45 protein-coding genes and 1 pseudogene (2 of these 46 cut by a window edge) are annotated in these 57275 nt (G+C 70.2%); 20 read left to right on the top strand and 26 right to left on the bottom strand.

Annotation, left to right across the window (positions count from 1 at the left end):
- Together lepB and lptB are read left to right on the top strand one after the other, a co-directional pair.
- Positions 1–1256 carry the 3' portion of a signal peptidase I gene (gene lepB, locus PZE19_RS21335; protein ID WP_277862622.1) on the top strand. The gene continues 490 nt to the left of window position 1, outside the view, so 1256 of the gene's 1746 nt are visible here — the last part of the coding sequence; its start codon lies beyond the left edge, outside the window; its stop codon occupies positions 1254–1256.
- A gap of 64 nt (positions 1257–1320) precedes the next feature.
- A complete protein-coding gene (gene lptB, locus PZE19_RS21330; protein ID WP_277862621.1) occupies positions 1321–2355 on the top strand; it encodes an LPS export ABC transporter ATP-binding protein in 1035 nt (344 codons plus the stop codon).
- A 164-nt stretch (positions 2356–2519) separates the two neighbouring features.
- On the opposite strand, the gene PZE19_RS21325 is transcribed toward lptB, so the two are convergent.
- Together PZE19_RS21325 and leuS are read right to left on the bottom strand one after the other, a co-directional pair.
- On the bottom strand, positions 2520–3272 hold the full coding sequence (locus PZE19_RS21325) for a hypothetical protein (protein ID WP_277862620.1): 753 nt from the start codon (positions 3270–3272) through the stop codon (positions 2520–2522).
- Positions 3273–3370: 98 nt separating this feature from the next.
- On the bottom strand, positions 3371–6253 hold the full coding sequence (gene leuS / locus PZE19_RS21320) for a leucine--tRNA ligase (protein ID WP_277862619.1): 2883 nt from the start codon (positions 6251–6253) through the stop codon (positions 3371–3373).
- A 548-nt stretch (positions 6254–6801) separates the two neighbouring features.
- Between leuS and PZE19_RS21315 the strand changes: the two genes are divergently transcribed.
- Positions 6802–8019: a peptidoglycan recognition protein family protein gene (locus PZE19_RS21315; protein ID WP_277862618.1), complete on the top strand. Its 1218-nt coding sequence runs from the start codon at positions 6802–6804 to the stop codon at positions 8017–8019.
- 49 nt (positions 8020–8068) lie between these two features.
- Here PZE19_RS21315 and PZE19_RS21310 read toward each other — a convergent pair whose 3' ends face one another.
- The 8 genes from PZE19_RS21310 to PZE19_RS21275 form a co-directional block, all read right to left on the bottom strand.
- Complete coding sequence (locus PZE19_RS21310) at positions 8069–8665, bottom strand: NUDIX domain-containing protein (protein WP_277862617.1); 597 nt, start codon at positions 8663–8665, stop codon at positions 8069–8071.
- Positions 8662–9543, bottom strand: a complete 882-nt coding sequence (gene sucD, locus PZE19_RS21305; RefSeq protein WP_277862616.1) for a succinate--CoA ligase subunit alpha — start codon at positions 9541–9543, stop codon at positions 8662–8664. The genes PZE19_RS21310 and sucD overlap by 4 nt, the downstream gene beginning before the upstream one ends.
- A gap of 82 nt (positions 9544–9625) precedes the next feature.
- Positions 9626–10879 carry an ADP-forming succinate--CoA ligase subunit beta gene (sucC, locus tag PZE19_RS21300; RefSeq protein ID WP_277862615.1) on the bottom strand — a complete coding sequence of 418 codons (1254 nt, stop codon included), beginning with the start codon at positions 10877–10879 and terminating at the stop codon, positions 9626–9628.
- Positions 10880–11051: 172 nt separating this feature from the next.
- Positions 11052–11753 carry an NYN domain-containing protein gene (locus PZE19_RS21295; protein ID WP_277862614.1) on the bottom strand — a complete coding sequence of 234 codons (702 nt, stop codon included), beginning with the start codon at positions 11751–11753 and terminating at the stop codon, positions 11052–11054.
- Between the two features lie 109 nt (positions 11754–11862).
- Complete coding sequence (locus tag PZE19_RS21290) at positions 11863–13179, bottom strand: dihydroorotase (protein ID WP_277862613.1); 1317 nt, start codon at positions 13177–13179, stop codon at positions 11863–11865.
- 45 nt (positions 13180–13224) lie between these two features.
- Positions 13225–14196 carry an aspartate carbamoyltransferase catalytic subunit gene (locus tag PZE19_RS21285; protein ID WP_368411376.1) on the bottom strand — a complete coding sequence of 324 codons (972 nt, stop codon included), beginning with the start codon at positions 14194–14196 and terminating at the stop codon, positions 13225–13227.
- 49 nt (positions 14197–14245) lie between these two features.
- Positions 14246–14794: a bifunctional pyr operon transcriptional regulator/uracil phosphoribosyltransferase PyrR gene (pyrR, locus tag PZE19_RS21280; RefSeq protein WP_277862611.1), complete on the bottom strand. Its 549-nt coding sequence runs from the start codon at positions 14792–14794 to the stop codon at positions 14246–14248.
- 286 nt (positions 14795–15080) lie between these two features.
- A complete protein-coding gene (locus PZE19_RS21275) occupies positions 15081–15617 on the bottom strand; it encodes a hypothetical protein (RefSeq protein WP_277862610.1) in 537 nt (178 codons plus the stop codon).
- 348 nt (positions 15618–15965) lie between these two features.
- Here PZE19_RS21275 and PZE19_RS21270 point away from each other — a divergent pair, with 348 nt between their 5' ends.
- The 3 genes from PZE19_RS21270 to ispH all read left to right on the top strand — a co-directional run bounded on the left by PZE19_RS21270 (position 15966) and on the right by ispH (position 18190).
- On the top strand, positions 15966–16487 hold the full coding sequence (locus PZE19_RS21270; protein WP_277862609.1) for a hypothetical protein: 522 nt from the start codon (positions 15966–15968) through the stop codon (positions 16485–16487).
- 84 nt (positions 16488–16571) lie between these two features.
- Complete coding sequence (locus PZE19_RS21265) at positions 16572–17108, top strand: hypothetical protein (RefSeq protein WP_277862608.1); 537 nt, start codon at positions 16572–16574, stop codon at positions 17106–17108.
- 119 nt (positions 17109–17227) lie between these two features.
- Complete coding sequence (ispH, locus tag PZE19_RS21260) at positions 17228–18190, top strand: 4-hydroxy-3-methylbut-2-enyl diphosphate reductase (protein ID WP_277862607.1); 963 nt, start codon at positions 17228–17230, stop codon at positions 18188–18190.
- Positions 18191–18208: 18 nt separating this feature from the next.
- On the opposite strand, the gene PZE19_RS21255 is transcribed toward ispH, so the two are convergent.
- Both PZE19_RS21255 and PZE19_RS21250 read right to left on the bottom strand, forming a co-directional pair.
- A complete protein-coding gene (locus PZE19_RS21255; protein ID WP_277862606.1) occupies positions 18209–19006 on the bottom strand; it encodes a hypothetical protein in 798 nt (265 codons plus the stop codon).
- A gap of 96 nt (positions 19007–19102) precedes the next feature.
- Complete coding sequence (locus tag PZE19_RS21250) at positions 19103–19540, bottom strand: hypothetical protein (protein WP_277862605.1); 438 nt, start codon at positions 19538–19540, stop codon at positions 19103–19105.
- 299 nt (positions 19541–19839) lie between these two features.
- On the opposite strand from PZE19_RS21250, the gene PZE19_RS21245 reads away from it, so the two are divergent.
- Positions 19840–20883 (top strand): 3-oxoacyl-ACP synthase III family protein, encoded by a 1044-nt coding sequence (locus PZE19_RS21245; RefSeq protein WP_277862604.1) that lies wholly within the window; start codon positions 19840–19842, stop codon positions 20881–20883.
- 96 nt (positions 20884–20979) lie between these two features.
- Here the strand turns inward: PZE19_RS21245 and PZE19_RS21240 are convergent, their stop codons facing one another.
- Together PZE19_RS21240 and PZE19_RS21235 are read right to left on the bottom strand one after the other, a co-directional pair.
- Entirely contained in the window at positions 20980–22785 is a 1806-nt protein-coding gene (locus PZE19_RS21240) for a hypothetical protein (RefSeq protein WP_277862603.1), read from the bottom strand.
- A gap of 301 nt (positions 22786–23086) precedes the next feature.
- Positions 23087–23449 (bottom strand): STAS domain-containing protein, encoded by a 363-nt coding sequence (locus PZE19_RS21235; protein WP_277862602.1) that lies wholly within the window; start codon positions 23447–23449, stop codon positions 23087–23089.
- Between the two features lie 360 nt (positions 23450–23809).
- Here PZE19_RS21235 and PZE19_RS21230 point away from each other — a divergent pair, with 360 nt between their 5' ends.
- Both PZE19_RS21230 and PZE19_RS21225 read left to right on the top strand, forming a co-directional pair.
- Positions 23810–24286 (top strand): DUF2760 domain-containing protein, encoded by a 477-nt coding sequence (locus tag PZE19_RS21230; RefSeq protein ID WP_277862601.1) that lies wholly within the window; start codon positions 23810–23812, stop codon positions 24284–24286.
- A 34-nt stretch (positions 24287–24320) separates the two neighbouring features.
- Complete coding sequence (locus tag PZE19_RS21225; protein WP_277862600.1) at positions 24321–26138, top strand: Hsp70 family protein; 1818 nt, start codon at positions 24321–24323, stop codon at positions 26136–26138.
- On the opposite strand, the gene PZE19_RS21220 is transcribed toward PZE19_RS21225, so the two are convergent.
- From PZE19_RS21220 to PZE19_RS21205, 4 genes are all read right to left on the bottom strand, one after another.
- Complete coding sequence (locus PZE19_RS21220) at positions 26139–27623, bottom strand: hypothetical protein (protein ID WP_277862599.1); 1485 nt, start codon at positions 27621–27623, stop codon at positions 26139–26141.
- Between the two features lie 155 nt (positions 27624–27778).
- Positions 27779–28324 carry a diacylglycerol kinase gene (locus PZE19_RS21215; RefSeq protein WP_277862598.1) on the bottom strand — a complete coding sequence of 182 codons (546 nt, stop codon included), beginning with the start codon at positions 28322–28324 and terminating at the stop codon, positions 27779–27781.
- Positions 28325–28403: 79 nt separating this feature from the next.
- Positions 28404–32051, bottom strand: a complete 3648-nt coding sequence (locus PZE19_RS21210; RefSeq protein WP_277862597.1) for a hypothetical protein — start codon at positions 32049–32051, stop codon at positions 28404–28406.
- 328 nt (positions 32052–32379) lie between these two features.
- The gene (locus PZE19_RS21205; RefSeq protein ID WP_277862596.1) at positions 32380–32982 is read right to left on the bottom strand and encodes an HNH endonuclease; all 603 of its coding nucleotides are present in this window, start codon (positions 32980–32982) and stop codon (positions 32380–32382) included.
- Between the two features lie 252 nt (positions 32983–33234).
- On the opposite strand from PZE19_RS21205, the gene PZE19_RS21200 reads away from it, so the two are divergent.
- The 3 genes from PZE19_RS21200 to PZE19_RS21190 are packed head-to-tail and all read left to right on the top strand — an operon-like array spanning position 33235 to position 36382.
- Positions 33235–34509, top strand: a complete 1275-nt coding sequence (locus PZE19_RS21200; protein WP_277862595.1) for a competence/damage-inducible protein A — start codon at positions 33235–33237, stop codon at positions 34507–34509.
- Positions 34506–35684, top strand: coding sequence for a tRNA pseudouridine(13) synthase TruD (truD, locus tag PZE19_RS21195; RefSeq protein WP_277862594.1), 1179 nt, complete (start codon positions 34506–34508; stop codon positions 35682–35684). The genes PZE19_RS21200 and truD overlap by 4 nt, the downstream gene beginning before the upstream one ends.
- Positions 35681–36382 (top strand): RluA family pseudouridine synthase, encoded by a 702-nt coding sequence (locus PZE19_RS21190; protein WP_277862593.1) that lies wholly within the window; start codon positions 35681–35683, stop codon positions 36380–36382. The genes truD and PZE19_RS21190 overlap by 4 nt, the downstream gene beginning before the upstream one ends.
- Here the strand turns inward: PZE19_RS21190 and PZE19_RS21185 are convergent.
- Positions 36306–37940: a protein-tyrosine phosphatase family protein gene (locus PZE19_RS21185; RefSeq protein ID WP_277862592.1), complete on the bottom strand. Its 1635-nt coding sequence runs from the start codon at positions 37938–37940 to the stop codon at positions 36306–36308. The two genes, PZE19_RS21190 and PZE19_RS21185, sit on opposite strands and share 77 nt — an antisense overlap.
- A 643-nt stretch (positions 37941–38583) precedes the next feature.
- On the opposite strand from PZE19_RS21185, the gene PZE19_RS21180 reads away from it, so the two are divergent.
- Together PZE19_RS21180 and PZE19_RS21175 are read left to right on the top strand one after the other, a co-directional pair.
- Positions 38584–39846 carry a phospholipid carrier-dependent glycosyltransferase gene (locus tag PZE19_RS21180; RefSeq protein WP_277862591.1) on the top strand — a complete coding sequence of 421 codons (1263 nt, stop codon included), beginning with the start codon at positions 38584–38586 and terminating at the stop codon, positions 39844–39846.
- Positions 39846–41333: a glycosyltransferase family protein gene (locus tag PZE19_RS21175; RefSeq protein WP_277862590.1), complete on the top strand. Its 1488-nt coding sequence runs from the start codon at positions 39846–39848 to the stop codon at positions 41331–41333. Before PZE19_RS21180 ends, PZE19_RS21175 begins: the two co-directional genes overlap by 1 nt.
- Here PZE19_RS21175 and PZE19_RS21170 read toward each other — a convergent pair.
- The 3 genes from PZE19_RS21170 to PZE19_RS21160 all read right to left on the bottom strand — a co-directional run bounded on the left by PZE19_RS21170 (position 41317) and on the right by PZE19_RS21160 (position 42927).
- Entirely contained in the window at positions 41317–41505 is a 189-nt protein-coding gene (locus PZE19_RS21170; RefSeq protein WP_277862589.1) for a hypothetical protein, read from the bottom strand. The genes PZE19_RS21175 and PZE19_RS21170 overlap by 17 nt on opposite strands.
- Complete coding sequence (locus tag PZE19_RS21165; RefSeq protein ID WP_277862588.1) at positions 41505–42044, bottom strand: DUF6677 family protein; 540 nt, start codon at positions 42042–42044, stop codon at positions 41505–41507. Before PZE19_RS21165 ends, PZE19_RS21170 begins: the two co-directional genes overlap by 1 nt.
- A 109-nt stretch (positions 42045–42153) precedes the next feature.
- Complete coding sequence (locus PZE19_RS21160; protein WP_277862587.1) at positions 42154–42927, bottom strand: AAA family ATPase; 774 nt, start codon at positions 42925–42927, stop codon at positions 42154–42156.
- Between the two features lie 63 nt (positions 42928–42990).
- On the opposite strand from PZE19_RS21160, the gene PZE19_RS21155 reads away from it, so the two are divergent.
- Positions 42991–43704, top strand: coding sequence for an RsmE family RNA methyltransferase (locus tag PZE19_RS21155; protein WP_277862586.1), 714 nt, complete (start codon positions 42991–42993; stop codon positions 43702–43704).
- Here PZE19_RS21155 and PZE19_RS21150 read toward each other — a convergent pair.
- Both PZE19_RS21150 and PZE19_RS21145 read right to left on the bottom strand, forming a co-directional pair.
- On the bottom strand, positions 43689–44102 hold the full coding sequence (locus tag PZE19_RS21150) for a VOC family protein (RefSeq protein ID WP_277862585.1): 414 nt from the start codon (positions 44100–44102) through the stop codon (positions 43689–43691). The genes PZE19_RS21155 and PZE19_RS21150 overlap by 16 nt on opposite strands.
- Positions 44103–44202: 100 nt before the next feature.
- The gene (locus PZE19_RS21145) at positions 44203–45204 is read right to left on the bottom strand and encodes an alpha/beta hydrolase (protein ID WP_277862584.1); all 1002 of its coding nucleotides are present in this window, start codon (positions 45202–45204) and stop codon (positions 44203–44205) included.
- A 97-nt stretch (positions 45205–45301) separates the two neighbouring features.
- On the opposite strand from PZE19_RS21145, the gene PZE19_RS21140 reads away from it, so the two are divergent.
- Together PZE19_RS21140 and PZE19_RS21135 are read left to right on the top strand one after the other, a co-directional pair.
- Complete coding sequence (locus tag PZE19_RS21140) at positions 45302–46369, top strand: glycosyltransferase family 9 protein (protein ID WP_277862583.1); 1068 nt, start codon at positions 45302–45304, stop codon at positions 46367–46369.
- 124 nt (positions 46370–46493) lie between these two features.
- On the top strand, positions 46494–49367 hold the full coding sequence (locus PZE19_RS21135; RefSeq protein WP_277862582.1) for an Hsp70 family protein: 2874 nt from the start codon (positions 46494–46496) through the stop codon (positions 49365–49367).
- On the opposite strand, the gene PZE19_RS21130 is transcribed toward PZE19_RS21135, so the two are convergent.
- Both PZE19_RS21130 and PZE19_RS21125 read right to left on the bottom strand, forming a co-directional pair.
- Positions 49364–50692, bottom strand: coding sequence for an alpha/beta hydrolase (locus tag PZE19_RS21130; protein WP_277862581.1), 1329 nt, complete (start codon positions 50690–50692; stop codon positions 49364–49366). The two genes, PZE19_RS21135 and PZE19_RS21130, sit on opposite strands and share 4 nt — an antisense overlap.
- Before the next feature lie 122 nt (positions 50693–50814).
- Entirely contained in the window at positions 50815–52509 is a 1695-nt protein-coding gene (locus PZE19_RS21125) for a thioredoxin-like domain-containing protein (RefSeq protein ID WP_277862580.1), read from the bottom strand.
- A 306-nt stretch (positions 52510–52815) separates the two neighbouring features.
- On the opposite strand from PZE19_RS21125, the gene PZE19_RS21120 reads away from it, so the two are divergent.
- From PZE19_RS21120 to PZE19_RS33145, 3 genes and pseudogenes are all read left to right on the top strand, one after another.
- Positions 52816–53796 (top strand): ribose-phosphate diphosphokinase, encoded by a 981-nt coding sequence (locus tag PZE19_RS21120; RefSeq protein ID WP_303652802.1) that lies wholly within the window; start codon positions 52816–52818, stop codon positions 53794–53796.
- A gap of 388 nt (positions 53797–54184) precedes the next feature.
- On the top strand, positions 54185–56902 hold the full coding sequence (locus tag PZE19_RS21115) for a beta-L-arabinofuranosidase domain-containing protein (protein ID WP_277862578.1): 2718 nt from the start codon (positions 54185–54187) through the stop codon (positions 56900–56902).
- 115 nt (positions 56903–57017) lie between these two features.
- Positions 57018–57275: pseudogene (locus tag PZE19_RS33145) on the top strand (type II toxin-antitoxin system ParD family antitoxin) (its annotated part continues 255 nt past the right edge of the window); the annotation flags it as partial.

The following is a 57275-nucleotide window of genomic DNA, read 5'->3' as shown; positions in this document are numbered from 1 at the left end:
GCTACATCAAGCGGCTGGTCGGCCTCCCCGGCGAGACGATCCGGATCCATCACGGCGACCTCTTCATCAAGCCCCCGGGAGCCGACGACTTCAAGCTCCAGCGCAAGCCGATGGAACACCTGCGCGGCATGCAGATCCCCGTCTACGACGACTCCCACCAGCCCCGGACGCTCCGCGACCGCCCCGAGTGGCGGCGGTGGAACGGCGAGGCCGCCGGCTGGGCCGTCGTCGAGCCCGGCAAGAGCCTCTACCGCTGCGAGAAGGCGACCGAGGACTGGGCCGACCTCCGCTACCGGCACCTCGTCCCCGAGCCCGAGCAGTGGGAATCGCTCCTGAACGACCGCGCGCCCGGCCGCCCGCCCCGGCCCACTCTGATCACCGACTTCTACTCGTACAACACGAACCTCCCCGCCGAGAACACCGACCTGAGCCAGACCCGCGGCGACACCCGCAACGCCTGGCTCCAGCCCCACTGGGTCGGCGACCTGACGCTCGCCGTCGACCTCGACGTCCAGTCCGACAAGGGCGAGGTCCGGCTCGAACTGGTCAAGGCGGGCGTGCCCTACTACGCCGCGATCGACGTCGCCACGGGCAAGGTCCAGTTCCAGCGCCGTGACGAGACCCTGGCCGAGTTCGACTCGACGGTGATCGGCCGGGGGCGGCATCGCCTCGAATTCGGCGACGTCGACGACCGCCTGACGCTGCTGGTGGACGGGCGGACGGTGGGGGGCGACGGGGTCGAGTTCGACCTGGGCGACGAGGTCCCCGTCCCGACGTCGGCCGACCTCTCGCCGGCCGCGGTGGCGGCGCGGGGCGCGGTCGTTTCCGCGAGCGACCTTGTCCTGAAACGGGATATCTACTATACCCAGACGCCGGGCTACACCGACTACGGCCCCGTGTGGGAAGGTCGGGAGCCCCGGCGGCCGTCCGAACTGTTCGATTTCCTCGCCGATCCCGCCCGGTTCCCCAACCTGGCGCGGGTCCGCAGCGAGGAATACGAGCTGGGCGACGACCGATTCATGATGATGGGCGACAACAGCCCCCGGAGCAAGGACAGCCGGGGCTGGGACTCGTTCGACCGGGCGTGGGACACCGTCGACCGCAAGTCGTGGGAGGTGCCGCGGAGCCTGGTGACCGGCAAGGCGTTCTTCGTCTACTGGCCCCACGGCGTCCCGTTCGGCCCCGACGTCCGGATCAGCCGCGACCTCCGCATCCCGTTCCGACCCTACTTCGAACGGATGCGCTGGATCCGCTGACGACGAGCCGCCGCCCGGACCGTCCCGAAGCCCACCGCGTAACGCGATCACGGAGGATCGAACGATGGCCCTGCTCGAAGTCCGCGCCCTGGAGAAGTGGTACGGCCGTCGCCAGGTCGTCAACGGCGTCGAGTTCGACGTCGACCAGGGCGAGGTCGTCGGCCTCCTCGGGCCCAACGGGGCCGGCAAGACGACCAGCTTCCGCATGACCATCGGCCTCATCGACGCCGACGGCGGCTCCGTCATGTTCGACGGCCGCGACATCACCAAACTGCCGATGTACCTCCGCGCCCGCGCCGGGATGGGCTATCTCGCCCAGGACTCCAGCGTCTTCCGCCAGCTCACCGTCGAGCAGAACCTGATGGCGATCCTGGAGACCCGCAGCGACCTCTCGCGAAAGCAGCGCAAGGACCGGCTCAACGAGCTGATCGACCGCTTCGGGCTGGGCAAGATCCGCAAGACCAAGGCCCACATGGTCTCGGGCGGCGAGCGCCGGCGCACCGAGATCGCCCGGTCGCTGATCACCGATCCCAAGCTGATCATGCTCGACGAGCCCTTCGCCGGCATCGACCCCAAGACGGTCGGCGAGATCCAGGAGCAGATCCGCGACCTGGTCGACACCTACCACATCGGCATCCTGCTGACCGACCACCAGTTCCGCGAGACCCTGGAAGTCACCGACCGCTGCTACGTCATCCGCGAGGGCCGCGTCTTCGCCTACGGCAACCGCGAGCAGATCCTCAACAACGCCGACGTCCGCCGCTACTACATCGGCGAGCGGTTCGACGGCGGCCACCTGATGGAATCCCAGCGCCCGGTGATGTCCCTGTCCAAGACCCAGCCGTCCCTGCCGCCGGCCCCGAATCCCACGCCCGCCCCGCCCCAGCCGACCGCGACGACGCCGCCCACGGTCCCGAACCCCGCCGTGGTCCCCGCACCGGCCCCTCGGCCCGCACCCGTCGACGACCCCGCCGACCCCGAGCACGTCGGCCGCACGATCGCCGGCGACGGCCGGGGCTACGTGCAGGGCGGCACCCACTCGATCCAGGTCAACCAGATCCCGCCCGACTTCAACATCGACGACCTGTACGAGAACTGAGCCGGCACGGCCCGTCCGCGGGATCTCCGCCGTTGGGTTCGAACTGGGTTCATTGTGGGTTCGCTCGTTTCCCATAAATCCGCGTTGAGGCCGACGCAAATACCGGCCTTTTCGTTGGTTAGGCAAAATCCGACCGCCGTGGAAATCGGGTTCGGTCGTCCATTTCAAGTGTTCATTTTTCCGATGCTCGAAACCTTCGGGCCGAACTTGCCCGGGCGGGCGGCGACGACGCGCTCGCTGAACCAGTCGACGGCTAGCAAGATGAGGATGGGTCCGCCGAACAGGCAGGCGAAGAAGACGACCAGCCCGATCGAGGTCTCTTCAGCCACATCCTTCGGCCGGGGGAAGCGGCCCTGCATCCAGAAGCTCATCGGCCCGATGCCGCATAAGGTGAAGCCCACGACGACCATGCCCAGCAGGAGCGTTCGCGCCCGGTTCATCCCTTCGCCGATCCAGACCCGCATCCCGGAACGCATCGCCAGCCCCAGCCCGGCCGCCGTCAACACCGCCGAGGCGAGGACGCTCCCGAAGATGATCAATAGGCACGCAAAGACGCCGGGCGGGGGCGGGCCATGGGCCTTTCTCGCCGGACCTCCGAGCATCCCCGCCACGAACATCAGCGCGAATGCCAGGCCTGCGACCTTCCAGGCACCCCACGCAAAGGTGAACAACGCGCAGATCCAGCCGCCCGCCCGGTCGGGGATCGTTCGCGTCAACCGCCGACCCGCCTGAAAATCCCGCCGCCAGAACGCCAGGCAGGCCACGACGACAGCCACGTTCGGATCGATGTACCAGCAGAGGGCCATGATCAGCCCCAACCCCAGCCAGTAGGCCGCCCTACGCTTGCGCGAAGTCCAGGGCCGCGGCTCTCCGTCGGGGAACAGCTCCCAGTCGAAATCGCCTTCGAGGTCGTCCATCGCGAGGCTCCCGGGTCGAAAGGATCGGGCCCCCGGCGCGTGGAGTCCCATCATGGGAAGGATGGAGCGCATTCGCACGTTGTGGAGGGGCCTCGGTCTCAATTCGCGACGAAGTTGATCAGTTTCCCGGGCACGACGACGACCTTGCGGACCGTCTTGCCCTGGAGGACGGCGGCGATCCGCTCGTCGGCCCGCGCGATCGTCTCGATCGCCTGGGCGTCGGCGTCGGCGGGGACGACGACCTTGCCGCGGAGCTTGCCCATGACCTGCACCGGGATCTCGACCTCGTCGTCCTTGAGCAGCGCCGGGTCGAACGTCGGCCAGGGCTCGTAGGCGAGCGTCGTCTCGTGTCCGAGGACCTGCCACAGCTCCTCGGCGACGTGCGGGGCCATCGGCGCGAGCAGGAGGACGAAAGTCTCCATCGCCGCCCTGGGGCGGACCTCGGCGCCGGTGAAGGCGTTGACGAACTCCATCAGCCGGCTGACGGCGGTGTTGAACCGCAGGCCGTCGTAGTGCTCGCCCACGGCCGCCACGGTCCGGGCCACCAGCTTGGCCTGCTCGGGCGTCGGCTCGGCGTCGCAGACGCGGGCGTCGAGCCGGACGTCCTCGGCCTCGGCGTCGACGATCATCCGCCAGGCCCGGCCCAAAAAGCGATAAACCCCCTCGACGCCGTTCATGCTCCAGGGCTTCACCGCTTCGAGCGGGCCCATGAACATCTCGTAGAGCCGCAGGCTGTCGGCGCCGTACTCGGCGACGACGACGTCCGGGTTGATGACGTTCCCCCGGGCCTTCGACATCTTGTGCGCGCGGGCGTCGACCCGGACGTCCGGGGCCTCCTTGAGGACGAACCCCTCGCCCTTCTTGACGATCTTGTCGTCCTCGAGCTTCACGACTTCGAGCGGGGCGCGGGTCGCCTCGCCCTTGCGGAAGACCCCGTCGTCGGCGTGCACGACCTCGGTCGCCGGGATCCACGCCCCCGAGGGATCGCGATAGCCGGTGTATTCGGTCTCGCCCAGGATCATCCCCTGGTTCACCAGCCGCTGGAAGGGTTCGGGCGTGCTGACCAGGCCGCGGTCGAATAGGACCTTGTGCCAGAAGCGGCTGTAGAGCAGGTGGAGCACCGCGTGCTCGGCCCCGCCGACGTACAGGTCGACCGGCAGCCAGTGCTTCTCCTTCTCCGGATCCCAGGCCCGCTCGGCGTTCGCGGGGTCGATGTAGCGGAGGTAGTACCAGCACGAGCCGGCCCACTGGGGCATCGTGTTGGTCTCGCGGCGGAACGTCTCGGAGTAGCGGACCCAGTCCTTCGCCTTGCTGAGCGGCGGCTCGGGGTTCCCGGTCGGCTTGAAGTCGTCCAGCTCGGGGAGCAGCACCGGCAGCTCGTCCTCGCCGAGCGCGATCACGCGGTCGTCGGCGTCGAGCACGACCGGGAAGGGCTCGCCCCAGTAACGCTGGCGCGAGAAGAGCCAGTCGCGCAGCTTGTAGTTGACCGCCTTCTTGCCGACCCCCCGCTCGGAGAGCCAGGCGGTGATCGCCGTCTTCGCCTCGGGCGTCGGCTTGCCTTCGAGGACGAAGGTCTCATTCCGCGACTGGATCGCGACCCCCTCGTCGTGGAAGACGTCGGCGAACGCGCCGGGGTCGGCCTTGTAGGCTTCCAGGAGCTTCGCGGCGTCGCCGGTTTCCGCCCCCTCGGCGGCGTTGGCGGCGAGCCAGGAGGCCGGGGGCTCGACGACGGCGCGGATGGCGATGCCGAACGTCTTCGCGAACTCGAAATCGCGCTCGTCGTGCGCCGGGACGGCCATGATGGCGCCGGTCCCGTAGCCCATCAGCACGTAGTCGGCGATCCAGACGGGGATCGGCTCGCCGGTGACGGGATTGACGGCGAGGCCGCCGGTGTCGACGCCGGTCTTGGTCTTGGCCAGGTCGGTGCGGTCGAGGTCGCTCTTGAACCGGGCCTGCTCGCGATACTTCGCGACGGCCTCCCGGCGCTCGGGCGTGGTGATCCGGTCGACCAGCGGGTGCTCGGGGGCGAGCACCATGTAGGTCGCGCCGAAGAGGGTGTCGGGCCGCGTCGTGTAGACCCGGATGACCCCCTCGGCGGGCGTCTCCGGGAACGCGCCGGGGGGACGGGGCGGGGGGGCGTCGCCGAGGAGGATGGGGAAGTCGACCTCGGCCCCTTCGCTGCGGCCGACCCAGTTGCGCTGCATGTCCTTGATGGGCTTGGGCCAGTCGACGTGCTCGATGTCCTCGACGAGGCGGTCGCCGTAGGCGGTGATCCGCAGCATCCACTGGGTCAGCGGCATGCGGACGACGGGGTGGCCGCCGCGCTCGCTCTTGCCGTCGATGACCTCCTCGTTCGCGAGCACCGTCCCGAGCGCCGGGCACCAGTTGACGGGGACCTCGGCGCGGTAGGCCAGGCGCTTCGAATCGCGGTACGCCTGGGCGTCGACGCCGGGGGGGATGGGCAGCTCGGCGATCGGCCGTCCCTTCCCTCTGCGCGGGGCGCCCTGCGAGTCGGTCCAGGCGAATTCGGGGTCGTACCAGGTGTCGTGGATCTTGAGGAAGATCCACTGCGTCCACCTGTAGTAGTCGGGCGAGGTCGTGTCGATCTCGCGCGACCAGTCGTACGAGAAGCCCAGCGACTTGATCTGGCGGCGGAAGTTGTCGACGTTCGCCTGGGTGGTGATCCGCGGGTGGGTGTTGGTCTGCACGGCGTACTGCTCGGCCGGGAGGCCGAAGGCGTCCCAGCCCATCGGGTGCAGGACGTTGAACCCGCGCATCCGCTTGTAGCGGCAGACGATGTCGGTGGCGGTGTAGCCCTCGGGGTGGCCGACGTGAAGGCCCGCGCCGCTGGGGTAGGGGAACATGTCGAGCACGTAGAGCTTGGGCCGATCGGGGTCGAAGTCGGGGGTCGCGAACGTCTGATGCTGCTCCCAGTAGGCCTGCCACCTGGGCTCGATCCGCTGAGGGTGGTACGCGGGCATGGCGATGTCTCTCCGGCGCGTCGCGGGACGCGCCCCGACCTCTTCGATTCGACTCGTCCGACCACGAAAAACGGCCCGCCGCGACGCCGGGGGCCGATGCACCGATCGAAACGACGAGCATACCGTCTCCCGCCCGCGATCGCCAGCGGGCCGGCCGCGCGTGCGTGCGTCGAGGGCCCGCGCCGGCGCGTCCCGAGTCGTCGACGCGACCCGCGCGAGGCCCCGGACCCGCACGGCCGGCGCAGGCCGCCCAGGCGTCGCGGTCGTCGCCTCGACAAGTCGACGAATGATGAATCTTGCAACCGTTTGGCGTTTTTACAAGCCGGGAGTCGCCCCGGGGCTTCGAGGACTTGAGGAAATCCTCGAAAAACGCGCGGGTTTTCCGCCCTTCGGCCGAACGGCGTGTAGACTTCAGTCGAAGTCGGGATTTCTGGTCCCTCGCCACGATCGCTTCGGCCGATGGTTCGGCATCGCTCTTGCGATTCGTGGAGGTCGAGGCTCGACCCGGGATGTCGAGCGTATGACCAGCCCGGCGAGGAGATAGGACAATGGCCAACGTGTTTTCGGCCCCGATCGCCCTGCGCGCCCAGCGAGCCTGCCTCGCGGCGGCGGCCGTCGGCGCCCTGCTGGCGGCGGGATGCAACCACCGTCGTTCCGTCCTGCGGCCGGTCATGCCGGCGCCCCGCGTCATGGCGGCCCCCGGCTGCACCAACTGCGGCTCCGGCGGCTCTTCCGTCGTGACCTCGCCCGGCACGGCGATCATCCGCGAGGGCCCCGCCGGCGGCTCCGCCCGCGAGCCGGTCATCATCACCCCCGGGGGCGGTCTCGATTCGTCCGTGCCCCTGGAATCGCCCCCCTCGTCGGTCGGCTCGTCGCCCACGTCGCGTCGCGCCCCCGCCGCCGAGACCCCGCCCAAGGCGACGATCGACGAGCCCCTGCTCGACGACCTCTCGCCGGCCGCCGCCACGAGCAGCCGGTCGCGCAGCCTGCGGCCGCCGATCGAGTCGAAGCCCAAGTCCTCGGCGCCGGACCTCTCGGCCCCGGCCCCCGCGGCGGGAGCGACTAGCATGAGCCCCGGCGGCTCCGGCAGCCTCCGCACCACGTCGGCGACGGGCGTCGTCCGCCGCGCCAGCGCGAAGGACCCGCTCCGCACGTATTTCGCGACCGACGCGGCCGACGACCTGTTCTTCCCCAACAAGGCCGACCGGCCCTGGAAGTACGTGGTCGTCCACCACAGCGCGACCGAGGCGGGATCGTACGACGCCATCGACGCCGAGCATCGCAAGCTGCTGGGCCTCGACGGCTGCGGCTACCACTTCGTGATCGGCAACGGCACGGGCAGCGGCGACGGCCAGATCGAGGTCTCGCAGCGCTGGGTGAACCAGAAGCACGGCGTCCATTGCCGCAACGCCCGCCGCGCCGACATCGACGAGTACGGCATCGGCGTCTGCCTGATCGGCGACTTCGAGAAGGCCCCGCCGACCCCCCGGCAGCAGGCCGCGCTCAAGGCGCTGCTGGCCTACCTGAGCGAGCGATACACGATCGAGCAGGACCGGCTGGAGACCCACTCCCACATGGCCGCGACGCCGACCGTCTGCCCCGGCAAGCACTTCCCGACCAACGCCCTGGAAGTCCCGGCCCGCCCGGCCGCCGCCCAGGCCGACGCGTCGCCGACGCCGAGCGCCGCGACCCGCCGGCACGTCCCGACCGCCTGGCGGCTCCCGGACCTCGACCCGGCGCCCACGCCCGCCGCCCCGGCCCGCTGAGCCGAGGACCCGCCGAAGGTTCGATCTCCCGACCCGCAGGGAAGCGGGTTCAGGCCTTCCCCCCCAGGCGACGGACCGCCTCGTGCAGGATGGCGATGACCGACATCGCGTCGGTGATCTCGCCCTCCCGGAGCATCCGCCAGGTCTCGTCCCAGGCGACCCGGCGCACAACGAGCTGCTCGGAGCCCTCGGGCTCGCTCTCGCCCTGGGTCAGGCCGGTCGCCCGGTAGATGTAGGCGACCTCGTCGCTGACCGAGTTCGAGAGGTGGCTCGTGGAGATCAGCTCGAGCCGGCCGGCGGTGATGCCGGTCTCCTCCTTGAGCTCGCGGATCGCCGTCTCCTCGGGCGATTCGTCGGCGGGGCAGCCCCCCTCGGGCATCTCCCAGGAATAGGCGTCCTGGGGATAGCGATGCTGGCCGACGAGCCAGACCGAGCCGTCGTCCTCGACGGGGAGGACGCCCACGGCCCGGTTCTTGAACTCGACGACGCCGTAGATCCCGCGCTGGCCGTCGGGGCGGACCACGTCGTCTTCGCGGACGCGGATCCAGGGGTTCTCGTAGACCGGACGCTTGCCCAGGGTCCGCCAGGGGTTGCCGGGCGGGGCCGCGTCCGGACGGGGTTCGTCGCCGGGGACCGCCGCGCTCACGCGCCGATCGCCGCTTTGAGGGCCAGGCCCATGTCGGCCGGGCTCTTGGCCACGCGGATGCCCGCGCCTTCGAGCGCGGCGATCTTGTCGGACGCCTTGCCCGACCCACCCGAGATGATGGCGCCGGCGTGGCCCATCCGCTTGCCCGGCGGGGCGGTCTGGCCGGCGATGAACGCCGCCAGCGGCTTGGTGAACTTGCCCGAGGCCTTGAACTCGGCCGCCTGCTCCTCGGCGTTGCCGCCGATCTCGCCCATCATGAGCACGGCGTCGGTGTCGGGATCGGCCTCGAACATCGCCAGGACGTCGACGAAGCTGGTGCCGTTGACCGGGTCGCCGCCGATGCCCACGCAGGTGCTCTGGCCGATGCCCAGGTTCGTGAGCTGCCAGACGGCCTCGTAGGTGAGGGTGCCCGAGCGGCTGACGACGCCGATCCGGCCCGGCTTGTGGATATAGCCCGGCATGATGCCGATCTTGCACTCGCCGGGCGTGATCACGCCGGGGCAGTTGGGGCCGATCAGGCGGACCTCGGGGTGGTACGTCTTGAGGTAGGCCACGGCGCGGGCCATGTCGACGACGGGGATCCCCTCGGTGATGGCGATGATCACCGGGATGCCGGCGTCGGCCGCCTCCATGATGGCGTCGGCCGCGCCCGGGGGCGGGACGAAGATCATCGTGGCGTTGGCGCCGGTGGCCGCGACGGCCTCGAGGCAGGTGTCGAACACCGGCCCGCCGACGGCCGTCTCGCCGCCGCGGCCGGGCGTCACGCCGCCGACCAGGTTCGTGCCGTATTCCTTGCACTTCTCCGCGTGGAACCCGCCCGACTTGCCGGTGATCCCCTGGCAAATGAGGCGGGTGTCTTTTCCGACCAGGATGCTCATGGATTCGATTCCGTGGATGCGTTCGGGAGGAAGCCGGCGATCGGGGGGGCCGCCGGGGGCGTCGTGTGGGGTGGGACGGCGGTCAGGCGGCCTGCTGCTTCGCGGCGGCGACCACCTTCTGGGCGGCGTCGGTCAGGCCGTCGGCCGTGATGATCTTGCGGCCGCTCTTCTCCAGCATCGCCTTGCCGATGTCGGCGTTCGTCCCTTCGAGGCGGACGACCAGCGGGACCCGGAAGTCGATCTCGTCGTACGCGGCCAGCAGCGCCTGGGCGATGATGTCGCACTGCATGATGCCGCCGAAGATGTTGACGAGGACGGCGTTGACCTTGTCCGAGGAGAGGAGGATGCGGAAGGCTTCCAGCACCTGGTTCTTGTCGGCGCCGCCGCCGACGTCCAGGAAGTTGGCCGGCTCGCCGCCGTGGTACTTGATCAGGTCCATCGTGCTCATGGCCAGCCCGGCCCCGTTGACGAGGCAGGCGATGTCGCCGTCGAGGCTGACGTACGAGAGGCCCGAGCGGCCGGCGCGAAGCTCGGCCGGATCCTCCTCGTCCTCGTCGATCAGGCCCGCCAGGTCCTTGTGGCGGAACAGGGCGTTGTCGTCGAAGTTCAGCTTGCAGTCGAGCGCCAGGACGTCGCCCTTGTCGGTGACGATGAGGGGGTTGATCTCGGCGAGCGAGGCGTCGCTGTCGATGACGAACTTGACGAAGTTCTTGAGGAAGACCGCGCCCTTCTTGGCCGTCGGCCCGCTGAGGCCCAGGGCCTTGCAGATCTTGCGGGCCTGGAAATCGGCGAGGCCGAGGCCGACGTCGACCGGCTCGCGGAGGATCTTCTCGGGGGTGTCGTGCGCGACCTTCTCGATCTCGACGCCGCCTTCGGTCGACGCCATGACGACGGGCCGCTTGAGGTTGCGGTCGATCGCGACGCCCAGGTACAACTCGCGGACGATGTCGTGGCCGACGGTGACGAGCACCTTCTTGATGGCCTGGCCTTCGGGGCCGGTCTGGTAGGTCACCAGGGTCTTGCCGAGCATGCCGGCGGCGGCCTTCTCGGCGTCGGCGGCCGACTTCACGAGTTGCACGCCCTTGGCCATGCCGTCGGGGCGGGGCTTGTGGCCGCTGGCGATGGCCAGGGCCTCGTCGCGGTCGACCTCGGGGCCGACGGCGACGCCCTTGCCGCGCCCGCCCGCGTGCACCTGGGCCTTCACGACGACCAGGCCGCCTCCCAGCGCCTCGTACGCCTTGGCGGCCTCGGCGGCCGTCGTGACGACGATGCCGGCGGGCACGGCGACTCCGGCCTTGGCGAGAAGTTCCTTGGCCTGATACTCATGAACCTTCATTCCAAACGGCCCTGTTACCAAGAAGTTAGGACGGGAACGGCGGCCAGCGCCGGGTTCACCAGCGGACGTTTATACGCTCGTTTGTACCGCGCCGGCTTCTTCGACGCCAAGGGGGGCCGGGACGCGGGCGCCGGAACCGACGCCGGGGGCCGGCCCGATGGCGACGGTCGGCTCATCCTTCCAGATCGATCTCGCGGCGGATCGCGGCGATGTCGGCGTCGGTCAGCATGGCGGAACGCAGGCTGGGGACGTCCCGGACGACCAGGTCGCGCGGCTTCTCGACCCGGCGGCGGTCGGGGGCCGGCGGCGCGGCGTTCGTCGGCGTCTTGCGGGGCCGGGGGGGCGCGCGGTCGACGGGCTCGACCTCGATCGCTCCGAAGACTTCCTGCCAGTAGGCCCGCTCGGCGTCGTCGAGGGCGGGGGCGGCGCGGGACGATTCGGGGTCGGAGGCGGGTTTGACGGGCGGGCGAGCCTCGTAGGCGAGGGTCGGCAGCCGGTCGAGGAAGTCGTCGGCCTTGATCGCGCGGGCCTTGCGGCGGGTCGCCGACTGGCGGACCTCGCGGTCGTTGGAGACGATCGTGAGCGACTTGGGCGTCGAGTGGTGGGCGAGGATCCGCTCGATCCGGGAGTCGGCGTCGGCGTCGGCGACCGCGAAGATGACGGTCATGCCCCGGTAGTTCGACTCGATCGGGAAGTCCGCCGGCGGCTGGTTGGCGTCGAAGACGATCGTGGTCTCGGCGGCGAGATCCTTGAGCGCGGCGGCCAGCCTGTCGAGGAACCGCTTGCGCGCGCCGCGGAACTGGTGCCGACCCATTTTCGAGTCGACGACGCCGGCCGCGTGCATCACGTTATACCCGTCGATCAGCCATCGCATGGACGCGCGCACCCGTAACGCCGTTCGATCAAAGACCCTTAATCAGTCTACGGGCGCGGGGCGTGCTTTCAAGTCGCGGATCCTCCGCGACTTGCGCGGATCGGTGCGGTCAGGAGGGCGACGCCCCGGCGGGGGTCTCCTGGACGATGCCGCCCAGGGTGTAGCGGACCTCGCCGTGGACGACCACGGTGTGGGCGCGGCCGCGGACCTCCCAGCCGTCGTAGGGGGTGTTCCGGCTCTTGCTGCGAAACTGGGACGCGTCGATCGTCCAGGAGGTCGAGGGGTCGATGATGGTCACGTCGGCGTCGGCCCCGGGGCGGAGCGTCCCCTTGGAGAGGCCCAGCAGGTTGGCCGCGTTGATCGTCATCTTGCGGATCGCCTCGGACCAGCTGAGGTGGCCGGGCTCGATCAGGTGGGTGACGGTGATCGGCAGCAGCGTCTCCAGGCCGACGATCCCGAACGGGGCCTGGTCCAGCTCGCGCATCTTCTTCTCGCGGGCGTGGGGGGCGTGGTCGGTGCAGAGGATCTCGATCGCGCCGTCCTTGAGCCCCTCGATCACGGCGGCGACGTCCTCGGCCGTGCGGAGCGGGGGGTTCATCTTGTAGTTGGAGTCGAAGCTCCGCAGCCGTTCGTCGGTCAGGCTGAAGTGATGGGGGCAGGCCTCGGCCGTGACCCGGATCCCCCGGCGCTTGCCCTCGCGGACCAGCTCGACGGCCCGGGCGGTGGAGATGTGCTGGATGTGGAGCCGGCCGCCGGTGATCTCGGCGAGGCGGATGTCGCGGGCGACCATGATGTCCTCGGCGGCGGCGGGCATCCCGCCCAGGCCCAGCCGCATCGACTCGAAGCCCTCGTTCATCACGCCGCCGGCGGTCAGCTCCATGACCTGGCAATGCTGCATGATGACCAGGTCGAACATCTTCGAGTATTCGAGCGCCCGCCGCATCAGGCCGGCGTTGGAGACCGGTGAGCCGTCGTCGGTGAAGGCCACCGCGCCGCCGGCCACGAGCTGCCCCAGCCCGGCCAGCTCCTCGCCCTTGCGGCCCTTGCTCACGGCCCCGACGGGGAAGACGTTGGCCTGCTTGGCCCGCCGGCCCTGGAGCACCACGAATTCGGCCGCCGCCTGGGTGTCGATCGGCGGGATCGTGTTCGGCATGCAGGCGACCGAGGTGACGCCCCCCGCGAGCGCGGCGGCCGCGCCTGTGGCGATCGTCTCGTCCTCCTCGTTGCCGGGCTCGCGGAGGTGGACGTGGACGTCGATCAGGCCGGGGCAGACGATCAGGCCCCGCGCGTCGACGACGATCTCGGCCTCCTCGTTGCCGCCGCCGCTGGGCAGGATCCGGCCGCGGCTGATCCAGAGGTCGCCGACCTGGTCGAGATTCTGGGAGGGGTCGATGATCCTTCCGCCGGTGATCTGGATGGTCGGCAAGGCGAGAGTCCTCGTGGAGCGGGGCCTTGTGGGAAAGGGAGTCGTTTACTCGCCGGCCGGCATCTTGCCGCTGACCAGGTAGAGCACGGCCATGCGGACGGCCAGGCCGTTGGTGACCTGGTCGAGGATCGCCGAGTGCTTGCCGTCGGCGACCTCGGGGGTCAGCTCGACGCCCCGGTTGATCGGCCCGGGGGCCAGGATCAGCAGGTCGGGCTTGGCCTTGCGGACCCGTTCCTGGGTCATCATGTAGAACTGCGAGTATTCGCCGACCGAGGGGAACATCCCGCCCTGCTGGCGCTCGAACTGGATCCGCAGGACGTTGATGACGTCGCACCGCGGCAAGACGTCTTCGAGCCGGTAGGCGACCTCGCAGCCGAGGCGTTCCATCGACCGGGGGACGAGCGTCGGCGGACCGCAGAGGATGACCTTGGCGCCGAACTTGAGCAAGCCCCAGATGTTCGACCGGGCGACGCGGGAGTGGGCGATGTCGCCCAGCAGGGCCACGGTCAGGCCCTCGATCTTCCCCTTGGCCCGGCGGATCGTCATCAGGTCGAGCAGCCCTTGCGTGGGGTGCTCGTGGGCACCGTCGCCGGCGTTGATGATCGAGGACGAGACGTGCTGCGAGAGCAGGTGGGGCGCGCCCGGGGTCGGGTGGCGGACGACCATCACGTCGCAGCCCATGGCCTCGATGTTCTTGGCGGTGTCGATGAAGGTCTCGCCCTTGGAGAGGCTGGAGACGCTCGCGGTGAAGTCCTGGGTGTCGGCCGAGAGCCGCTTGGCGGCCAGGCTGAAGCTCGTGCGGGTCCGGGTCGAGTTCTCGAAGAAGAGGTTGAAGACGATCCGCCCCTGGAGCGCGGGGACCTTCTTGCGACTCCGCTTGGAGATCTCCGAGAACGACTCGGCGGTGTCGAGGACGGCCGTCATCTCCTCGCGCGAGAGGTCTTCGAGGCCGAGCAGGTGCTTGCGGGTCCAGGCCGTCGGCGCGGGGTCGGACCCGGGGGCGTCGGCGGGGGGGATCCGCGGGCTGGCTGCGGCGGGCGTTGCGGTCGACACGCGAGGGCTCCTCTCAGGAAGGGGAGAGGCGGGGGGCCGCCGGGATCCGGACGATCTCCTCGACCGGGTCGATCGGTCGGAGGCGGACCCGGACGCGGTCGCAGCGATCGGTCTTGAGCTTCAGGCCGACGACGTCGGGCTGGATGGGCAGCTCGCGCCAGCCGCGGTCGACCAGGACGGCCAGGCGGATCCGCGCCGGCCGGCCCAGGTCGCAGATGGCGTCGATGGCCGCGCGGATCGTCCGGCCGGTGAACAGCACGTCGTCGACCAGTACGACGTCGGCCCCGTCCACGTCGAACGGAATCTCCGTGCCGCGGAGCACAGGCCAGCGCCGGGCCTGGTCGAGGTCGTCGCGATAGAGCGTGATGTCGACGGCCCCGACCGCGCCCCCGGCGACCGCCTCGGCCGCCAGCCGCTCGGCCAGCGGCACGCCCCGGGAACGCACGCCGACCAGCCGCACGGGCGAGGAGGGCGTCGATCCTTCCCAGATCCGCCCGGCCATCGCCTTGATCAGCGCGCCGGTCTCGCCGGCGTCGCATTCCTGCACCTCTTCCGAGCTCATCAGGCCCACCCCAGTCTCGGCGTCAGGCGAGTCCGTCCGTCAGTCGGAAGTCTAGCAGACCGATCCGCGGGGGGACAAGCGGCGTGACGGATCGCGGCGTCGGCCGCGCCCGGTCGCGAGGGATGTGCTTTCCAGGTCGACGAAACGGAAATCGATTTTAGCGCCCGCAGCCGGTGATGATCCTGAAGGGTCGACATTTCACCCCATTCCCGAGCCTCGACGCCTGGGAGCGGTGGGTCCAGCGAGGTGTCGATTCAGGTCGCGGATCGATGCAGGCGCTGAGAAGCTAAAGGAAGAAGAGGAATTGGGGTGCGAGGGCTACAACCACCCAGCAGACGCCCAATGCCCATACCGAGACGTCGAGCCACGCTCGCGGCCTCCGGAGTCGGCCGCTCACAGCCTGGATAAAAGCGTTGGTCGAAGCCGCCATGGCGGTCTGCTGTGCCACCCAGGCGCTATACCCCTGGACCAAAACCTCGATCTCGTAAGGCTGAGCCAGGTTCGCGTAAGGGAGACGCATCACAACCAGCAGTCCGTTGACGGCCCCGACAAAAAATGCCGTGAGCCCGAGCGCTGCGGCCGGATGCGAACTCATCCGACGCCTGGAGCGCTTCATGGAACACGCGAGCAGCGTGAGGCTCAGCGGCAAGAGAAGGTAAGTCGCCCCCATGGCCTGGTACGCGATCCACGGCGGCCATTCGTCGGCGAAGCGAGGCTTGATGGAACGGAAGAAATAAAGCCAACAGCCGAGCGATGAGCCGATCCCCCCGGTCAGCATCATGAACTCGGCGATCGACGTTCTGCGTCCCGATTGTGCGGGCATGACTCGCTCCCGAGGGGATGATTCGTTTCAAGAGAAGCCCATGAGATCGGTCAACCAGGCCCGATGAGAAGCTTCATGACCTTACCCACTCAGGCCGTTGCTCGTCTGCAATCGACGCAAACACAGGCTGTTCTCGCCCACCGGGCGGGTCTCTTGTTCGCGCTTTGAGGTCGTGGAGATGCGAGGGGACGAGCGCGCGACGGATCGTGAAGTCGGTCGCGCCCCCGTCGCGCGGGCTGTGCTTTCCCGGTGAACGAAGCGGAAAACGCTTGTCGCGTCCCGAACCGCGAGCGACTCTGGAAGCTCATCACTTCCGCTCGTTCGCGAACTTCGGCCCCCGGGGGCGGCATGACCCACGCGATATCGATCTACTCCGCGACGCGCGCTTTGCGACTGCCGGAGCTGCAGCGGTATGCCGACTGGGAAGGGTGGCAGATCCGGTTCGTCGACGTACTGGACAGGCCGATCCCGGAGAGGTTCCTCGACTGGGCCCCGCCGGGGATCTACGGCGTGTTCGGCTGGCCCTCGTCGGACCCGGAGACGATGGCGGACGTCGATCGCACGCTGCGGGAGGAGGACGTCGAGGCGATCCGTCGACTCATGGCGAATTGGCACGTCCCTCGCGTCGCCTTCTGCAGCTTGAGCTTCCTGGAATTGCCGACCGACGACTCGTTCATCCAGCCGGGGCGCGAGGAGGACTTCCTCTGCCTGCCCCCGGGAGCCCGAAAGGATCGCGCCCGGACGCGATACACGATCACGACCTATAGCATCGACGACGAAACGACCCGTCTGAGGGAGATGCTGGACCAGCAGGTTCGGTGCGCATCCAACGGCGTCGGCGACGAGCCGGCTTCGGACCTCAGGCGTTGAAATGTCAGACTGCGTACGTCGGATGCGCGGGCCAGGTCGGTCGATCCGTGTCTGAAAGTCGCGACCGTAGGACGGGGAGGTTCCATGGCAGATGAGGTGATCGTCTACACGCTGGTGCCCGCTCTGGGCACATCGGAACTGCGGCGCTATGCGGCCTGGGAGGATTGGGAAATCCGCGTGGTTGATATCCTCAAGGCCCAGGCGATCCCGTCGGAAACGACGTCCGAAACCCCGCTGTCCGGCTTACCATTTTGCACCGTGTTCGGGTGGCCGTCGTCGGAACGGAAGATGACGGAGGAGGTCGATCGGACCCTCCAGTCCGGGGACGTCGAAGCGATTCGAGGTCTGTACAGCATCCATCGAACGCCTCGCCTCGGGCACGTCGGCCTCTCCTGCTTCGATCAGCCGGGCGGGGAATCGCCCCTGGACGCCGGCCGGGAGGAAGACCTCCTTACCTACGCCCCGAAGCACCGGAGGCGAGCGTCCCGGACGGTCTACAGTCTCGGCGCCTCGCGGTTCGACCCCCCCGAGGCCGTCTGCCTGCGAGAGCTGCTCGTGAAACTGATCCGTGGCGCGACGGGCGGAGTCGGCGACGAGCCGCAACCGCACCTCCGACGCTGAGGACGCGAACTTCGAAGGCGGCGAGGGGCCCCCCCTCCGATCCGCCTTCCCGGGAGCCGACTTTGTCCTGTAGGATGAGGGCCGATGACAACCGACCGCGACGAGGAGCCTGCCCCCCGATGAAAATCCTCCTGGCCAATCCCCGAGGCTTCTGCGCGGGGGTGAACATGGCGATCGAATGCCTGGAACGGGCGCTCGGATTCTTCGGGGCGCCGGTGTACGTCTATCACGAGATCGTCCACAACAAGTACGTGGTCGACCGGTTCTCCCGCGAGGGGACCGTCTTCGTGGAGTCGCTCGACGAGGTGCCCGAGGGCTCGCCGCTGCTCTACAGCGCCCACGGCGTCTCGCCCGAGATCCGCCGCCAGGCGAAGGCCCGCCGCCTGCTGGCGATTGATGCCACCTGCCCCCTGGTGACGAAGGTCCACCTGGAGGCGATCAAGTACGCCAAGGCCGGATACACCATCGTCCTGATCGGCCACGAGGGGCACGACGAGGTCATCGGCACGATGGGCGAGGCCCCCGAGCAGATGGTGCTCGTCGAGACCGCCGAGGACGTCGAGCGCCTGGAGCTTCCCGACCCCGAAAAGGTCGCCTACCTCACCCAGACCACCCTCAGCGTCGACGACGCCAACATCGTGATCGCCGCTCTCCGGGCCAAGTTCCCGAGCATCAACAATCCCCCGAAGGACGACATCTGCTACGCGACGCAGAATCGCCAGGTGGCCGTCCGCGAGCTGGCCGCGCGGGCCGACGTCGTCATCGTCCTGGGGAGCCAGAACAGCTCGAACAGCCGCCGCCTCGCCGAGATCGCCCTGTCGATGGGCATTCCGTCGCACCTGATCGACGGCGTCGCCGAGATCCAGGCGTCCTGGTTCGACGGGGTCGACACCGTCCTGATCACGGCCGGCGCGAGCGCCCCCGAGAACGTCGTGCAGGAGTGCGTCGAGTACCTTCAGCGGACCTGCGGGGCGACGATCGACGAGGCCGTCGTCCGCGAGGAGGACGTCCATTTCCCCCTCCCCAAGTCGCTCCGCGAGCTGATCGCCGGCGGCGAGTCGACGGCCCACGTCCGCTCCTGACGGGCCGGCCGTCGCCGGTCATCTCGATGCTCGGGCGTCGGCCTGGAATTCCGGCCCGGCGAACGGGTCGGCCGCGCCGGCGAGATTTTGCCCCGAACCATCGGGCGCGACTTGCTCCTCGTCCGCTATCCGACGGAGTTCGCCGTTGAGGCGGCGGACCGCGGCGACGACCAGCGCCGTGACCTGGATCAGGCAGATGGTCTGGATTAGCTCCTTACCCATCCAGAGCAGTTGAGCCGACGGCGAGACGCGGGGATTGCGCTGCAGGGGCCAGCCCCCTTGAAGGTCGGCCGTCTCGCAGAAGAGCAGCAGCCAGACCACCGCGCCCGTGGCCGCCAGCGACCGCGTCGAGTTGGCCGATTCCTCCGCCTGCTCGACGCCGAGGTGGGCCAGCATGTCGCCGGACAGGCTCGCCAGCAGCGCGAACTCGGCCCAGCCCAGGGCCGCGCCGAGCTGGAGTCGGAACCAGGCGTGCTCGCCGTGCATCTGGGGGTCGCCCTGGTCCAAAAACCAGCAGGCGACGTCGACCAGGCACATCGTCATCAGCAGGCCGGCCCGACGGTGCCAACTCCGGACGTCCCAGACGCCCCAGAGGACCGAGGCCCCGGCGAGGGTCGCCCAGGGGGTCAACGTGGCGACCAGCCGCGCCAGGCCGGATCGCTCAATCCAGAAGAAGAGGAACCGCAGGTCGCCGAGCATGCCGACGAACCAGCAGATTTCCAGGAAGCAGGCGGGGATCAGCCCGGCCGCCAGCAGGAAGAAGCCGAGGCGGCATAACCGATAGGTTTTCAGGTAGTCGATTCGTGGGTCGATCATGGGGCGGCTCGGCCCTGTGAGGGTCGGAGGAAGCCGGAACATCCAGGCGAGCGACCGGGCCATCGTACCCCGCGACGACTCGCCCCGCCAAGCCCCTCAAGCCGGGTCCGCAGCCTCGGCCTCGACGTCGCCGAAGACGATCGCGACCTCGCCCCAGGCTCCCGGCTGAAGTCGGGCCGCGGCGAGGTCGACCTCGATCGCCACGGCGTTCCGAGTTTGCAGCGGCGGCAGGTCGACGACGAGTCTTCCGCGGGCGTCCGAACGAAACGCCACGATCTCCCCGTTTACCCGAATCGCCCGGATTCCCTCGCCCGCTTCGATGACGAGACGGCCCCGGGATCCCGGGCCGGCGGGGTCCAGGCCGATCGGCCGGCCGAACCGGCGGACGAGTTCAAGTCGGACCGACGGGACGTCGGAAAGCCGGAAGAGGTCGGTCCATTCGATGGGCAGGTTCACGCGCCTGGGCGGCGCGGAGGCGTCGTCGGGGTCGCGGGCCTCCCACCCGGCGCGGAGTCGGATTGCATGTTCGGGCACGTCGCGACACCCCTTCCCAAGGCCATTTCCGGCCTTCGGCGCAGTCGGCAAATTCCGCATTGGTCTGGCCGGTTATGCCGATAACCAGTATATTCTGGTTCTTCCCTGAGTCACCCTCGTCAAAATCGGCGCTGTGAGTTGGGCCGGGGACCGAGGCGTGCCGGCGCTCGTGAGCCGATTCCTCTGCTTCTCGCGACCGGGGCGGTGCCATGCCCCCCAAGTCCCGTCGCACCGATCCTTGAGAGAAACGAAGCCGTATGGCCGGTACCAATGGTGAGATCGGCGGAGTCCGATTGGCGGTGTCCGAGCCCCGTCCCGCGACGTCGAGCAACGGACAGGCGCACATCGCGCCCCGGACGCGTTCCCTCACCGGCGTCCAGATCCTCGGCACCGGCAGCTACGTGCCGGAGCGGGTCGTCAGCAACCTGGACCTCCAGGATTCGCTGGGCTTCGACCCCGAGTGGATCGTCAACCGCACGGGCATCCACGAGCGCCGCTTCGCCCTGCCTCACCAGGCGACCAGCGACCTCTGCGTCGAGGCGGCCGCGCGCTGCCTGGAGAACGCCGACTGCGACCCGGCCGACGTCGACATGCTGGTGCTGGCGACCTTCACGCCCGACATGGCCTTCCCGTCGACCGCCAACCTGGTCCAGGACCGCCTCAAGCTGAACTGCGCGGGCTTCGACATCCAGGCCGCCTGCGCCGGCTTCGTCTTCGCCCTGGTCATCGGCTCGCAATTCGTGGCCACCGGCAACAGCCGGCGCTGCCTGGTGATCGGCGGCGACTGCAACAGCCGGGTGATCAACCCCGGCGACCAGAAGAGCTATCCGCTGTTCGGCGACGGCGCCGGCGCGGTCCTGCTCGGGCCGGGGACCAAGGACCAGGGGCTGCTCGCCTACCAGATCGGCTCGGACGGCTCGGGCTCGGACCTGCTGACCCGCCCCGCGGGCGGCAGCCGCATGCCGCCGACGATCGAGACCGTGGAGCAGGGGCTGCATTACCTGACCATGGACGGCCGGGCCATCTTCAAGTGGGCCGTCCGGATCCTCGCCGACTCCACGCTGGCCGTGCTGGGCCACGCCGGCCAGACCGTCGGCGACGTCAAGTGGTTCGTGCCGCACCAGGCCAACGTGCGGATCATCCACGCCGCCAGCGACGTCCTGGGCTTCCACCGCGACGCGGTGTTCAAGAACCTGGAACGCTACGGCAACACCTCGGCGGGCTCCGTGCCGATCGCGCTCGACGAGATCAATCGCGCCGGCAAGCTCGACAGCGGCGACCTGATGCTCACCTCGGGCTTCGGCTCGGGCCTGAACTGGGGCACCGTCCTCTTCCGCTGGTGAGCCCGGCTCGCCGAGGGGGTCGGATTCGAAACGAGCGAGGCGTCCCGGCCGATGGTGCGGCGGGGACGCCTCGCGTGCGTTTTCGAGGCCTCGTGATCAGGGGGCGATCGGCAGGCGGCCGACCTTCCGGCGGGCGAAGACGCCCGCGCCGAAGTTCCCCAGCGCGTTGCGGCCGCCGGTGTCGTACGCCTTGCCGGTGACGTGCCCGGTGATCGAGCCGTTGCCGAACGTGGCGCCCGTCGAGTAGTCGTGGTTCTTGGGGATCGTCGAGGCCGAGACGGCGCTGTTGATCAGGTCTCCCCGCTGCTGGTACGAGGAGATGTGGCTGGCGTTGCGGGTGGCCTGCAACCCCTGGCGATACGCCTGGTAGTCGAAGCCCGTCGCGATCTCGCTGTTCAGCAGGTTGCCGTTCACGCCGACCTGGCCGATCGAGCCGGTCGTCGTGATCGACGAGTTGGTGATCGCCGAGCCCGGGGCGACGGCGTAGGTCGGGTAGCCGATCCGCCGCAGGGCGACGAAGTCGGGGTTCTGGGCCGTGACCGTCGAGACGTTGGCGGCCTGGGCCTTGAGCGAGCCGATGCGGCGGGCCCGGACGGCCCCGCCCAGCAGGCCGGCCGCGGGGTAGCCGGTGCTCCCCGCGGGGATGCCGTAGCTGGTCGCCGGCAGCAGGATCGTCTGCGTGTCGGAGTTCTGGTCGGTCGACGGCGTCTGGGTGGACGCCGTGAAGACGCCGGTCGGGTCGCCGAGCCCGCGGCGGAACCGCAGCTTGCCGATCGCCCCGTTCACGTCCAGGGCGACGCCGTCGGCCACGCCGCCGAAGTCGGCGCGGCGGAGGTGGGTCAGGCCGCTCGTCGACGTGGTGAAGGGGGTCGTGTCGCGCTGGGCCGTGAAGTTCTTGGCCGAGCCGCGGACCTTGAGGTTGTCGACGCCGACGGCCTGCAGCGAGGTCCGGCCGGTGGTGCCGACGACGTTGTAGAAGAACTGGTAGGCGCCCGGGGCCGGGCCCGAGATCGGCACGCCGCTCCAGACCTCGACCGTCCCCTGCTGCGTCCCCGTGACGTAGTTCGGCGCGACCGCCGACTGGGTCGTCGACACGATGCTGAAGTCCTGCACGACGCCGTTGACCGAGAACTGGACCCACGGGGTCGTGACCGGCCCGGTCGGGATCGTCGAGTCCTCGCTGTTGTAGACGGAGTTGTAGATCGAGTCGAGGTAGATCGAGGTCTTGACCTTCGACGGGTAGTTCGCCTGGCCGACCTGGATCTGGTAGGGCGTCGGGTCGCCGGCGGTGTCGAACAGGCCGATGACGTCGTGGAACTCGAGCGACCGGGCCCCGCCGAGCAGGAAGACGCCCGTCGAGTCGGAGACCGCGGGCGTTACCATGCTCGTCAGGTCGAAGCCGTTGAGCTGGATCGAGCGCACGCCGTCGGCGGCGATCAGGCGGTTGAACCGGACCGTGCCGCTGGTCGTGACCCGCGTCGAGGCGACCGTCGAGCCGGTGACGTAGGTCGAATTGATGTTCGAGCCCACGATCTGGATCGTGGCGATGTCGTCGTCGAGCGCCCCGTCGTTGGGGGTCGTGTCGGTGACGATGACCTTGCCCGGGCCGTGGACGGTGATCGTCCACTCGTTGCCGGAGCGGTCCTTGCCGCTGACGATCTTCCCCTCGTTGCTGTCGAGGGGGTTGTTCACGTCGTGGATCCGATAGAGGGAAGCGGCGGAGACGACTTCCTTCTCGTTGGTCACCGGGTTCCGGACGTACAGGTCCGACGGGACGTACGGCGAGAGATAACTCGCGATGTTGGACGCCATCAACTGCCGGCCCTCCAGGATTTCGAGACCCTGGAACCGGCCGCGCCGGGCCGTGGCGGACCGGCTGGACCCTCTCCGCGTGCTTCCCATGGAAGACTCCCTTCCCCAGCGGCCCGATCCTCGGGCGCGGCCCTCGGTCTCGCGACCGAGCGGCGACGCCCCATTCGGGCCACCCTCCGTGATTCGGTTGGTCATCCGGCCGAACGGACAGACGCGCGACTCGCCGCAGGGCCGGACGCCTCCCCGCTCATCGAGGGGGAAAGGTCCCGTCGCTCCGCCGCGACTCGCTTACGACTCTCTTGTTCGGCGATGCCGCCGCACCGACTTCATGCGGCCCGGGAGGATGGGGCGTCTCGGAAGACGAGGGAATCGAGGACAGCGATGGGGACGGTTACACCACGGGGGTGGGGCGGAGCTGGGAGACCGCGCTCGCCTCGTCGGCGACGATCAGGAAGTAGCGGTCGAGCTTCATGACCTGGAGCAGGTCGTGCACCGCGGGCTGGAGCTGGAACAGGGCGATCTTGCCCTCGCGGGTCTCGATCCGCCGCTTGAGGCCGACGAGTATGGCCACGCCCGAGCTGGAGAGGTAGTCCACCTTGCTCATGTCCAGCGCGGTCCGCGGCTCCTGGCGAGTCTGGATGAACTCGAAGAGCGCGTCGCGCAGGGGCGTGTTCCGGAAGTCGTTGAGCCCGGAAGGATCGGTGAAGGCGATGATCAGGACGCCCGATTCGTCACGCGTGCTGAATGTGCTCATAACGACGACAGCTCCTCCGGCGACGCGCCTCGACCTGATCCCGCCTCGAAGTCCCGAGCCGCGAGCGAGGCCGGCTGGGGACGGTCCGCCGCGTCGGAATCTGGGGCGGCCCCGTTCGAATGCGGGGGACCGCCCGGGAACGCATGGGTTCCCGACTCCATCTTACCGCACGCTTTTACCCATCCGCAATTCGATGAGTCTAGCATAATGATTCCGGGGCGGGACGGAGCGTTTTCTCAACCGCGGTAGAATGTTAAGATCGTCCGTCCGCCGGGTCGGCGACGACGACGCCCGGCGGAATCGCCGGGGCGCGGGCGTCCCGCCCGTCGCCGCCGTCCCCGTCGTTGCGAGGGATCACGCTTGAATCGCTTATGGCTAGCGCTTCGGACCTTCTGGCGGACCCTGACCGAGGCCGATTTCGCGGCGCGGGTCGAGCCCCTCTTCTCGGACCGACCGACCGGGCCGGACCTGCGGATCCTGGCGGTCCTGCAACGTGACGGCCGGCTGGTGGACTTCCTCGAAGAGGACATCGACGGCTACACCGACGGCCAGATCGGCGCGGCCGTCCGCGACATCCACCGCGGCTGCCGCAAGACCCTTCACGACTACTTGACGATCGAGCCGATCCTCGACGGCCTGGAAGAGTCCCAGGTGCGCGTGCCCGCCGACTTCGACCCCGCCGCGGTCCGCCTGATCGGCAACGTCGACGGCTCGCCGCCCTTCCTGGGCGTGCTGAAGCACCACGGCTGGCGGGTCCGCTCGGTCCACCTGCCGGTCCTGCCCGCCGCGAGGGACGATTCCTCCGTCCTCTCGCCGGCCGAGGTCGAGATTCCCTGAGGCGACGACGGTCCTACGAGGGGGAAGCGAAGGCATGGCGCGTTACGTCGTCGGCGTCGATCTGGGGACCACCAACACCTCGTTGGCCTTCGCCGAGGCCGCGGCCGGCGGCGACCCGTCGGCGACCACGCCGATCCGGCAGCTCGCCGTGCCGCAGGTCGTCGGCCTCAACGACGCCGCCCCCCGGCCCTTGCTGCCGTCGTTCCTCTACCTGGCGGCCCCGAAGGAATTCCCCGCCGGCGCGCTCGACCTCCCCTGGAAGGCCGGGGCCGACCGCGCCGTGGGCGTCTTCGCGCGCGACCACGGGGCGAAATCCCCCGGCCGGCTGGTCAGCTCGGCCAAGAGCTGGCTCTCGCACGCCGGGGTCGACCGCCGCGCCGCCGTGTTGCCCTGGACCGCGGCCGACGAGGTCGCCAAGGTCTCGCCCGTCGAGGCGTCGGCCGCCTACCTGGAGCACCTCCGCGACGCCTGGAACGCGAGCGTGGCGGACAAGTCGCCCGAGGACCGACTGGAGAAGCAGGAGGTCCTCCTGACCGTCCCCGCCTCGTTCGACGCCGTGGCCCGCGAGCTGACCGTCGAGGCGGCGGGCAAGGCCGGCCTGGCGAACGTGACGCTGCTGGAGGAGCCGCAGGCCGCCTTCTACGCCTGGCTCGCCGAGGCCGGCGACAGGTGGCGAAAGCAGGTCAAGGTCGGCGACGTGGTCCTCGTCTGCGACGTCGGCGGCGGCACGACCGACTTCACGCTCATCGCCGTGACCGAGGAGGACGGCGACCTCGCCCTCTCGCGGCTCGCCGTCGGCGAGCACATCCTCCTGGGCGGCGACAACATGGACCTGGCGCTGGCTTATGCGGTGGCCGGAACGCTCCCCCAGGGCATGGAGGGCCTCGACGCCGCCCAGCGCGTGGCCCTCGGGCACGCCTGTCGGGCCGCCAAGGAGACCCTCTTCGCCGACATCAAGAAGAAGTCCGCCGCCGTCACGATCCTGGGACGGGGCTCGAAGGTCATCGGCGGCTCGCTCAAGACCGAGCTGGACCGCGAGATGCTGAACAAGGTCCTCGTCGACGGCTTCCTGCCCTCCTGCGAGCCCACCGATCAGCCCTTGCGAGGCCGCCGCGTGGGCCTGACCGAGATCGGCCTCCCCTACGCGGCCGACCCCGCGATCACCCGCCACCTGGCGCGCTTCCTGGGGCGTCAGGCCGGCTCGTTGCACGCGGAGGGCGCGATGATCCTGCCGTCGGCCGTCCTCTTCAACGGCGGCGTCTTCAAGGCCGACGTGCTCCGCGAGCGAATCCTGGAAGTCCTCTCGAAGTGGGCCGGCAAGGCGGTGCCCGAGCTGCGCTCGAACGACCTGGACCTGGCCGTCGCGCGGGGGGCCGCCTATTACGGGCAGGTCCGTCGCGGTCGCGGGGTGCGGATCCGGGGCGGCGTGGCGCGGTCGTACTACGTCGGCCTGGAGACCTCCGCGCCGGCCGTGCCGGGCGTCCCGCCGGCGGTGAAGGCCCTCTGCGTCGTGCCGATGGGGATGGAGGAGGGGACGCAAGCCGACGTGCCCGGCGCCGACCTGGGGCTGGTCGTCGGCGAGCCCGCCGTCTTCCGCTTCCTCAGCTCGACGACCCGCCGCGACGACGCCGTGGGCACCGTCGTCGAGCGATGGAATCCCGAGGAGATCCAGGAGCTGGCCCCCCTGGAGACCGCCCTGGCGGTCGAGGGGGACCTCGAAGGCGCGACGGTCCCGGTCCGGCTCCACTCGCACGTCAACGAGGTCGGCACGCTCGAACTCTCGTGCCTGAGCACCCGCGACGATCGCCGCTGGAAGCTGGAGTTCCACGTCCGCGAGCCGGGCTCCGACTGATCACCGCGAGAGGCTGCGGCAGACCGCCAGGAACGTCGGCCGCATCTTGGGGAAGTCTTCTTCGTGGCAGTACGCCAGGACCGAGACGCGGCGGTCCTTCAGCAGCAGCGTGACGTGGTAGCCCTTCAGCTTGCCGCCGAACATCCCGGCCGACGCCGTGAAGACCGACATCCGGCCCTCGCCGAGGCCCGAATCCTTGAAGACCTCGGCCTTGCCCTCCTGATAGCCGCTGAGGTCCTCCGTGCCCGTCTTGGCGTAGTGCTCGTGGGCCTTCTGGACGGGGGCGAACTCGCTCCCTTCGGGGAAGTCGCCGGGATTGGCCGAGTCGGAGCCGGAGATCAGCGAGCCCGTCGTGTCGGCGTAGACCGTGATCTTGGCGGGGTCCTTGTCGAGCAGGATGTACGAATACGTGTTGTCGGGCCGGGCGCCCGTCTGAGCCTGCCAGCCGGGCGGGTGGCGGAGCTTGAACGCGCCGTCCTTGGCGCCGAACTCGATCGAGGCGAGCGCCTTGTCGGCCTCCGGGTCGACCTTCTTGTCGCCGTCGTCGACGAGGTCCTTGACGGCCGCCGCCTTCGCCTTGCCCGACTGGGCCTCGGACGCGGGCTGGCTGAACTGGCGGATGAGGTCGACCAGCAGTTTCCCCGAGTCGGGGTCGATGAGCGCCAGCGAGGCCCTTTCGAGCTTGATCTTGTACGTGCGTTCGAAGGACTCGCCGTCCTCGTCCTTGAACTTGAGCAGCAGCCGTCCACCCTTGACGCTGTAGGTCCCGGAGTTGGCCGAACCGCCGTCGATCGACATCGTCGCGCGTTTCATCTCGTCGAGGGCGAGCGAGTACGCCGTGTGCGTGAGCGACTGGCCGATCTCGTGCTCGACCATCGAGCCCTTCCAGACGCCGACGATCGAGGGCGGCTTGAGGAAGGCGTCGTAGGCCATGTATCCGAGCCCGCAGACCAGCGCCAGGCCGACGGCGGCGACCGCCCCCAGCACGCGCTTGTCGAGCGCGTCGGGGTTCGCGGCGCCCGGGCCTTTCTTCTTCTTGCCGGCCTTCTTCGCCTTCCTCTTGGGGGCCGCTTCGCTCGAAGGGGCGGCCGTCGGCAGGGGGGCGAGGCGGGCGAGGGGCGGGGACGAGGCCTCGACCAGCTCGAGGTCGTCGAAGAGGCCCCCGCCGTCCGGCTCTTCACGCGGGGCGGGCGCCGGACGCTTCGGGGCCGCCTGCCTTGCGGCGGGCTTGGCGGCTGCGGCCTTGGCGGCGGCGGGCTGGGTCCGGGCCGGCTTCGCCGCGCCGTGCTCGACGTACCCCCGCCCCAGCAGCTCCTGGGCGACCTTCTCGGCGGCGGCGCGGGCGGCCGCCTCGCTGGGGAGGGATTGCTCCTGGCGGCTGGACGAGCCGTCGGGCTTGAGGCGGACGACCGTCAGCGTCGGCCCCTGGATCTCCAGCACCACGACCTTGCGGTCGACCGCGTCGCCGAGGCTGAACCTGCGCATGCGCGACTCCACTCGTCGAGTCTCTCCGCCGCGAGGGGCAATCGGTCGCGATCCCGAGAGAGGGCCCGCTCGCGCCGACATCCTGCAATCCCGCTTACGAGATTTCAAGAGTGGTCGACGTTTATGAGAGCCTTCTCATCAAGTGTTGCATCCGATCACGGCCAGCCGAACAGCTCGACGAGCTTCGTCGACAGCACGACGGTCGTGACGGCGCCCGAGGTGAAGGCCACGACCAGCACGCCGGCCGCGGCGATCTCGCGGGCGATGGTGAGCCGGGGCTCGTCGGGGTCGCCGATGGCGCGGGCCAGCGTGTCGACGGCGCTGTGGCAAAGCTCGGCGAGGAGGACGAGGCTGCCCCCCAGGATCAGCAGGCACCAGCCCCAGAGGTCGACCCGCAACAGGCCGGCGATGATGGCGATCAACACGCCTCGATAAACGTGCGCGTAGAAGCTGGAGTCGCCGCGGACGGCCTGCTTCAGGCCCCGGAAGCCGGCGGTCAGCTTCCCGCGGGTGCCCCGGCGGTCGGCCTGCGAGGCGACGCCGGGCGCGTCGTCCATCTGGAGCTGGAACCGTTGCTCGTCGAACTCGGGAACCGGCAGCCTCCCCCTCGGCGGCTCCTCGTCGGCCGGGGCCGTGGGGAGCGGGGGAGGGGGCGGAGGCGAGTTCGGCCGGCCGGGATTCCGGGGCTTGGAGTCGGGCATGGGATCGACGGCGGATCGCCTCTTCCTCCGCGGGCCGGGTCGGGACGGTTCAATCGAGCGGGACTCGTCCGGCGGCGGCTTACTGGACCGGCGCCAGGCGCGAGTCGAACTGGTTCAGGCCCGTGCCCGAGCCGAGCCGGAGCGTCGGCGCGAGCCGCGGCGAGATCTGGAAGGCGAACATGTAACTCTGCCGCTGGGGGTCGACCGACAGGCCGAGCGACAGCAGGTAGTCGGCCCCGATGCGGGTGAACGAGAACATCGAGCCCAGCGAGATCTTGTTGCCGAAGTCGTAAGAGGTCGAGTACGTCCCGTACCACTTCGGGCTCAGCCAGTAGTTGATCGCCGTGTTCAGGGCCGACGTCTGGATCGGCCCCGTGTTGACGACGCTGTAGCCCATGAAGATGTTGCCGCGCGGCGGGCGGGAAAGCGAGATCCCGGTCGTGATGATGTTCAGCCCCTGGGGGTTGAAGCCCTGGACGTTGTAGTTGTTCAGGGGCGTGCTGCCCACCAGGTCCCAGTAGTCGAAGACGCCGGTCGAGATGATGCTGGTCCGGTCGCCCAGGAACCACTGGTAGTTGTACATCGTCTGGCCCCAGGACTTGCCGAAGTTGTCGCGCTGGGCGTACGGGAAGTACGTGGTCGAGGCGTCGAGTGTCATCCAGTCGACGATCCGCCGCCGGCCCTCGGGCCCGCGCTTGGTCTGCAGCCGCTGGTGGATCCCGAGGTTCATGGTCTCGACCGACGCCTGGACGTCGGTCGGGCCGGTGATCGGCGAGAAGGCGCGGCGGATCATCAGGTGCCGGGGGTCGTAGGGCTGCGGCAGGATCCCGTTCTGCCAGCTCGTGATCGCGAAGTAGCGGCGGACGTGCTCGTAGGCGTTGTCGTCCAGGTCGTCCTGGATGGCGATGTCGTTGAGCCGCACGTTCGAGTAGCTCGTGCGATAGTCGCCGAAGAAGCTGACCTTGTTGTTCAGGCCGTGGATGTTCAGCAGCTCGTTCTCGACGCCGGGGTAGATCTTCCACATGGTCGACTCGGCGTGGAGGCCCGCCGCCCCCCAGTACCGGCCCAGGGCCCCGGTGCTCTGCTGGCGGTTGGGGCCGCCGCCGATCTGGTCGCTCCAGCCTTCGAGCTGGCCCTGGACGTACGGGTTGAGCCGCACGATGTCGCCGAAGTTCATCGGCAGGCTCAGCTCGTGGTTGGTGTACGCCCGGCCGGCCGTGAAGACGCCGCTGGTGTTCGAGATCGGGTCGACCGGCATGTAGGCGAACAGGTTCGGGTTGTTCACCATGACGTCGGTGTGGGTGTTCGCGTAGTCGACGCCCGTGTGCGAGTAGTGGACGAGGCGGTCGCCGAGCAGGGTGTCGCCCAGCCGGTAGTAGTCGAACTTGGGGAGCCACTGCGACTCGGTGTTGAAGTTCTGGAGGTTGGCCTCGGTCTGGAGGCTCATCGACCAGTTGTTCTTCTGCCACTGGCCGTAGAGCAGGGTCTCCTGGTCCATGCCGATGTCGAAGAGTCGCTTGTAGTACTCTTCCAGGAAGTAGCGGTCGGACGTGTAGGCGAACTCGGCCTGGACCCGCAGGTCCTCGAAGCGATGCTCCTCGTCGTCGGGGAGGAACCGCTGCATGTGGCGGATGTTGAACCGGCCCCGCATGTCCTGGAAGGCCGGCACCCCCGAACGCTGAAAGCCCTTGCTCCCCGCGCCCGCGGGCCCGTTGGTGACGATCGCCGGGCCCGAGCCCAGGACGTCGATCCCCTTGTCCTGGAGGCCCCAGACGTCGAAGTAGCCGAAGTAGTCGCGGGTGACGCTCTGCTCGACGTTCCTGTTCCGGTGGTACGGGTCGAGCACGTCGTTGATGAGGTCGGAGCCGAACCAGCCCAGCTCGCTGCCGAGCGCGGGGAAGGTCTTGGTACGCGCGCTCAGGTAGTCGACGTCGAGGTTCCAGTTGTCGATCTGGTTGGGGCGTTGCAGGCCGAACACCTTGAAGCCGTTCCAGTCGGTGAGCAGCTGCTGGCCGAAGTAGTTGTTGGTCCGGAAGCTGACCATGCGCAGGGGCGGATCGAGGTCGTCGGTCTCGCCGGTGAACCGCGGCCAGTAGAAGACCGGGAACGGCCCCATGTAGAAGAAGTTGGTCCGCGCGTCGTAGGTCCAGACCTTCTCCTCGGCCGGGCCGCCGGGCCCGCCCACGCGCTTGCCCGTGTTCGGGTTGGTGGCCTGGGTCGAGGCCCGGGTCAGGGTGATCGAGCGGTTGTAGATCTTGTACGCCGGGTCGGGGAACCGGCTGCCGGTCGAGATGCTCCGATCGGCGCGGATCTCGGGGTCCTTGCTCATGACGAGCGAGCCGTCGGGCTGGCGGATCACGGCGTGGAACTGCTCGATCCGGGGCGACTTGAGCTTCATCGGGCTGATGAGCCCCTGCGCGAAGACGTCGACCTGGCCCTGGACGGCCATCAGCTTGTCGGTGACGAAGTCGTAGTAGATCTTGTCGGCGCGGAAGGTCTTCTGGTCGGCCTGGCCGGCCCACTGGTTCTCGTCCTGGCGGAGGATGACGTTGCCTTCGAGGTAGACCTCCATCGGCTGGTCCGGTCGTTCGACCCGCTCGCCCTGGGATCCGACGACGGCCTCGCCCTTCTTGGGGTCGGGGTGGCGCCAGATGACGGCGCTCTCGGCCTCGATGTCGATGGTCCCGAACTGGGGCGTGGTGGCGACGATATTGACGCCGCCCCGGACGATGATCGTGTGGGTCCCTTCCGAGCGATACTCCTTGATGTCGATGGGCCGGCCGCTTCGGCGATTGATCCAGGTCACGCGCTGAGAACCCGGGTTCGTCGGCGGCCGGAACATCGGCGGGGCCGCGAGCGGGTCGACCTCGGGGGCCGGCTCGTGGGGTTCGTCGGCGCGCAGCGGGGGCGCGGGGCCGTCTTCCATCTCGCCCGGCAGGGGTTCCAGGCCCGGGGCGGGGGACGGGTCGAAGTCGTCCCTCAGGTTGGGGACCTCGACTTCGGGCGTCTCGCCCTCGATCGGCGGCAGGTCGATCACGGGCGGATCCTGCACCTCGGCGCGGGGCGCGGGGCGGCCGCCGTCCTGGGCCGCCTCGACGGCCGGGTCGCGGGGGGGCCGGCCCGACGGCGGCTCCTCGGGCGCGGGGACGAGCGCCTGGGCCTCGACGACCTGCGCGTCCGCCCGCATGGGGGCGGAGACCGCCGGCGCGGCGACGGGCCGGCCCGCCTGCTCGACGACCTCGCGGGGGAGCGGGCCGGGGGGCCTGGCGACGGCCGGGGCCTGGGCGGGGAAGCCGACGCGGGCGAGAACGTCCAGCCCCTGCGGGGCCGCGTCCAGCCGGACCACGTGCGGCGACACGTTCACGCCTTTCGCCGATTGGAGGACGGCGCGGCCCTCCTTGCGGGGGTCGGCGTCCGGGCTCGGCGCGCGGACCTCCCCCTCGGCGTAGAGTTCCGCCTGGTAGACCTGGGCGCCGTCGAGCGCCTGGCTGGTGATCCGGACGACGAGGCTCGACGCGGTGACGCCGCGGCCCCCCTGGATGGCCGACGCCGCGCCGGTGAGGACGACCCAGCGGCCGTCGGGCGCGTCCCAGACGATCGCGCGGGTCGCCGCCAGCTCGATCGGCTCGGCGAGGCCCGGAGCGGCGGCGCGCGGGTCGTCGGCCGCGGCGGCGAGGCCGCGGAGCGAGGCCGCAAGGATGAACCCCAACCACACGCGTAACCGCATGTGACGTCTGGGTTGGTCGTGCTCGCGCACGGTACCTCCCGAGAAACGACCGACGTGACGAGGCGGGCGGCCGTCCTTGGCCGTTCCGCGATCAACCGACGCCCCGTCTCGACCCGACGCGCGATCCCGCACTCGGCACCGACCGATTCGGTCGATGCGATCGTTCGGAAGTCGCTCTCCCCGCGGCCGCGCCCGATACGGGCGCCAGATGGGAACGGGGTTTCCAGTCGAGACATGGACGCGAAAGGACGTTCACCGGGGACGTTATCCGGCCCCCCCGTCCCGGTCAAGGCGAGATCGGGACGGGGGCCGGACGATCGGCCGGGCGTCAGTCGGAGTCGAGCAGGGGGACGTTCCAGTAGGCGTCGCTCAGGAACCGCGACCAGCTCGCGATCCGCACGGTCGAGGCGTCGTACAGCGGCTTCCAGGCCGGCCGGAAGGGGGGCCGCTTGAGCTTCATCACGGCCTGGTCGGGCGTGCGGTTGGCCTTCCGCGAGTTGCAGGCCACGCACGCCAGGACGCAGTTCTCCCAGGTCGTCTGGCCCCCCTGGGCGCGGGGCAGGACGTGGTCGATGGTCAGCTCTTCCGTCCCCGGCCGGCCCCCGCAGTACTGGCAGGTGGCGTGGTCGCGCTTGAAGAGGTTGCGGCGGCTGAACGTCACCGTGTTGAACCGCGGCCGGTCATGGCGCGTGAGCGTCAGGACCTCGGGGACCCGGAGGCGGAACCGCACCGTGCGGATGAACGGCTCGCCGTCGCGCGGGGCCATCTTGGCCCAGTCGGTCCAGGAGTAAAGCTGGAAGTCGTCGGGATCGACGACGTGCGCCGCCTCGTTCCACAGCAGCACCAGGGCCCGCGCCACCGGGGCGACGTGGACCGGCTGCCAGTGGCGATTCAGGACGAGAGTCGGCCGTTGCAGTACGCTCACCCCCATGATCGAGGCTCTCCACTCACGCCGAGGTTGCGAAGAGGACGGATGCCGCGTCGTTCAGCCAGGAGAAGCTCTTGCCGCCTCCCATGATAACCGACCGCCGGGGGGGCTCCGCAACCACCGCCCCCGCCTTCCGCGGCGCCTTCCAGACCCGGCGGGGCTGTCGCAAGTTCGTGGCCGACGATAGATTGATGCAGAAGGCTCTCGCCCCGGTCGGCTCCGGCGCGACGGGCCTTCTCGTCCGGGAGGAACTCGATGGCGCTGAAGGCGGAGATCGTGTCGATCGGCAGCGAGCTGGTGAGCGGCCAGAGCCTCGACACCAACAGCCGATGGCTGAGCGCCGAGCTGGGGGCCCTGGGGATCCCCACCGCCTTCCACACCACGATCGGCGACGACATGGACGACAACGTCCAGGTCTTCCGGATAGCCTCCCAGCGCGCCGACCTCGTGCTGGTCACCGGCGGCCTGGGCCCCACCCAGGACGACCTCACCCGCGATGCGCTGGCCCGCACGGCCGGCGTCAAGCTCCACGAGGACGCGGGCTCGCTGGCCGCGATCGCCGCCCTGTTCGCGCGACGGAACCGGCCGATGGCCGAGCGGAACAGGATCCAGGCCATGCTGCCCGACGGGGCCGAGGCGATGCCCAACCCCGTCGGCACCGCGCCGGGGGTCTGGATGAAGGTCGGCCGCGCCGCCTTCGCCGCGATGCCCGGCGTCCCCTACGAGATGCGGCAGATGTTCCAGGAGCAGGTCGTTCCCCGCCTCCGCCAGCGGCGCTGGGTCGAGCGGGTGATCGTCCACCGCAAGATCGCGCTCTTCGGCAAGGGCGAGTCCGAGTTCGAGGCCGAGGCGCTGGACCTGACGGCTCGGGGCCGCGTCCCCGAGGTCGGCATCACGGTCCACGACGCCACCATCAGCTTCCGCATCCGTGGCGAGGGGGTGACGCAAGAGGAGGCCTGGGCCCAGACCGAGGAGACCGCCGCGCTCATCCGCAGCCGCTTCGGCCCGCTGGTCCTGGGCGAGGGGACGACCGACGTCGTCGACGCGCTCGTGGCCGAGCTGAACCGGACCGGAGCGACCTTCGCCACGGCCGAGTCCTGCACCGGCGGCCTGCTGGCCCAGCAGATCACGGCCGTCCCGGGCGTCAGCGCCAACTACTTCGGCGGCGTCGTGAGCTACGCCAACCGGGCCAAGACCGAGTTCCTGGACGTCCCGGCCCAACTGATCGAGGCCCACGGCGCCGTCAGCCCGGAGGTCGCCGCCGCGATGGCGCAGGGGGCCCGGGCCCGTTTCGGCGTCGACCTCGCGGTCAGCACGACGGGCGTCGCCGGCCCCGACGGCGGCACCCCCGAGAAGCCCGTCGGCCTGGTCTACCTCGGCCTGGCGACCCCCGAGGGCGTCGAGACCCGCCGCATCGAGGTCGGCCCCGAACAGCCCCGCGACGTCATCCAGCGGCGCTCCACGAAACAGGCCCTCAACTGGGCCCGAACGACCCTCCAGAGCTGGCCCGAGGCCGGCGGATCGCGATGAAGCTCAAACGCCAGCCCGAGGATTTCCAGGTCGAAGAACTCCCCATCGTCGCGGCGACCGATCGCGGGCGGTACACCTTCTACCGGCTCTCGAAGACCGACCTCGGCACCATCGAGGCCGTCGAGGCGATCTGCCGGCGCTGGAACATCCCGGGGGGCCGCGTGGCCTACGGCGGCCTCAAGGACCGCCACGCCGTCACAGTGCAGTACCTGACGATCTTCGACGGGCCCGCCCACGCGATCCATCAGCCCAACCTCGACCTGGAGCCGCTGGGGAAGCTCGAACGCGCCTACGGGCCCCAGGACTTCTCGGGCAACCGCTTCGTCGTCGTGCTCCGCGACATGACCGCCGGCGCGGCGGCCGAGGCCGGGCGGCAGCTCGTCGCGGCCTCGAACGACGGCGTGCCCAACTATTTCGACGACCAGCGCTTCGGCTCGGTGGGCTACTCGGGCGAGTTCATCGCCCACGCCTGGCTCCAGGGCGACTACGAGAAGGCCCTGCGCCTGGCCCTGGCCGAGCCCAACGCGTTCGACCGCTCGGAGACCAAGGCCCGCAAGGCGGCCCTGCGCACCCACTGGGGAAACTGGCCCGAGGCCAAGGCGGCGCTCGACCGTTCGTCGGAACGGAGCCTGGTCACCTACCTCGTCGACCACCCGACCGACTTCGCCGGCGCGTTCTCGCGGCACAAGCGGGAGCTGCGCGGGCTGTATTTCTCGGCCTTCCAGAGCTGGCTCTGGAACCTGATCCTCGCCGGCTGGATCGAGCGGAACACGACCCCCGAGCAGCGCGTGCTCGTCGACCTGAAGGTCGGCGCCCTGCCGTTCCCCGTCGGCCTCGACCCCGACCAGCGGCGGCTGATCGACGAGGCGGAGCTGCTCCTTCCTTCGTCTCGCACGCCGCTGCCGGACGGCCCGCTCGGCGAGATCGCGGCCGACGTGCTGGCCGCGTTCGGTCTGACCTGGGCGGACATGCGGGTCAAGAAGCTCAAGGACGTCTTCTTCTCGAAGGGCTCGCGCAGGGCCCTGATCCCGCTCGACGACGTCCGCTCAGAGGTCCTCGACGACAGCTTCGAGCGGGGCAAGAAGGCGGTCCGGCTGGAGTTCACCCTGCCGAAGGGGGCCTACGCCACCATGCTGGTCAAGCGGCTGACGGAGGCCGTGGGGGCCGACGCATGACGCCCGAGATCCTCTTCGAGGACAACCACTGCCTCGTCCTCAACAAGCCCGCGGGCATGCTCTCGCAGGGGGACGAGACGGGGGAGCCGAGCCTCGTCACATGGACGGCCGATTACTGGAAGGCGAAGTACGCCAAGCCCGGGAACGTCTACGTCGGTTTGGTCCATCGCCTGGATCAACCCACGTCGGGCGTGGTGCTGCTGGCGAGGACGAGCAAGGCCGCCGCGAGGCTCGCCGACCAGTTCCGCACCGGGGGCGTCTCCAAGCTCTACTGGGCCATCGTGGAGGGCCGGCCCGACCAGGATGCGGGCGACTGGGTCGACCACCTGGAGAAGGACCATCGCACGAATCGCGTGCGGACCACCGGCGAAGGCGAAGGGAAAGTCGCGAGGGTGGCGTTCGAGGTGCTCGACTCGGCCGCGGGGCTGACGAAGCTGGCGCTCCGGCCCTCGACGGGGAGGAGCCATCAGTTGCGGGTGCAACTGGCCGAGAGGGGGATGCCGATCGTCGGCGATCGGAAGTACGGCTCGAAACGGCTGGTGCGTGCCCTGGACGGCGAGCCGAGGATCGCGCTTCACGCGCGGGAGTTGACCTTCCAGCATCCGACGCTGGGCCAGGCGATCAGGATCGAGGCGCCGGTGCAGGCAGACTGGCCCGAGTCTTCGCCAGGATGGTCGGGATCGACGCGCGGCCGATGAAGGCCATGCGGAACGAAAGGCCGGTGACGAGCATCGCGGCGAACGGCTGCCAGACGTCCGAGCCGACGAGGCCGGCGCGCGCCGGCGTCGGGGCGGCGACGGTCGGGAGGACCGGCGTCGGCGCGAAGGCGAGGCGACGTTCGACCACCTGAGCCTGGACGGGCGGCTTGGCGGCGGGGGCGGCGGCCGGCTTCGGCGTCTCGGCCGGGGCGGCGGCGGTGGGCTTCACGCCGACGCGGGAGTCGACGAACTCTCGGGCGATCTTCCACGAGGCGGCGTCGTTCAGGCCCAGGTTCTCGGCCTCGCGGCGGGCGACGTCCCAGCCGATCTTGTCGTTCAGCACGCGGCGGATGTACCAGAGGGCCCCCGCGACGCGGCCGTCCTCGTCGAAGAAGTAGAGGGGACGTGCGGCGTCGAGCGACAGCTCGGAGGAGAATCGGTCGAGGTGCTCGCGGTCGAGCTTGGCCAGGTCGGTCGGGAACGAGACGTAGCGAAGTCCCCGGCGCGCGGCCTCGCCGATGAACGCGGGGTCGATCTTCGAGGGGTCGCGGAGGTCGAGCAATGTCCGGTAGCCCTTCTCGGCCAGCCAGCCGAGGCCGACGGTCGAGGGGACGCTGCCGCCGGCGAGCTTGAGGTCGACGGCGGCGAACCGCGCGACGCCGAGCGCCCCGTTGGTCGGGACGTCGACGTCCGGGGCGGGTGCGGCGGCTGCGACGGCCGGGGCCTGGGCCCCGGCGTCGCCGGCCGCACGACCGGATGGGTCGTGCGCCGGGGCCGACGTCGTGGTGGGCGTCGTCGCCGCGGCCGGGGAGGCCGCGGGGGCGGACGCCGACGCGGGAGACTGGGTTTTCACGGCGGCGGGGGCGACCGGAGGGCTGTCGCTCCGCTCGGCGACCTCGGGCGGGAGGTCGAGGGGGGGCAGGTGGTCGAGCACGCTCCCCGGGTCGGCGTCGTTGGCACGGCTCCGGGTGCGGGTCGCGTCCGTCGTCGACCGCGAGGCCGGCGACGAGACGACCGATTGCGTCAGGTCGACGCCCGGGTTCTGGACCGGACGTCGCGTTTCGTAGCTCGAGGTCGGCTGGCGGACGCCGCTGCTCGTGCCCGACCGGCTGCGAGTGGGGGCGGAATCGGGGGTCGCCGAGGGGAGCGGTTCGAGACCCGTCCCCGAGTCCGACGAGGGGACGGTCGAAGGCACGGGCGAGCCCTGGATGATCGTCGGGGTCGACGTGCCGAGGGGGACGGCCGGCGAGACCACGCCCACCGGGGCGCCGTACTCGACCGGGGAGTCGCAGCCGGCGGTGCCGCAGCCGTCGCCGCACGTCCCGAACCCGCCGCCGATCTTGCGGAAGGGGGACATGATCCGGCTCGTGGCGCGGGCGGGGAAACCGCAGGGGCTGAAAAGGCTGCAGCCCGAGCCGAATCCGCCGGAGCGGCAGCCCGTCTGGAGCATCGTGGCGACCATCAGCGATCCGAGGGCGAGGGCCTTGGCCCACCGCCTCCGACCCGACGGTCGGGCGCGGGCGAGCCCGCGCTGTCGCAACCAGCTCAAGCTGAACATGGCAAGAATCTCCCGTTTGAGGTGGACCCGATGCACGAACACCCCTCGCGACCCGCCCCTCGAAGATCGAAGCGCGGTCGGAGGGGCTTCCCCGACGTCCTCGGCTGGGACGGCCCGGTTCGTCAGGGGGCGACGGATCGAATCCGGCCGCCTCTCGGGACGCGACGGACCATCGCCTGATGACTGGACGGAGCCCGCCCACGGCCTGGAGGAAGGAGCGCGCATCGGGATGTCTCGGGTGCCGGATCAAGGAGGTCGAAGGTTCCCGCACGCTGGCGGCGATTGCGTCCGGGCCGGTGTTCGGATCCACTTCGGCGGCCCTCGTCCCCGAGGACGACGCCCGCCGAGGCGGCCTCTCACACGGCCCGACGCCCCGGGTGACCGGAGCGTGCAACCGTCTCGACGACCCCGTGGATCTGGGCCGTCAACGAAACTTAGCCGACGATCCTGGCGTTGCCAAAGATTCCGGGGGACTTCTACAATGGGCGCGTAAGTCCAGTTCGTTAAGTCGGTAAAGTTTCCCAGGCTTGACTGAAAACCGGCCCCGATGACGCCTCGACGACCCGCGCCGCCGGCAGAGTCTACGTCTCCGGCAAAGTTTCGTTTCGGGGCCCACGCACTCGTCGGGGCGCTGGCGCTGGTCGTGTTCGGCTGGAACCTAGGCGACGTCCCGTTCGTCGACGAGTACGCCTACATCACGCAGAGCTACTACGCCGACCTCCTTTTCGAAGGCCGGACCAACGACCCCGCCTGGCTCGACTTCCCGGCCTATGACCTCGTGCCCTTGCCGAAGTACCTCATCGGCCTGGCTCTGCGGGCCGCCGGCGAGCGCCGGCCTGGTCCCGAGGCCGCCCGCGCGTGGTACGGCGACACGTCGAACCGGTACGGCCCCCCGCGCGTCTTGACCGTGTCGCGGGCACCGTCGATCGTCCTGGGTGCAATCGGCTGCGTCGCGCTCGCGGTCATCGGGGGGCTCGCCTTCGACCTGCGGGTGGGCCTCGTCGCGGCGGTCCTGCTGATGCTCAACCCGCTCTACGCGCTACACGCCCATCGGGCGATGTCGGAAGCCCCCTGCGAGGCGTTCCTGATGGTCGCGCTCGCGCTGGCGCTCGCGGCCTGGAAACGGGCGCTGGCGCCCGAGACGGGGTGGCGGTTGATGCTCTGGCTGCCGGCGACGGGGCTGGCGACGGCCCTCGCGGTGCTGGCCAAGTTCAACGGCCTGCTCACGCTCATGACGCTGGGCGTCTGGGTCGGGCTCGCCTGGGCGATCCCCCGCGGCGGGCCCTGGGGCTGGGTCCGATTCGCCAGCGGGGCCCTCGTCGCAGTCGTCGCGGCGGGCGCCGGGTTCATCGCCCTGAATCCTTACATGACGGCCCGGCCGGCCCCGCCTCTGAGGCCCGAGGCGCAGCAAATCGCCGAGATGGGCGCCTGGGCGCGGTTCCGGCTCCTGATCGACCACCGCCGGACGATGTCGGCGAGCCAGCAGCAGGCCTTCGCGCACAACGCCCTGACGACGCCGCTGGAGCGGGCCAAGGTGGTCGCCGCGCAGGGCTTCGGCCGGTTCGGGCCGCTCGGACCCCGGAAGTCGGACTCGACCCGGCGGTACGATTTCGAGCAGGACTGGGGGGCGTTCGGCTGGCTCCCCTTGTGCCTCGCGGGCCTGGGCTACGCGCTCGCGATCGGCCTCGTCCAGTTCCATCGGCGCGAGCCGCCGGCGGCCTGGGCGGCGGCGGCGTGGGCCGTCGTCTCCCTGGTCGTGGTCGCGTCGTACCTCCCCATGGCCTGGGACCGGTATCAACTGCCGATCCAGGCCCCGTTCACGCTCCTGGCGGCGTCGGCCCTGGTCGCGATCGGCGACGCCCTGGGGCGGCTGGTCGGTCTCAAGTCGAAGGTGGGGCCGACCTGATGGACCGAGACTGGCTGCGGACGCGCCTGGGCGTATTCCTGGTCCTGCTGGCGAGCTACGCGTATTTCTGGCACTCGCGAGACTGGAACACCGCGAGCCGCCTGATGCTGACGTACTCGCTCGTCGATCGCGGCAGCCTCGCCATCGACGGCCTGGAGAACCAGACCGGCGACCGGGCCTATTTCCGGGGCCGTTACTTCAGCGACAAGCTCCCCGGCTACCCCCTGCTGGCGACCCTGCCTTACGCCGTCCAGCGCGTCCTGGGAGCGCGGCCGCACCCGTTGAACGGCCCGGCGTTGGCGTTCTGGCCCTCCGACTACGGGATCACGCTGGCGACCTCGGGATTGCTGACGGCGGCGGCGGCCGTCGTCCTGATGGGCCTCGCCCGCGACCTGGGGGCCTCGCGACGGGCGGCCGTGCTGTTCGCCCTGGCCTACGGCCTGGCCACGCCGGCGTATGTCTACGCGACGCTCGCCTACGGCCACCAGGCGTCGGCCTTCGCGCTCCTCTCCTCGTTCGCGCTCCTGGCTCGCCCGACGACGCGGCGTGACGGCCTCCGCACCTTCCTGGCCGGGCTGCTGGCGTCGTATGCGGCGGTGATCGAGCTGCAGGTCGGACCGGTTTCGGCGGTGCTCGGGTTCTACCTGCTCGGCCAGTGCGCGGCGAGGGCGCGACGCTGGGACGCGATCGCCTATTTCGGCCTGGGAGCCTTGCTGCCGGCCCTCGTCATGCTGCTCTACAACATGCTGGCGTTCGGGAACCCGCTGGACATGGGCTATTTCCATCACGCGACGGCCCAGTTCGCCAAGGTCCACAGCCGCGAGAACCCCCTCGGCCTGGGAGGGCCGGACTGGAGCCGGCTCGTCCCCTTGCTTTGGGGACGTTATCGCGGGCTCCTCTTCTATGCACCGATCCTGGCGCTGGCGGCGCCGGGCTGGATCGTCCTCTTCGCCGGGCGACGGTGGGGTTACGCGGTCGTGTCGCTGGCGGCGTCGGCGGCGGTGCTGGGGGTGAACCTCGCCTATCCCGAGTGGACCGGGGGCTGGTCGACGGGGCCTCGCCTGCTGGTCCCGTTGCTGCCGTTCGCGATGATCCCCGTAGCGGCGGTCCTGACCGCGTCGGGGCGTTGGGGACGGCTCGCGACGGCGGCCGCGATCGGGCTGGGGTTCTGTGGGGCTGTCCTAATGCTGCTCTTCCAGGGCGTCGGCGCGCGACTCCCGCAGGACGTGGCCGACCCGCTGGTCGAGGTCGTCTGGCCGCTCTGGCGTGGGCTGGAGGCGCTGCCGCGGTGGTGGACCGGCGAACGCTTCACGCGCAACCTGGGCGGGCTCGCCGCGGGCGGGTTCCTGGACGGCCTGCCCGCGAGCTGGCAGTGGGTGCAATTCCTGCCGCTTGTCGCGTTCCAGGTCACGGGGGCGGCCTGGATGTTGAGTCGGGGCGAGCCTGCTCCGGCGAGCCCGGCGGCGACGGTCAGCTCTGGGTGTTGATGAGCAGCAGGACGGCCGTCGTCCCCACCAGGGCGGCGAGGATCCAGAGGCAGAGGCGGATCGAGCGCATCCAGATGACGGGCCACGACTCGTACCGCGAGGCTGTGTAGACCAGGCTGATCGCGGCGACCAGGGGCAGGATCAGCCAGTAGATGTGCGACGGGGCGTTCATCAGGCCGCGCCTCCGGCCTGGACGGCGGTCGCCTGGGCGGCCTCGTCCTTCGCCTCGGGTTCGGGCTCGTCGCCGTAACCGTAGGCGGGGCCCTCGTAGGCGTCGTAGATGGCCAGGACGTTCAGCAGGCCGGCGACGGTCGTGTAGATCAGGCCGATCTCGTAGGGCTTGCCGCCCAGGAGCAGGCGGTTGAGCACGTTGGGAGAGGGCTCGGCCATGAAGCCCCAGAGGAAGTTCGAGTCGGGCCGGAAGTGGTGGATCGTGGCCTGGATGAGGGCCGGCAGCGCGGGCAGGCCGACGAAGAACTGGCCGACGTAGTGCAGCATGAACTTGTCGGTGTTGAACGGGCTGACCCACCGCCAGTAGACGTTCTTCCCCTCGCCGAGCGCGAAGCCGACGACGTACAGCCCCAGGATGCAGAACGCGTACAGGAGCCCCTTCCCCGTGCGGCCCTGGTACATGTGCCCCAGGCCGGGGACGAGCCACGCGAGGAGGGCGGCCCGGGCCGGGTCGCGGAGCGGGACGGGGTTGTCACTCATGTCGGGGTGGGCCTGAGCGGGGATTCGGCGTGTTCGTCACCGGGAAACGTGCGACCATTCTAGCATCGGCGGCCTCCTCGCCACCACCCCGACCCCGCCGCGCCGGGTCTCAGCCCAGCGGGACGCGGCATTCCGGGACGACGCCGTCGACGACCTCGGACGAGACGGCCTCCAGCCCCCGCGACGCCGCGGCGGCCATAGCCAGCGAGGCCAGCCGGCCGAGCCCCTTCGGCACCCCGAGCGACGCCGCGTGCAGCCGGACCACGGCCCGGTCGGTGAAGATCCGGTCGGGACAGCCCGCGGCGGCCAACTTGTCCGACAGGTAGGTCTGGGCCTCGGTCCGGGTCAGCGGCGAGAGACGGAGCGTCAGCGTCCAGGGAGCGGGCGCGTCGTCCTCGATCTCCTCGTCGCGGCGAACCAGGATGGTCGTGGCTCCTTCGATGCGGGCGAGCCGCTCCAGGTCGGGACGGGAAGCGGCGTCGAGGCCCTCGCAGCCGTCGACGGCCAGCACGACGCGCCGCCCCTGGAGCGTGCAGACCTTCGCCGCGCGTTCCAGCCCGCGCCAGGCCGTCGCACGGTCGTCGCCCAGGGGCCCGGACGATGGACCCGCCAGCCGATCGGCCAGCGCACGCAGCAACGCGGGGCCGTCGATCGGGTCTTCGACCAGGGCGATCCGGCGGTCCGCGCGGCGGGCCTCGGCGAGGGCCTGGCGGAGGATCGTCGACTTGCCCACCCCCGCCGCCGCCGTCAGCACGGCCAGCGGCTGGCCGGCCTCGATCGTGTACAGGAGGCGGTCGACGGCCTCGCGGTGCTCGGCCAGCGGGACGAACCGCGCGGGCGGGTCGAGGAACGGGTCCCGGTTCAGCCCCCAGTGTCGCCACATGGTCCCGCCCCTTTATCCTGGAGATCGCGCCCCAGCTTGAAGAGCCATCCCGGAGCCGTCCCGTTGTCGCAACGCTTCTACTGCCCCACGCCGCCGGTCGACGGCCGCTATCGCCTGGACGCCGACGAGTCGCGTCACCTGACCCGCGTCTGCCGGCATGGGGTCGGCGACCTCGTCGAGCTGTTCGACGGCCGGGGGTTCGCCGTCGCCGCCCGGGTCGCGACGGCCGGCAAGGACGCCGTCGCGCTCGAAGCCGAGGGCCCGCCGCTCCCCGACCGCGAGTCCGCCTGCTCGATCGAGGTCGGGACGGCCGTCCCCAAGGGGGACCGGTTCGACTGGCTCGTGGAGAAGGCGGTCGAGATCGGCGTGGCGCGGGTCGTGCCGCTGGTCACCGAGCGTTCGGTCGTCGATCCCCGCGGCTCGAAGCTCGATCGGCTCCGGAGGACGATCGTCGAGGCCTCGAAGCAGTCAGGACGCAGCCGTCTCATGGATCTGTCCCCTCCCGAGGCGCTGGGGGCGTTCCTGGGACGAGCCGACGGCCTCCGCCTGCTCGCCGACCCCGCGGGCGTCCCGTGCCACGCCTGGCCGCCGATCGCGCCGGGCGTCGCCGTCCGCCTGGTGGTCGGCCCGGAGGGAGGGCTGACGGACGAGGAGACCGAGCAGGCCGTCGCGACGGGCTGGATCCGGGTCCGCCTGACCGCGTCGATCCTGCGGATCGAGACCGCCGTCCTGGCCGGGGCCGCCGCGATCCTGGCCCGGGTTCAGGCGGTCCACTGACCTTCGGACTTGTCCTGGTAGACCGACCACACGAAGCCGTCGGGGTCTCGGAGGGCGAACTCGCGCCATCCCCACTCCTGGTCGGCCGGCTCGCCCGAGACGCTGAGCATGGCCCCCTCGTCGAGGCACTTCTGGTAGAAGGCGTCGACGTCGTCGACCTGGAGCTGGAGGTGGATCCCCACGCCGAGCCGGGTGTCGGCGAACTCCTCGGCGTGCGCCTCCTGGGCGTGGAGCATGACCGTGAAGGCCTCGATGCGCAGGATCGCCAGGCTGTAGGGGCCGTTCTCCTGCTCGGCGTGGACCTGCAGGATCTCGGCGCCCACGACCTCGTTGTAGAACTCCAGCGAACGCCGAACGTCTTTTACATAGAGGAAGACGCTCGTGACGGAGGCCCCCATGGCATGACCCTTTCCGCATGATACGACGGCTCGATCTCGACCCTGGATTCCGCGGCAGGATACCCCCAAGCCTGGGTTCTGACAATCGCGACCGCCGGCCTCAGCCCGAGGCCGGCCCCGCGCCCGGCCGGGCCTCGCCCCCCAGGAAGTCGACGGCCCGCCGCATGGCAGGCAGCAGATAGCCGGCGGCCGAGTAGTGGCCGCAGTCGTACCAGACGATCGGCGGCTTCCCCGCGGCCTCCCAGAGCATCCGGGCCGAGGCCGGCGGGATCACCTCGTCGACGTTCCCGGCGATCATCAGGACTCGCTTGCCCGCCAGGCCGGCGGCGTAGGTGAGGGGGTCGTACGGGTCGGTCATGGCCTTGAGGTCGGCGACGGTCTTGCCCGCCTCGCCCCACGCCTTGCGGAAGGGGGCCGTCTCGGGCATCTCCCAGAGGACGTTGGCGAGGTCGCCGCCGGCCAGCAGCAGGGCGGCCGACTTGACGTCGGGGTCGACCGAGGCGACGAGCGACGACACGATCCCCCCCAGGCTGATCCCGGTCATCCCCAGCCGCTCGGGGTCGACGTCGAGCCGCGAGGCCAGCCACCGCAGGCCGCGGCGGACGTCGCAGACCCCCTGGCGCATCGACCGCATCGTCCGCTCGATGTCGTCCGAGAGGAACTTGCGGGGGACCGGTCCGGGGCCGTTCGCCGTCCGGCGCTCTCCATAATAGGGGAGCTTGACGAACAGCGCTGCGACGCCGCGGTCGGCCAGCCGGGCGGCCAGGTAGCGCGAGAGCGGGAAGTCCGAGCCCAGGATGTGCAGCACGACGACCGCCGGCCGCCGGCCCGGGAAGCCGACGGGCTCGAAGTACTCGGCGTGCACTGTGTTGTTGGCGACGTCGGGCGTCTCGACGGGCGACGGGAACGTCAGCGTCGAGACCCGACACCGGCCGGGCTGGTCCACCGGCGTCAATTCGTAGGCGAACGTCGCCGGTTGGAGCCGGAATCGCTCGGGGACGGCCGCCTCGCTCGGGCCGGGGCGGACGACGACCTCGCCGCGCTCGACGGCGGGGGGGGCCAGGCCCAGGATCGAGCCTAAGAGCAACGAAGCGACGAACATCGGCGAGTGCTCCCTGCGAAAGCCGGGTTGTCGGGAATCGGCGTCCGGGCTAGGCTACGGCCCCACTGGAAGTTACGGGAAAGGGAGTTCCCCGGCTATGGGATCGTTGTCGGAAATCCTCGGCCGCCGGCCGCCGGGGCGGGTCTGCATCATCAAGCCGAGTTCCCTCGGCGACGTCGTGCACTCGCTGCCGATCCTCCCCGAGCTGCGCAGGCTCTGGCCCGACGCCCACCTGAGCTGGGTCGTGAGCCGGTCGTTCCGGAGCCTCCTCGAGGGCCGGGCCGACCTCGACCGCGTCATCCCCTACGACAAGGGGCCTTCAGGGATCTCGCTGAAAGGTCTACGCGGGATCGCGAGCCTCACCTCGGCGCTGGCCCGCGAGCGGTTCGACCTGACGATCGACCTCCAGGGGCTTTTGCGCTCGGGCCTCATGACGGCCGCGACGCGGGCCCCGATCCGTGTGGGCCTGGCCGACGCCCGCGAGGGGGCCGGCTGGTTTTACACGCATACGGTCGACGCCCCCCGGGCGAGCGTCCACGCCGTCGACCGGGTCATGGTCGTCGCCGAGGCCCTGGGCGGGCACCCGTCCGAGCCCCAGTTCTCGCTCCCCGTCGGCGAGGCGGACGAGGCCTGGGCCGATCGCGTCCTGGGCGGCGTGCCGCGACCCCGGCTGGTCCTGAACGTCGGCTCGCGCTGGCTGACCAAGCGCTGGCCCGTCCGCAACTTCGCCGAGATCGCGCGGCGGGCGGTCGCCGAATTCGGCGCGGCGGTGGTCGCCGTCGGGGCCCCCGAGGATCGCGAGCTGGTCGACGCCCTGCGCGAAAGCCTGGGGAAGACGCCGGTCCTGGACCTCTGCGGCGGGACCTCTCTGCTCCAGCTCGCGGCGCTGGCGAGGCGGTCAGACGTCTACCTCTCGAACGACACCGGGCCGCTCCACCTGGCGGCGGCGGTCGGGGCCTCGGTCGTGGGGGTCTACACCTGCACCGATCCCAGGCTGACCGGTCCGTACGGGCCGCGTGCGGCGGTGGTGCGGAGCTGCGTCTGGTGCGCCCCGAGCTTCCTCAAGACCTGCGACCGCCTGGAATGCCACGACGAGGTCAGCCCCGACCGCGTCTGGTCGGTCGTCCGTCCTCGGCTGGCCCGGGCGGTCGGCTCGGCGGCCTGAGCGATCGGCCGCGTCTCGGCCGTCCCATCGTCGGTGGCGTTGGAGCGGGCCGTCCGCCGGACTATGATGGATCGGCGGCGGTCGGAGAGGTGCGGGGCGGGGCGAGTCGGGGCGAAGGCTGCGGATGACGCGATCACGTTACATCGTCGGGATCGACCTGGGGACCACCAACTGCGCCGTGTCGTACGTCGACACGAAGGGGAAGGAGCGGCCGGCGGCGGACATCCGGGCGTTCGAAGTCCCCCAGCTCGTCGCGCCGGGGGAGACCGCGCCGCGGGCGATGCTCCCCTCGTTCGTCTACCTGGCGGGGGGGCCGGAACTGCCGCCGGGGGCGGCTCAGCTTCCCTGGGGCGACGGCGGCGACCGGATCGTCGGCGAGTTCGCCCGGCTGCAAGGAGCGAAGGTCCCGAGCCGGCTGGTCTCCAGCGCCAAGAGCTGGCTCTGCCACCCGGGGGTCGATCGCGAGGCCGCCATCCTTCCCTGGGGGGCGCCTCCCGAGGTCCGGAAGATCTCGCCCGTCGAGGCCTCGGCGGACTACCTGATCCACGTCCGAGACGCCTGGAACCACGCGATCGCCGGCGACGAGCCGACGCGGCGGCTGGAGAAGCAGGAGATCGTCCTGACCGTCCCCGCCTCGTTCGATGAGGCGGCCCGCGAGCTGACCCTGGCCGCGGCCCGTCGCGCGGGGCTGGAATCGGTCACGCTCCTGGAGGAGCCTCAGGCGGCCTTCTACTGCTGGATCGTCACCCACCAGGAGCGCTGGCAACGTGAGGTCCGCGCCGGCGAGTTGATCCTCGTCTGCGACATCGGTGGCGGCACGACCGACTTCAGCCTCATCACCGTGGCCGAGACCCCCACCGGGCCGGGCTTCCGCCGGGTCGCGGTCGGCGACCACCTGATGCTCGGCGGCGACAACATCGACCTCGCGCTGGCGCATCACGTCGAGAAGAAACTGGGCGGCCTGAAGCTCGACGGCGAGCAGTGGAGCGCCCTGCGGTTCGCCTGCCGGACGGCCAAGGAGAAGCTCCTGGTGACGCAGTCGCCGCCGCTGGAGCGCTGGCCCGTCACGATCGCCGGGCGGGGGTCGCGGATCATCGGCGGCAGCATCCAGTCGGAGCTGTCGCGGGACGAGGTCCGGCGAATCGCGCTCGACGGCTTCTTCCCCCAGTCGGCCCGCGGCGAGGAGCCGGCGAAGGGCTCGAAGCTGGGCCTCCAGGAGTTCGGCCTGCCGTTCGTCGCCGACCCGGCCGTGCCCCGGCACCTGGCGTCGTTCCTCCGCAAGCATCAGACCCACGCGGTCGGGCAGGGGGCTCATCCGCCGGACGACCGCCCCGCGCGGCCCGACGCGATCCTCTTCAACGGCGGCGCGCTCACGCCCGAGACGATCCGCCAGCGCCTCGTCGACGTCGTCGGCTCGTGGTTCGCCGACGACCCGGGCCCGGCCTACGCCCCGCGCGTGCTGTCGAACGTCTCGCTCGACCTGGCCGTCGCCCATGGCGCGGCGTACTATGGCGTCGTCCGCCGCGGCGGCGGCATCCGGATCGGCGGCGGGACGGCCCGGTCGTTCTACGTCGGGCTGGAGAGCGACCGGCCCGAGAAGCCCTGGCTCTGCGTGGTCCCCCGCGACGCCGAGGAGGGGGACGAGATCGCGATCAAGGGCCGCGACTTCGACCTGCTCATGGGCCAGGCGGTGGTCTTCCCGCTGGCGAGCAGCTCCGTCCGCCCCGACGACAAGCCGGGCGACCTGGTGGCGGCCGACCCCGACTCGATCCGCGAGCTGCCTCCGCTCCAGAGCCTGATGCGGGTCGGCCGCAAGGCCAAGGCCGAGCGCGCGGCGGTCAACATCGCGGCCCGCGTCACCGAGGTCGGGACGATCGAGCTGTGGTGCCAGTCGCGGAGCGACGACCGCCGCTGGCGGCTCCAGATTCAACTTCGAGGCGCCGCCGAAACGCACTCGCCGCGCGAGCCGGTGGCCGACGCCGAGACCGACCGGATCGTCGTCGAGCAGGGCGAGCTGGACGCGGCCGTCGCGGCGATCCGGGCCGCGTTCCTGTCCCCGGCCTCGGCCGCGAACGCCGACGACGGCCCGGCGCGGATCGTCAAGAAGCTCGAAGAGGTCCTGGACGTCGGCCGCGACGGCTGGCCCCCCTCGGCGCTGCGGGCGTTCTGGGAGCCGCTCCGCGACCTGGCCGACCAGCGGCTCAAGAGCCCGCGGCACGAGTCGCGATGGTACAACCTGGCGGGCTACGCCCTCCGCCCGGGCCGAGGCTTCCCGCTCGACGAGCTGCGAATCAAGGCCCTCTGGCCGGTCTTCCACCAGGGCGTCAAGCACATCAAGGACGTCCAGTGCTGGGCCGAGTGGTGGATCCTCTGGCGTCGCGTCGCCGCCGGCCTGACCCGGCCCCACCACGAGGAAGTCCACCGCCGGCTGGCCCCGTTCCTCAACCCGCCCAAGGGCTCGACGCCCGCCAAGAAAGCCGGCCGGCCCAAGCCCGAGCCCCACGAGATGGCCGAGATGTGGCGCTGCGCCGCCGGCCTGGAGCGGCTCGGGGCCGAGGTCAAGGAGACGCTCGGGATCGCCCTGGCGAAGGAGCTGACGCGAACGGCGATCCCGGGATATGTCCTCTGGTGCCTGGGCCGGCTCGGCGCCCGCGTGCCGCTGTACGGGCCGGCCAACACGGTCGTCCGCCGCGAGACCGCGGAGCGCTGGGTCGAGGCTCTCGCCGGCCGATCCTACGCCCCGGGCCGCGAGTCGGCCGACGCGATCTTCGCCCTCGGCCAGGTCGCCCGCTATTCCGGCGACCGCGTCCGAGACCTCTCCGACCCGGTCCGCGCCCGGGCCCTCGAAGCCCTGACGAAGCTGGGCGCCGACGAGGCGACCCTGCTCCCCGTCCGCGAGTACCACGAGCTGGAGGCCGCCCAGCTCGGCCAGGCCCTGGGCGACGCGCTCCCCATCGGCCTCCGGCTGCGGAGCGAGGCGGAAGCGACCGCATCCTAGAGGACGGGCAACGTCCCGACCCACCTGGCGACGTCGTCGATGACGCGCACGTCGACGAACCCCGGCTTTTCGTACTCGGCCGGCGTGGCCTTGCCCTCGCCCTTCAGGAAGCCGTGGTTGAGGTCGGGGTAGAGCCTCACGGTCGCGTTCGACCGTCCGTTCAAGGCCTTGCGGAGCAGGTCGAGGTCGGCCTCGGTGACCTGGTAGTCGCGGCCCCCCTGCAGCACCAGGACGGGCAGATTCGGCAGCTCGGCCAGGAGCTTGGCCGGTTGCAGGGCGTCCATCGACTTCCAGTAACGCACCGGGGCGCCGAGCGCCTTCTCGTCGTCCTTCGCCGTGCCGGCCTTCATCCGGGCGAGGACCTCGTCGAGCTTGGTGTCGATCTCGACGAGCCCCTTGGCGCGCTCGGGGTCGACCTTGCGGATGTGCTCGATCTGCTCGCGGACCAGGTCGGCGGAGGGGCGGGCCGAGGCGGCGAGCAGGACGATCCCGGCCAACTTGCCGTCCTGCCTGGCGATCAACGGGGCCGAGGTCCCGCCCAGGCTGTGGCCCATGACGAAGATCCGCGCGGGGTCGATCCCCTTCCAGCCCCGGGCCTTGGCGGCGGCCGCCAGGGCGTCGTCGACGACCTCGTCCTGGACGCCGACCGAGCCGAGGATCTTGGGGTCGGCGTAGCGGGCCTTGTGGGCGTGCGTCCGCTTCTCGTAGCGGAGCACCGCGACCCCCCGGCCGGCGAGGCCGTGGGCCAGGTCGCGGAACGGCGCGTTGGGGCCGATCGTCTCGTCGCGGTCGTGCGGGCCCGAGCCGTGGACGAGGATCACCAGGGGTGCCTTGTCGACGCCCTTCGGCCGGGTCAGGGTCGCGGCCAGCGGCCAGCCCTCGGCCCCCACGACGACGTCCTCCTCGGTGTATTTCGCCGGGTCGACGTAGGGCGGGTCGGGTTTCTTGACGGCCGGCGCTTTCGGGTCGGCCGCGGCGGGGGTGAGGAAGAAGCCCTCGATCTTGCCCTCGGGATCGAAGCTGACCAGGGCGTCGAGCGGGGTCGTCTTGAACTCGCAGCGGATCCGCACCCGCCGCGACGCGCCCACGCGGTCCTCGCGGGGCTCGCCCATCGCCGTGACCGGGCCGAGCTGCTTCTCGATCCCCGTCCAGACGGCCTTCAACTTCTCGGTCGAAAGGGCCGCGGCCATCTTCGGCCCGAAGGCCGCGTGGGCCTCCTCGAACTTCAACGCCTTGCACAGGTCCAGGAACCTGCGGGCGTCGTCCTTCGGCTCGCCCGCCCACGCCGTCGTCGATATCAGCAAGATCGGCAGCAACCGCAACATCGTCGCGTCCTCCCCTCTCGGCTTCGAGATCACACTCCAATACCCGGCCGGAATGACCCTGTATTTTGATGTTCGTCTAAATACGGGCGATATTCAATCGATTTCCGATCGGACCGACGGGCTCAGGGCGCGGGGGCGGCGGGCGGCGTGAGGTCGGGGATCTCCAGCGTGCGGACGGCGCGGGTGGCGACGTCGACGACCCGGATCTTGTGGTTGTCGGTGTCGGCGACGTAGAGCTTGCCGGCCGCATAGCTGACGCCGCCGGGCTCGTGGAGCTTGGGCGGGGCGTCGGCGTCGCCCGACTCGGTCGTGCCGATGAAAGTCGAGACCGCGGCCGTCTTGGGGTCGCAGAGCTTGATCTTGTTGTTGTAGGTGTCGGCGATGTAGAGCTTGCCGTCCCCGTAGGTCAGGCCGAGGCAGTGCTGGAGGCGGACCTGTTCGGGCCCCGCGCCGTCGCGGTCGCCGAAGTCGAAGAGGCCCTTGCCGACGACCCGGCCGACTTCGGGCTGGCCGGCGGGGATGCCGGTGATCACCCGGACGCCCGATACCTCGGAGTCGGCGATGTAGAGGTTTTCGCCGTCGGTCGCCAGGCCGCTGGGCTGGGCGAACCGGGCCTCGGCGGGGGCGCCGTCGAGGATGTTCTCGAAGGCCGAGCCGGCGAACCAGCGGACGACGCCCGACTCGGGGTCGTAGGCGAAGATCTGGTGGGTGCCGGCCATGGCGATGTAGATCGTCCGCGACCCGGCGAGCTGGATCACGTCCCAGGGGCTGGAGATCGACGAGGTCTTGCCGGGGCCCTCGAAGGGCTCGGTCGGGTCGCGGTCGGCCTGCCTGCCGTCGCCGACGACCGTCGCGACCGTCTTCGCCTTCAGGTCGATCGCGCGGATGGCGTGGTTCTCGGTGTCGGCGACGTAGAGGACGTCGCCCTCCAGGCACATCCCCTGCTGACGGTTGAAGCGGGCCTTGGCGAAGCCGCCGTCGACGCAGCCCTGGCCGCCGTCGCCGATGACGACGGGGTTCTTGCCGTCGAGGTCGGTCTGGACGATCCGGTTGTGCCCGGTGTCGGAGATGAACAGCCGATTCGACTTGGCGTCGGCCAGGACCTTGCCGGGGAAGAGCAGGGGCTTGTTCGCGTACTGGCTCTCCTCGGTCGGGAAGGTCAGGGGCTTCTCGTTGAGCTTCCCGGCCTTGCGGAATTGCTCGGCGACCTTGCCGATGACCATGTCGAAGAACTCGTATCGGCCCTCGCCGCCGATCGAGGTCACGAAGTTCCCCTGGTTGTCGCGGCCGAAGGCGATGACCTTGCCGTCGGGGTCGATCAGGACGCGGGTCGGCCAGCTGTGGACGTCGAACCGCTCCCAGATGACCATCTCGGCGTCGTTGGCGACCGGGTGCTTGATCCGGTACTCGGCCACCTTGCGGCGGATGTTCTCGGTGTTCCGCTCGGCGTCGAACTTGCCCGAGTGCACGCCGATGACGACCAGCTCGTTCTTGTACTTTTTCTCGAGCTTCTCCAGGTCGGGCAGGATGTGGTGGCAGTTGATGCAGCAATAGGTCCAGAAGTCCAGCAGGACGATCTTACCCTTCAGCGACGCCAGGTCGATCGGGCCCGAATTGATCCAGCCGACGGCCCCGTCGAGGCTCGGTGCGGCGGCCTGCGGGTAGGAAATCCGCCGGATGCGCGGCCCGGCCGCGTCGGCCTCGCGGCGTCGAGACGCGCCGGTGTGGTTCGAATACCACAGGGAAACGGCGAGCGCGCCTGCCGCCAGCGCGAGCCAGCCGAGGTCCCGGATCCGCATCGATCGCCGGCGCTGCATGGTCGGTGCTCCTGGTCGCGAAAACTCAAGGCGGGTCGGAGGATGCGGGCGAGACGCACGCACCGGGGATTGTAAACGATCGGCGGCGGCGGGAAGAACCCCGAGCCGGCCGGGCGGCCGACGCGCGGGCGTCCGCCGATGCGTCCGGGGGTCGAAAGGTGGCCGGGGCCCCCGGAGGGTGTTAAGATCGTATGTCGACGGACCGCTTCGGGGGGCGGGGCCGTCGGTCGCGACCGCGGCGGCGATCGACGAACGTCCTGGACTCATTCCACTCCCGACTACAGGGCGGACAACGTGAGCAAGGACATGTCCCTGATCTGCACCTCGGCCGATCGGGTCGATCCGTACGGCGAGCTGAAGGTCTTCGCGGGCAGCGCCAGCAGCTCGCTGGCCGAAGCGATCGGCGAGCACCTGGGCTCCGGAATGGCGATGGCGGAGACCCACACCTTCAGCGAAGGCTGCGTCTTCGTGCGGGTCCTGGAGAACGTCCGCGGGCGGGACGTCTACATCATCCAGGGGACCGAATACCCGGTCAACGACAACTTCATGGAGCTGCTCTTCTGGATCGACGCCTTCAAGAGGGCGAGCGCGACCCAGGTGACGGCCGTGATCCCCTTCTTCTCGTACGCCAAGGGCGACAAGAAGGACGAGCCCCGGGTCTCCATCCGCGCCCGCGTCTGCGCCGACTGCATCGAGGCCGCCGGGGCCGACCGGGTCCTGACGATGGACCTGCACAGCCCGCAGATCCAGGGCTTCTTCCGCATCCCCGTCGACCATCTCTACGCCATGCCGGTCCTGGTCGACTACTTCCGGCGCAAGGAGATCCCCGACCTGGTGGTCGCCTCGCCCGACGTGGGCTTCGGCAAGCAGGCGTACAAGTTCGCCGAGATGATCCACGCCCCGGTGGTCTTCGGCAACAAGGTCCGCCGCGGCCACGACGAGAAGGCCCAGATGCTCGACATCGTCGGCGAGGTCAAGGACCGCAACGTCCTGATCGTCGACGACTTCACCATCTCGGGCGGCACGCTCATCGAGATGGCCGTCGCCTGCAAGGAGCGCGGGGCGAAGGACGTCTACGCCTGCGTCTCGCACGGGGTCTTCTCCAAGGGCTCGGCCGAGAAGCTCGCCCGCTCGCCGATCAAGGAGCTGGTCATGACCGACACGATCGGCTACCGCTTCGAACCCCTGGCCCCCTGCTGCAAGGTCGTGAGCGTCGCCAGCCTTTTCGCCGACGCCATCATGTCCATCCACCGTCGCGAGAGCGTGAGCCGGCTGTTCAACTATTGACCCAACCGAGTCGGCTTCGCTTCGGCTTCCTTTGCGGATCGGCCGGCGCATCGGTTTGACATAAGCTCGGGATGCGGATCGGATTGCGCCTTGGGCGATTGGGTTCGTTTCGCGATTTGCATTTCGTTTTTTCACTCCCTCCCGGCCGGTTCTGCGACCGTAACGTCGGTCGATTCGTTCCCGCGCGCGACGGCGCACCGTTTCTACAGTGGTCTCGAAAGGTCGCAAAGAGCGGAGATTCCGCGGGCGACTTCCGGGATCTCCACCGCGATCCGGGACCGATCCGACGCGCCGGCCGGCTGCGGCGGTCCCCTGATGCTTTCTTTTGCGGAAGGAGGATAATGCGGGGACCCGCCCGACCCACCCCGCCCGCAGAAGAGAGGCTTCCATGGAACGCAATCGTTCGACATGGCTCGGGATCGCCCTCGCCGCGATGGCCCTCGGGACCGCCCTGACACCGAATGCGACGAGAGGGGCCGAATCGAAACGGCCCATCTACGGGCGGCCCTTCGAGGCGAAAAAGCGCCCGGCCCTGTTGCCGCTCCCCCCCGGGGCGGTCGAGCCGGCGGGTTGGCTGCGCGACTGGTGCATCGCCGCGCGCGACGGCTATACCGGCCACATGGACGACTACGACGTCGCCTTCCGCCAGGCATGGGCCGCCGACTTCCGGCAGAAGGGCGAGGGGCTCTACTGGTACAAGGGGGCCTGGCCCTACGAGGGGGGCGGCTACTGGTTCGACGGCCTCGCCCGCCTGGGCCTGGCCCTCCACGACGACGCCCTGATCGGCCAGGCGAAGGCCCGCCTCGACCCGGTCCTGAATAACATGAACGACCGGGGCCTCCTCTTCCTCTGGTGGCTCGACCGGAGCGACCCGGGCGACCGCGCGGCGGTGAAGGCCGCGCTCGAAGGCTGGCCGCTCTGGACCTGCGGCCTCCTCGGCCGCGCCCTCTCGGGCTACTACGCCGGTACCGGCGACCGCCGGGTCCTCGACGCCATGATCCAGGCTTACGGGGCCGACCCCGACGGCCTGCGATCGATCACCGGCAACGTCTCGAACCTCTGGCCGGCGTACGACGCCTACACCCGGACGGGCGACCCCGCGATCGCGGAGGCGCTCGACGCCATGTTCCGGGAGGGGACCTCCTCGCTCGTGCCGACCATCGACCGCTACCGCAGGCCGCCCGACCTGACCCCGGGGGCCGAGGTCGACAACGCCCACGTCGTCGAGTTCCTCGAATGCACGACCCCGTGGGCCGTGGGCTACCTCTGGACGGGCGACGAGACCTATCTGAAGGCGGCCCTGGGCTGGCACGAACTGCTCGACCGCGTGGCGATGCAACCCCACGGCGTCCCCGTCGCCGACGAATGGTATCTGCCGACGGGGGCGTTCCGGGGGAGCGAGACGTGCGACGTCGCGGGCTACCTGTGGAGCCAGCTCAGCCTGTTGTCGGTCACCGGCGACGGCCGCATGGCCGACCGCGCCGAGCGGGCCCTCTTCAACGCCGGCCCCGCCACGGTCTCGCGTGACTTCAAGACCCACGTCTACTTCCAGAGCCCCAATCGGTTCGCCGCCGGCTCGCCCACGTTCCCCCACGGCCCGGGGGCAGGCGGCGGCGTGTACAAGGCCAAGCACGACCCGCTCTGCTGCACCGCCGCGCTCAATCGAATCATCCCCTGGTACGCGACCTCGATGTGGATGGCCACGAACGACGACGGCCTGGCCGCCACCTGCTACGGCCCTTGCAAGCTGACCGCGCTGGCGGGCGAGCGAGTCCCGGTCGAGATCACCTGCGAGACCGATTACCCGTTCAACGAGACGATCGCGATGACCGTCAAGACGGCGCATGAGGCGTCGTTCCCGATCTCGTTCCGCATCCCCGGCTGGTGCGAGACGCCCGGCCTGTTCGTCAACGACGAGCCCGTCGCGGCTCAGCCGTCGGAGAACGGCTTCGTTCGGATCGAACGGACCTGGAAGCCCGGCGACCGCGTGCGGCTGCACTTACCGATGACCCCCCGCCTGCAGCAGGGTCGCGACGCCGCGCCGCGAGGGCCCTTCAACGGCGTCCACGCGCCCACGCGGGTGTCGATCCCCGCGAAGGACGACCTGCGCGGCCTGCCGTACGCGACGGTGTCGTACGGCCCGCTGCTGTTCGCACTGGCGATCGCCGACCTCGCCGATCCCAACACCCCCGACCCGGCCGCGCGCTGGAAGTTCGCTCTGGACGAGCAGCAGCCTCGGATCGAAGTCGTCCGGTCCGCCATGCCCACGAAGTGGGACTGGCCCCTCGATTCGCCGCTGAAGCTGAAGGTCCAGGCGGTCGCGGTGGACTGGAACCCCTCGTTCGAATCGCCGATGCTGCCGGCCGAGCCCTTCGCGAAATCGGGCCCATCGGAGGCGATCACGCTAGTCCCTTACGGCTGCAGCAAGTTCCGCATCGCCATGTTCCCGGTCGCCGCCGAACCCGAGGTCCGGGTCGCCGACGTCCGCAAGATCCTCTTCCTGGGCAACAGCATCACCCACCACGGCCCCAAGCCGGACATCGACTGGGCCGGCGACTGGGGGATGGCCGCGACCGCCCCCGAGAAGGACTACGTCCACCTCGTGGCCGCCGCCATCGGCAAGCACACCGGCAAGCCGCCCGAGATCCTGGTGCGGAACATCGCCGAGTTCGAACGCGAGTACGCGACCTACGACGTCGACGCCAAGATGAAGGACCTGGTCGCGTTCGACGCCGACCTCGTCGTGCTGGCCATCGGCGAGAACGTGCCGGCCCTCGCGTCCGACGAGGCCGCGGACAAGTTCCACCGCGGCGTCGTGAAGATCCTAGCCGCCGTGCGATCGAAGCGGAGGCCGATCGTCGTCGTCCGGAGCGGCTTCTGGGCCGACGAGGCCAAGGACCGGCAGCTTCGCAAGGCGAGCGACGAGGCCGGGACGATCTACGTCGACGCCGGCCCCCTCGGCCGCGACGAGGCCAACGCCGCGCGTTCGGAACGCCCGTACAAACACGCCGGCGTCGGCGGCCATCCCGGCGACCGCGGCATGAAGGCGCTCGCCGACCTGATTGTCAAAGCGGTGCTGGCCCGCGCCGGCGAACCAGGCCGCTGAATCGATTCGGCAGCCCATCCGGACGGGCACCGCGGGTGGTTTTGCCACTCTTTCCAAAGCCGTTATGCTGAAGGCCTGCTGAGACCACGTCGGCCGACCAGGTGCGAGGCGTTTCATGACCACGATGAACGTCTCACTCCCCGAAGAGATGAAGGCCTTCGTCGAACAGCAGGCGGCGAAGCGGGGGTTCGCCACGGTGAGCGAATACGTCCGTCCGCTGCTTCGCGACGCCGAAGAGCGCGAACGGCAACGCAGCAGCGTCCGCGACAAGCTGCTCGAAGCCCTGGAGAGCGGCCCCCCGACCCCGATGACGGGGGCGGATTGGGACGAGATCCGGGCGGAACTCGATCGTCGTGCAACGGCGCGGCGAGGA

Source organism: Paludisphaera mucosa, from assembly GCF_029589435.1.
GTDB lineage: Bacteria > Planctomycetota > Planctomycetia > Isosphaerales > Isosphaeraceae > Paludisphaera > Paludisphaera mucosa.
Note: the sequence above shows the minus strand (reverse complement) of the source record. Positions and strands in the feature narration are given on the sequence as shown.

Excerpts from the sequence above, each read along its gene's own strand:
- lptB (WP_277862621.1), top strand. The coding sequence starts at position 1,321 with ATGGCCCTGCTCGAAGTCCGCGCCCTGGAGAAGTGGTACGGCCGTCGC.
- PZE19_RS21325 (WP_277862620.1), bottom strand. The coding sequence starts at position 3,272 with ATGGACGACCTCGAAGGCGATTTCGACTGGGAGCTGTTCCCCGACGGA.
- leuS (WP_277862619.1), bottom strand. The coding sequence starts at position 6,253 with ATGCCCGCGTACCACCCTCAGCGGATCGAGCCCAGGTGGCAGGCCTAC.
- PZE19_RS21315 (WP_277862618.1), top strand. The coding sequence starts at position 6,802 with ATGGCCAACGTGTTTTCGGCCCCGATCGCCCTGCGCGCCCAGCGAGCC.
- sucD (WP_277862616.1), bottom strand. The coding sequence starts at position 9,543 with ATGAGCATCCTGGTCGGAAAAGACACCCGCCTCATTTGCCAGGGGATC.
- sucC (WP_277862615.1), bottom strand. The coding sequence starts at position 10,879 with ATGAAGGTTCATGAGTATCAGGCCAAGGAACTTCTCGCCAAGGCCGGA.
- PZE19_RS21295 (WP_277862614.1), bottom strand. The coding sequence starts at position 11,753 with ATGCGATGGCTGATCGACGGGTATAACGTGATGCACGCGGCCGGCGTC.
- pyrR (WP_277862611.1), bottom strand. The coding sequence starts at position 14,794 with ATGAGCTCGGAAGAGGTGCAGGAATGCGACGCCGGCGAGACCGGCGCG.
- PZE19_RS21275 (WP_277862610.1), bottom strand. The coding sequence starts at position 15,617 with ATGCCCGCACAATCGGGACGCAGAACGTCGATCGCCGAGTTCATGATG.
- PZE19_RS21270 (WP_277862609.1), top strand. The coding sequence starts at position 15,966 with ATGACCCACGCGATATCGATCTACTCCGCGACGCGCGCTTTGCGACTG.
- PZE19_RS21265 (WP_277862608.1), top strand. The coding sequence starts at position 16,572 with ATGGCAGATGAGGTGATCGTCTACACGCTGGTGCCCGCTCTGGGCACA.
- ispH (WP_277862607.1), top strand. The coding sequence starts at position 17,228 with ATGAAAATCCTCCTGGCCAATCCCCGAGGCTTCTGCGCGGGGGTGAAC.
- PZE19_RS21255 (WP_277862606.1), bottom strand. The coding sequence starts at position 19,006 with ATGATCGACCCACGAATCGACTACCTGAAAACCTATCGGTTATGCCGC.
- PZE19_RS21240 (WP_277862603.1), bottom strand. The coding sequence starts at position 22,785 with ATGGGAAGCACGCGGAGAGGGTCCAGCCGGTCCGCCACGGCCCGGCGC.
- PZE19_RS21235 (WP_277862602.1), bottom strand. The coding sequence starts at position 23,449 with ATGAGCACATTCAGCACGCGTGACGAATCGGGCGTCCTGATCATCGCC.
- PZE19_RS21225 (WP_277862600.1), top strand. The coding sequence starts at position 24,321 with ATGGCGCGTTACGTCGTCGGCGTCGATCTGGGGACCACCAACACCTCG.
- PZE19_RS21220 (WP_277862599.1), bottom strand. The coding sequence starts at position 27,623 with ATGCGCAGGTTCAGCCTCGGCGACGCGGTCGACCGCAAGGTCGTGGTG.
- PZE19_RS21215 (WP_277862598.1), bottom strand. The coding sequence starts at position 28,324 with ATGCCCGACTCCAAGCCCCGGAATCCCGGCCGGCCGAACTCGCCTCCG.
- PZE19_RS21210 (WP_277862597.1), bottom strand. The coding sequence starts at position 32,051 with ATGCGGTTACGCGTGTGGTTGGGGTTCATCCTTGCGGCCTCGCTCCGC.
- PZE19_RS21205 (WP_277862596.1), bottom strand. The coding sequence starts at position 32,982 with ATGGGGGTGAGCGTACTGCAACGGCCGACTCTCGTCCTGAATCGCCAC.
- PZE19_RS21200 (WP_277862595.1), top strand. The coding sequence starts at position 33,235 with ATGGCGCTGAAGGCGGAGATCGTGTCGATCGGCAGCGAGCTGGTGAGC.
- truD (WP_277862594.1), top strand. The coding sequence starts at position 34,506 with ATGAAGCTCAAACGCCAGCCCGAGGATTTCCAGGTCGAAGAACTCCCC.
- PZE19_RS21190 (WP_277862593.1), top strand. The coding sequence starts at position 35,681 with ATGACGCCCGAGATCCTCTTCGAGGACAACCACTGCCTCGTCCTCAAC.
- PZE19_RS21185 (WP_277862592.1), bottom strand. The coding sequence starts at position 37,940 with ATGTTCAGCTTGAGCTGGTTGCGACAGCGCGGGCTCGCCCGCGCCCGA.
- PZE19_RS21175 (WP_277862590.1), top strand. The coding sequence starts at position 39,846 with ATGGACCGAGACTGGCTGCGGACGCGCCTGGGCGTATTCCTGGTCCTG.
- PZE19_RS21170 (WP_277862589.1), bottom strand. The coding sequence starts at position 41,505 with ATGAACGCCCCGTCGCACATCTACTGGCTGATCCTGCCCCTGGTCGCC.
- PZE19_RS21165 (WP_277862588.1), bottom strand. The coding sequence starts at position 42,044 with ATGAGTGACAACCCCGTCCCGCTCCGCGACCCGGCCCGGGCCGCCCTC.
- PZE19_RS21160 (WP_277862587.1), bottom strand. The coding sequence starts at position 42,927 with ATGTGGCGACACTGGGGGCTGAACCGGGACCCGTTCCTCGACCCGCCC.
- PZE19_RS21150 (WP_277862585.1), bottom strand. The coding sequence starts at position 44,102 with ATGGGGGCCTCCGTCACGAGCGTCTTCCTCTATGTAAAAGACGTTCGG.
- PZE19_RS21145 (WP_277862584.1), bottom strand. The coding sequence starts at position 45,204 with ATGTTCGTCGCTTCGTTGCTCTTAGGCTCGATCCTGGGCCTGGCCCCC.
- PZE19_RS21140 (WP_277862583.1), top strand. The coding sequence starts at position 45,302 with ATGGGATCGTTGTCGGAAATCCTCGGCCGCCGGCCGCCGGGGCGGGTC.
- PZE19_RS21135 (WP_277862582.1), top strand. The coding sequence starts at position 46,494 with ATGACGCGATCACGTTACATCGTCGGGATCGACCTGGGGACCACCAAC.
- PZE19_RS21130 (WP_277862581.1), bottom strand. The coding sequence starts at position 50,692 with ATGTTGCGGTTGCTGCCGATCTTGCTGATATCGACGACGGCGTGGGCG.
- PZE19_RS21125 (WP_277862580.1), bottom strand. The coding sequence starts at position 52,509 with ATGCAGCGCCGGCGATCGATGCGGATCCGGGACCTCGGCTGGCTCGCG.
- PZE19_RS21120 (WP_303652802.1), top strand. The coding sequence starts at position 52,816 with ATGTCCCTGATCTGCACCTCGGCCGATCGGGTCGATCCGTACGGCGAG.
- PZE19_RS21115 (WP_277862578.1), top strand. The coding sequence starts at position 54,185 with ATGGAACGCAATCGTTCGACATGGCTCGGGATCGCCCTCGCCGCGATG.